General features: G+C 66.5%; 50 protein-coding genes and 1 tRNA gene (2 of these 51 running past the window's edge). 24 read left to right on the forward strand and 27 right to left on the reverse strand.

What is annotated here, in order from left to right:
- From B6S44_RS05140 to B6S44_RS05160, 5 genes are all read left to right on the forward strand, one after another.
- Nucleotides 1–197, forward strand: the 3' end of a protein-coding gene (locus tag B6S44_RS05140) for a TRAP transporter small permease (protein WP_129155699.1). 349 nt of this gene lie to the left of the window's left edge; 197 of the gene's 546 nt are visible here — the last part of the coding sequence; its start codon lies beyond the left edge, outside the window; its stop codon occupies nucleotides 195–197.
- Between the two features lie 35 nt (nucleotides 198–232).
- A complete protein-coding gene (locus tag B6S44_RS05145) occupies nucleotides 233–1,477 on the forward strand; it encodes a TRAP transporter large permease subunit (RefSeq protein ID WP_465246090.1) in 1,245 nt (414 codons plus the stop codon).
- A gap of 47 nt (nucleotides 1,478–1,524) precedes the next feature.
- A complete protein-coding gene (locus B6S44_RS05150; RefSeq protein WP_129155701.1) occupies nucleotides 1,525–2,520 on the forward strand; it encodes a TRAP transporter substrate-binding protein in 996 nt (331 codons plus the stop codon).
- Between the two features lie 286 nt (nucleotides 2,521–2,806).
- On the forward strand, nucleotides 2,807–4,132 hold the full coding sequence (locus B6S44_RS05155) for an LLM class flavin-dependent oxidoreductase (RefSeq protein WP_129155702.1): 1,326 nt from the start codon (nucleotides 2,807–2,809) through the stop codon (nucleotides 4,130–4,132).
- Nucleotides 4,133–4,505: 373 nt separating this feature from the next.
- Nucleotides 4,506–4,997 (forward strand): GAF domain-containing protein, encoded by a 492-nt coding sequence (locus B6S44_RS05160; protein WP_129155703.1) that lies wholly within the window; start codon nucleotides 4,506–4,508, stop codon nucleotides 4,995–4,997.
- Between the two features lie 178 nt (nucleotides 4,998–5,175).
- Here B6S44_RS05160 and B6S44_RS05165 read toward each other — a convergent pair whose 3' ends face one another.
- Both B6S44_RS05165 and B6S44_RS05170 read right to left on the reverse strand, forming a co-directional pair.
- Nucleotides 5,176–6,222 carry an aldo/keto reductase gene (locus B6S44_RS05165; protein WP_129155704.1) on the reverse strand — a complete coding sequence of 349 codons (1,047 nt, stop codon included), beginning with the start codon at nucleotides 6,220–6,222 and terminating at the stop codon, nucleotides 5,176–5,178.
- A 152-nt stretch (nucleotides 6,223–6,374) separates the two neighbouring features.
- On the reverse strand, nucleotides 6,375–7,145 hold the full coding sequence (locus tag B6S44_RS05170; protein WP_129155705.1) for a DeoR/GlpR family DNA-binding transcription regulator: 771 nt from the start codon (nucleotides 7,143–7,145) through the stop codon (nucleotides 6,375–6,377).
- A gap of 289 nt (nucleotides 7,146–7,434) precedes the next feature.
- Between B6S44_RS05170 and B6S44_RS05175 the strand changes: the two genes are divergently transcribed.
- The 5 genes from B6S44_RS05175 to B6S44_RS05195 all read left to right on the forward strand — a co-directional run bounded on the left by B6S44_RS05175 (nucleotide 7,435) and on the right by B6S44_RS05195 (nucleotide 13,260).
- Nucleotides 7,435–8,349, forward strand: coding sequence for a PfkB family carbohydrate kinase (locus tag B6S44_RS05175; RefSeq protein WP_164985728.1), 915 nt, complete (start codon nucleotides 7,435–7,437; stop codon nucleotides 8,347–8,349).
- Nucleotides 8,350–8,527: 178 nt separating this feature from the next.
- A complete protein-coding gene (locus B6S44_RS05180; protein WP_129155707.1) occupies nucleotides 8,528–9,934 on the forward strand; it encodes a beta/alpha barrel domain-containing protein in 1,407 nt (468 codons plus the stop codon).
- A gap of 83 nt (nucleotides 9,935–10,017) precedes the next feature.
- Nucleotides 10,018–11,298, forward strand: coding sequence for an ABC transporter substrate-binding protein (locus tag B6S44_RS05185; RefSeq protein ID WP_129155708.1), 1,281 nt, complete (start codon nucleotides 10,018–10,020; stop codon nucleotides 11,296–11,298).
- 178 nt (nucleotides 11,299–11,476) lie between these two features.
- Entirely contained in the window at nucleotides 11,477–12,370 is an 894-nt protein-coding gene (locus tag B6S44_RS05190; RefSeq protein ID WP_164985729.1) for a carbohydrate ABC transporter permease, read from the forward strand.
- A complete protein-coding gene (locus B6S44_RS05195) occupies nucleotides 12,367–13,260 on the forward strand; it encodes a carbohydrate ABC transporter permease (protein WP_129155710.1) in 894 nt (297 codons plus the stop codon). Before B6S44_RS05190 ends, B6S44_RS05195 begins: the two co-directional genes overlap by 4 nt.
- A 257-nt stretch (nucleotides 13,261–13,517) precedes the next feature.
- On the opposite strand, the gene B6S44_RS05200 is transcribed toward B6S44_RS05195, so the two are convergent.
- Nucleotides 13,518–13,997: an Lrp/AsnC family transcriptional regulator gene (locus B6S44_RS05200; protein WP_129155711.1), complete on the reverse strand. Its 480-nt coding sequence runs from the start codon at nucleotides 13,995–13,997 to the stop codon at nucleotides 13,518–13,520.
- 117 nt (nucleotides 13,998–14,114) lie between these two features.
- Between B6S44_RS05200 and B6S44_RS05205 the strand changes: the two genes are divergently transcribed.
- Both B6S44_RS05205 and B6S44_RS05210 read left to right on the forward strand, forming a co-directional pair.
- Entirely contained in the window at nucleotides 14,115–15,311 is a 1,197-nt protein-coding gene (locus B6S44_RS05205) for a diaminopropionate ammonia-lyase (RefSeq protein WP_129155712.1), read from the forward strand.
- Nucleotides 15,311–15,940, forward strand: a complete 630-nt coding sequence (locus B6S44_RS05210) for a glutathione S-transferase family protein (RefSeq protein ID WP_129155713.1) — start codon at nucleotides 15,311–15,313, stop codon at nucleotides 15,938–15,940. Before B6S44_RS05205 ends, B6S44_RS05210 begins: the two co-directional genes overlap by 1 nt.
- Nucleotides 15,941–15,943: 3 nt before the next feature.
- On the opposite strand, the gene B6S44_RS05215 is transcribed toward B6S44_RS05210, so the two are convergent.
- Nucleotides 15,944–16,573: an FMN-binding negative transcriptional regulator gene (locus B6S44_RS05215; RefSeq protein ID WP_129155714.1), complete on the reverse strand. Its 630-nt coding sequence runs from the start codon at nucleotides 16,571–16,573 to the stop codon at nucleotides 15,944–15,946.
- Between the two features lie 50 nt (nucleotides 16,574–16,623).
- Between B6S44_RS05215 and pdxR the strand changes: the two genes are divergently transcribed.
- Complete coding sequence (pdxR, locus tag B6S44_RS05220; protein ID WP_129155715.1) at nucleotides 16,624–18,090, forward strand: MocR-like pyridoxine biosynthesis transcription factor PdxR; 1,467 nt, start codon at nucleotides 16,624–16,626, stop codon at nucleotides 18,088–18,090.
- A gap of 3 nt (nucleotides 18,091–18,093) precedes the next feature.
- Here the strand turns inward: pdxR and B6S44_RS05225 are convergent, their stop codons facing one another.
- From B6S44_RS05225 to B6S44_RS05270, 10 genes are all read right to left on the reverse strand, one after another.
- Nucleotides 18,094–18,891, reverse strand: a complete 798-nt coding sequence (locus B6S44_RS05225; RefSeq protein ID WP_129155716.1) for an aldolase — start codon at nucleotides 18,889–18,891, stop codon at nucleotides 18,094–18,096.
- Between the two features lie 89 nt (nucleotides 18,892–18,980).
- Nucleotides 18,981–20,564, reverse strand: a complete 1,584-nt coding sequence (locus tag B6S44_RS05230; RefSeq protein WP_129155717.1) for a sulfite reductase subunit alpha — start codon at nucleotides 20,562–20,564, stop codon at nucleotides 18,981–18,983.
- The gene (locus tag B6S44_RS05235; RefSeq protein WP_129155718.1) at nucleotides 20,561–22,357 is read right to left on the reverse strand and encodes a NirA family protein; all 1,797 of its coding nucleotides are present in this window, start codon (nucleotides 22,355–22,357) and stop codon (nucleotides 20,561–20,563) included. Before B6S44_RS05235 ends, B6S44_RS05230 begins: the two co-directional genes overlap by 4 nt.
- Nucleotides 22,358–22,368: 11 nt before the next feature.
- A complete protein-coding gene (locus tag B6S44_RS05240; protein ID WP_129155719.1) occupies nucleotides 22,369–23,166 on the reverse strand; it encodes an ABC transporter ATP-binding protein in 798 nt (265 codons plus the stop codon).
- Between the two features lie 11 nt (nucleotides 23,167–23,177).
- The gene (gene ntrB / locus B6S44_RS05245) at nucleotides 23,178–24,086 is read right to left on the reverse strand and encodes a nitrate ABC transporter permease (protein WP_129155720.1); all 909 of its coding nucleotides are present in this window, start codon (nucleotides 24,084–24,086) and stop codon (nucleotides 23,178–23,180) included.
- A 29-nt stretch (nucleotides 24,087–24,115) separates the two neighbouring features.
- Complete coding sequence (locus B6S44_RS05250; RefSeq protein ID WP_129155721.1) at nucleotides 24,116–26,812, reverse strand: nitrate reductase; 2,697 nt, start codon at nucleotides 26,810–26,812, stop codon at nucleotides 24,116–24,118.
- 2 nt (nucleotides 26,813–26,814) lie between these two features.
- Nucleotides 26,815–28,029: an NAD(P)/FAD-dependent oxidoreductase gene (locus B6S44_RS05255; protein ID WP_129155722.1), complete on the reverse strand. Its 1,215-nt coding sequence runs from the start codon at nucleotides 28,027–28,029 to the stop codon at nucleotides 26,815–26,817.
- Nucleotides 28,030–28,033: 4 nt separating this feature from the next.
- A complete protein-coding gene (locus tag B6S44_RS05260; protein WP_129155723.1) occupies nucleotides 28,034–29,353 on the reverse strand; it encodes a CmpA/NrtA family ABC transporter substrate-binding protein in 1,320 nt (439 codons plus the stop codon).
- 295 nt (nucleotides 29,354–29,648) lie between these two features.
- On the reverse strand, nucleotides 29,649–30,701 hold the full coding sequence (locus B6S44_RS05265; protein ID WP_129155724.1) for a CmpA/NrtA family ABC transporter substrate-binding protein: 1,053 nt from the start codon (nucleotides 30,699–30,701) through the stop codon (nucleotides 29,649–29,651).
- Entirely contained in the window at nucleotides 30,698–31,282 is a 585-nt protein-coding gene (locus B6S44_RS05270) for an ANTAR domain-containing response regulator (RefSeq protein ID WP_129155725.1), read from the reverse strand. Before B6S44_RS05270 ends, B6S44_RS05265 begins: the two co-directional genes overlap by 4 nt.
- Here B6S44_RS05270 and B6S44_RS05275 point away from each other — a divergent pair.
- On the forward strand, nucleotides 31,269–31,571 hold the full coding sequence (locus B6S44_RS05275; protein WP_129155726.1) for a hypothetical protein: 303 nt from the start codon (nucleotides 31,269–31,271) through the stop codon (nucleotides 31,569–31,571). The genes B6S44_RS05270 and B6S44_RS05275 overlap by 14 nt on opposite strands.
- A gap of 124 nt (nucleotides 31,572–31,695) precedes the next feature.
- Entirely contained in the window at nucleotides 31,696–32,415 is a 720-nt protein-coding gene (locus B6S44_RS05280) for a response regulator (RefSeq protein WP_129155727.1), read from the forward strand.
- 122 nt (nucleotides 32,416–32,537) lie between these two features.
- On the opposite strand, the gene B6S44_RS05285 is transcribed toward B6S44_RS05280, so the two are convergent.
- The gene (locus tag B6S44_RS05285) at nucleotides 32,538–35,216 is read right to left on the reverse strand and encodes an ATP-binding protein (protein ID WP_129155728.1); all 2,679 of its coding nucleotides are present in this window, start codon (nucleotides 35,214–35,216) and stop codon (nucleotides 32,538–32,540) included.
- Nucleotides 35,213–36,211 (reverse strand): ABC transporter substrate-binding protein, encoded by a 999-nt coding sequence (locus tag B6S44_RS05290; protein WP_164985730.1) that lies wholly within the window; start codon nucleotides 36,209–36,211, stop codon nucleotides 35,213–35,215. Before B6S44_RS05290 ends, B6S44_RS05285 begins: the two co-directional genes overlap by 4 nt.
- 440 nt (nucleotides 36,212–36,651) lie before the next feature.
- Between B6S44_RS05290 and B6S44_RS05295 the strand changes: the two genes are divergently transcribed.
- The 5 genes from B6S44_RS05295 (at nucleotide 36,652) to B6S44_RS05315 (ending at nucleotide 42,716) form a co-directional block, all read left to right on the forward strand.
- Complete coding sequence (locus tag B6S44_RS05295) at nucleotides 36,652–37,176, forward strand: RNA polymerase sigma factor (RefSeq protein WP_129155730.1); 525 nt, start codon at nucleotides 36,652–36,654, stop codon at nucleotides 37,174–37,176.
- Between the two features lie 112 nt (nucleotides 37,177–37,288).
- A complete protein-coding gene (locus tag B6S44_RS05300) occupies nucleotides 37,289–38,239 on the forward strand; it encodes a FecR family protein (RefSeq protein ID WP_129155731.1) in 951 nt (316 codons plus the stop codon).
- A 106-nt stretch (nucleotides 38,240–38,345) separates the two neighbouring features.
- Nucleotides 38,346–40,841, forward strand: coding sequence for a TonB-dependent receptor (locus B6S44_RS05305; RefSeq protein ID WP_248309457.1), 2,496 nt, complete (start codon nucleotides 38,346–38,348; stop codon nucleotides 40,839–40,841).
- 22 nt (nucleotides 40,842–40,863) lie between these two features.
- The gene (locus tag B6S44_RS05310; RefSeq protein ID WP_129155732.1) at nucleotides 40,864–41,973 is read left to right on the forward strand and encodes an ABC transporter substrate-binding protein; all 1,110 of its coding nucleotides are present in this window, start codon (nucleotides 40,864–40,866) and stop codon (nucleotides 41,971–41,973) included.
- Nucleotides 41,970–42,716, forward strand: coding sequence for a siderophore-interacting protein (locus B6S44_RS05315; protein ID WP_129155733.1), 747 nt, complete (start codon nucleotides 41,970–41,972; stop codon nucleotides 42,714–42,716). The genes B6S44_RS05310 and B6S44_RS05315 overlap by 4 nt, the downstream gene beginning before the upstream one ends.
- Nucleotides 42,717–43,056: 340 nt before the next feature.
- Here B6S44_RS05315 and B6S44_RS05320 read toward each other — a convergent pair.
- Both B6S44_RS05320 and glpK read right to left on the reverse strand, forming a co-directional pair.
- Nucleotides 43,057–43,130, reverse strand: a tRNA-Gln gene (locus B6S44_RS05320).
- A 170-nt stretch (nucleotides 43,131–43,300) separates the two neighbouring features.
- Entirely contained in the window at nucleotides 43,301–44,803 is a 1,503-nt protein-coding gene (gene glpK, locus B6S44_RS05325) for a glycerol kinase GlpK (protein WP_129155734.1), read from the reverse strand.
- Nucleotides 44,804–45,031: 228 nt separating this feature from the next.
- Between glpK and B6S44_RS05330 the strand changes: the two genes are divergently transcribed.
- On the forward strand, nucleotides 45,032–46,132 hold the full coding sequence (locus B6S44_RS05330; protein WP_248309458.1) for a Ppx/GppA phosphatase family protein: 1,101 nt from the start codon (nucleotides 45,032–45,034) through the stop codon (nucleotides 46,130–46,132).
- Complete coding sequence (locus tag B6S44_RS05335) at nucleotides 46,129–46,848, forward strand: RlmE family RNA methyltransferase (RefSeq protein WP_129155735.1); 720 nt, start codon at nucleotides 46,129–46,131, stop codon at nucleotides 46,846–46,848. The genes B6S44_RS05330 and B6S44_RS05335 overlap by 4 nt, the downstream gene beginning before the upstream one ends.
- 15 nt (nucleotides 46,849–46,863) lie before the next feature.
- On the opposite strand, the gene B6S44_RS05340 is transcribed toward B6S44_RS05335, so the two are convergent.
- From B6S44_RS05340 to dctP, 4 genes are all read right to left on the reverse strand, one after another.
- Nucleotides 46,864–47,298: a type II 3-dehydroquinate dehydratase gene (locus B6S44_RS05340; RefSeq protein ID WP_129155736.1), complete on the reverse strand. Its 435-nt coding sequence runs from the start codon at nucleotides 47,296–47,298 to the stop codon at nucleotides 46,864–46,866.
- A 17-nt stretch (nucleotides 47,299–47,315) separates the two neighbouring features.
- Nucleotides 47,316–48,611 (reverse strand): TRAP transporter large permease, encoded by a 1,296-nt coding sequence (locus tag B6S44_RS05345; protein WP_129155737.1) that lies wholly within the window; start codon nucleotides 48,609–48,611, stop codon nucleotides 47,316–47,318.
- On the reverse strand, nucleotides 48,608–49,126 hold the full coding sequence (locus B6S44_RS05350; RefSeq protein WP_129155738.1) for a TRAP transporter small permease: 519 nt from the start codon (nucleotides 49,124–49,126) through the stop codon (nucleotides 48,608–48,610). Before B6S44_RS05350 ends, B6S44_RS05345 begins: the two co-directional genes overlap by 4 nt.
- Before the next feature lie 101 nt (nucleotides 49,127–49,227).
- Nucleotides 49,228–50,211 (reverse strand): TRAP transporter substrate-binding protein DctP, encoded by a 984-nt coding sequence (gene dctP, locus B6S44_RS05355; protein WP_129155739.1) that lies wholly within the window; start codon nucleotides 50,209–50,211, stop codon nucleotides 49,228–49,230.
- Between the two features lie 176 nt (nucleotides 50,212–50,387).
- On the opposite strand from dctP, the gene B6S44_RS05360 reads away from it, so the two are divergent.
- The gene (locus tag B6S44_RS05360; RefSeq protein ID WP_129155740.1) at nucleotides 50,388–51,062 is read left to right on the forward strand and encodes a GntR family transcriptional regulator; all 675 of its coding nucleotides are present in this window, start codon (nucleotides 50,388–50,390) and stop codon (nucleotides 51,060–51,062) included.
- Between the two features lie 84 nt (nucleotides 51,063–51,146).
- Here B6S44_RS05360 and glpX read toward each other — a convergent pair whose 3' ends face one another.
- Nucleotides 51,147–52,145, reverse strand: a complete 999-nt coding sequence (glpX, locus tag B6S44_RS05365) for a class II fructose-bisphosphatase (protein ID WP_129155741.1) — start codon at nucleotides 52,143–52,145, stop codon at nucleotides 51,147–51,149.
- Nucleotides 52,146–52,241: 96 nt separating this feature from the next.
- Nucleotides 52,242–53,582 carry a homoserine dehydrogenase gene (locus B6S44_RS05370; protein WP_129155945.1) on the reverse strand — a complete coding sequence of 447 codons (1,341 nt, stop codon included), beginning with the start codon at nucleotides 53,580–53,582 and terminating at the stop codon, nucleotides 52,242–52,244.
- A 249-nt stretch (nucleotides 53,583–53,831) separates the two neighbouring features.
- On the opposite strand from B6S44_RS05370, the gene B6S44_RS05375 reads away from it, so the two are divergent.
- Complete coding sequence (locus B6S44_RS05375; protein WP_129155742.1) at nucleotides 53,832–54,551, forward strand: hypothetical protein; 720 nt, start codon at nucleotides 53,832–53,834, stop codon at nucleotides 54,549–54,551.
- Nucleotides 54,552–54,589: 38 nt separating this feature from the next.
- Here the strand turns inward: B6S44_RS05375 and B6S44_RS05380 are convergent, their stop codons facing one another.
- The 3 genes from B6S44_RS05380 to B6S44_RS05390 all read right to left on the reverse strand — a co-directional run.
- Nucleotides 54,590–55,021 carry a hypothetical protein gene (locus tag B6S44_RS05380; protein ID WP_129155743.1) on the reverse strand — a complete coding sequence of 144 codons (432 nt, stop codon included), beginning with the start codon at nucleotides 55,019–55,021 and terminating at the stop codon, nucleotides 54,590–54,592.
- Nucleotides 55,022–55,170: 149 nt separating this feature from the next.
- Nucleotides 55,171–56,391 carry an LL-diaminopimelate aminotransferase gene (locus B6S44_RS05385; protein WP_129155744.1) on the reverse strand — a complete coding sequence of 407 codons (1,221 nt, stop codon included), beginning with the start codon at nucleotides 56,389–56,391 and terminating at the stop codon, nucleotides 55,171–55,173.
- Between the two features lie 150 nt (nucleotides 56,392–56,541).
- Nucleotides 56,542–56,783, reverse strand: the final stretch of a protein-coding gene (locus B6S44_RS05390; RefSeq protein WP_129155745.1) for a glutathione S-transferase family protein. The gene runs 385 nt beyond the window's last position; 242 of the gene's 627 nt are visible here — the last part of the coding sequence; the start codon falls outside the window, past its right edge; it ends in the stop codon at nucleotides 56,542–56,544.

The raw sequence follows: 56,783 nt of genomic DNA on the forward strand, positions 1-56,783 counted from the left end.
AGCCGGTCACCGGCGTGCCGGTCGCCGTGACCTATCTCGCGGGCCTCGTCGGCGGGCTCGGCATCGGCGCACTCAACCTGATCGCACTGGCCCGGCTCCTGACCGGCCGCATGCCGGATGACGAACTCGTCGTCGGGGCGGAATCGGAGGAACTCACCGCCTTCGAGAACCAGCAGGCGGCGGAGAAGCGCTCGTGACCGTCTTCATCTTCCTGGGGTCGCTGATCGGCGCGATGGCGCTCGGCATGCCGATCGCGATGGCGCTGCTGGTCTGCGGCGTCGCGCTGATGCTGCAGCTCGACACCTTCGACTCGCAGATCCTGGCGCAGAACCTGATCGGGGGGGCCGATTCCTTCCCGCTGATGGCGGTGCCCTTCTTCATGCTCGCCGGCGAGTTGATGAATGCCGGCGGCCTGTCGCGCCGGATCATCGCACTCGCGGTGACGATGGTCGGCCATGTCCGCGGCGGGCTGGGCTATGTCGCGGTGCTGGCGGCGCTGGTGATGGCTAGCATCTCGGGCTCAGCGGTCGCCGACACCGCCGCGCTCGCCGCGATCCTGCTGCCGATGATGAAGCAGGCCGGCTACAATCTGCCGCGCGCCGCCGGGCTGATCGCGGCCGGCGGCATCATCGCGCCGGTGATCCCGCCCTCGATCGGCTTCGTCGTCTTCGGTGTCGCCGCCGGCGTCTCGATCACCCGCCTTTTCCTCGCGGGGATCGTGCCGGGCCTGCTGATGGGGCTGGCGCTGGTGATCACCTGGTACATCGTCGCGCGCGACGAGCCGGCCGCTCGCCCGGAGCGCGCCAGCGTGCGCGAGGTCGGGCGATCCGCGCTCGACGGGCTCTGGGCACTCGGCCTGCCCTTCCTGATCATCGGCGGCATGAAGGGCGGCGCCTTCACGCCGACGGAAGCTGCGGTCGTCGCCGCGGTCTATGCCGGCTTCGTCGGCGGCTTTGTCTATCGCGAGCTGAAATTCGAGCATCTCCGCCCGGCTTTGCTCAGCGCACTCAAGACCTCGGCCGCGGTGATGTTCCTGGTCGCGGCGGCGATGGTCTCGGCCTGGCTGATCACCATCGCCGACATCCCGAGCCAGGTCGCAAGCCTGCTCGGCCCGCTGATCGAATCCAAGACGCTGCTGATGTTCGCGATGATGTTCCTCGTCATCGTCGTCGGCACGGCGCTCGACTTCATCCCGACTGTGCTGATCCTGACGCCGGTCCTGATGCCGATCGTCAAGCAGGCGGGCATCGACCCGGTCTATTTCGGGGTGATGTTCATCATCAACAACGCCATCGGCCTGCTGACCCCGCCGGTCGGCGTCGTCCTGAACGTCGTCTGCGCCGTCGGCCGCATCCCGATGGACAAGGTCGTTCGCGGCGTCATGCCCTTCCTGCTGGCGCAGGTCGCCGTGCTTCTGCTGCTGATCCTCGTGCCGGAGATCGTCACCGTGCCGGCGCGCTGGTTCTACGGGCGCTGACGCGCCGCAACCGCCTGACAGACAATGAAAAAAGGGAGGACACGCTCATGACCATCACCCGCAGGACCGCGCTCATCGGCGCCAGCTCCGGAATCGCCCTCTTCGCCATTGGCCGCCCGGCCCTGGCGCAGGCGGTGAAGCTGCGCTTCGCCCATCCGCACCCGGAAGTCGACAGCTGGCACAAGGCTGCGCTGCTCTTCGCCGAGCAGGTCAAGGCCAAGAGCCAGGGCCGCTACGAGGTCCAGGTCTTCGCTAATGGCGCGCTCGGCTCGGATGCGCAGACGATCAGCGCGGTGCGCGGCGGCTCGCTCGACATCTGCCTGACCGGCAATCCGTTCTTCACCGGGCTCGCGCCGAAGCTCAACGTGCTCGACCTGCCCTTCCTGATCCAGAGCCGCAAGCATGCAGCTGCAGTGATGGACGGCCCGATCGGCGACGGCCTGCGCAAGGAGCTCGAGGGCTCGAACCTCAAGGCGCTTGCGACCTGGGAGATCGGCTGGCGCAACCTGACCAACAACCGCCGCCCGGTTGTGACCGCCGCGGACCTCAAGGGCCTGAAGATCCGCACCACGCCGAACCCGGCCCATATCAAGGCCTTCCAGCTGCTCGGCGCGATCCCGACCCCGATGGCCTTCACCGAGCTCTTCACCGCGCTGGAGACCGGCACGGTCGACGGCCAGGAGAACCCGGTGACGCTGATCCTCAACGCCAAGTTCCACGAGGTGCAGAAACATCTCTCGCTGACACGCCACGCTTTCACCACCGGCCCGCTGGTGATGAACAAGACCAAGTTCGACGCGATGCCGGCCGACATCCAGCAGCTGCTGCCCACCATCGCGGTGGAGATCGCCGGCATCCAGCGCCAGATGAACGAGGACACGGAAGGCTCGAGCCTCGCCGAGCTGAAGAAGGCCGGCATGCAGGCGGTGGAGACGCCCGACCGCGACTCCTTCGCCAAGATCGTCACCGCCGAGGTCGAGAAGGAGTTCGTCGGCAAGTATGGCAGCGAGACCTTGGAGGCGATCAAGAAGGCGGCGGTCTGACGGCCCACGCTTGAACACCGTCGTGCTCGCCCTTGTGGCGAGCATCCACGTCTTGAACACTGCCCTGCCCGAAGGAAGACGTGGATGGTCGGGACAAGCCCGACCATGACGGGGAGGCTAGCCGACCCAGAACCGAACTTCTTCGGCTTCTGCGCGAACTGAGACGAACCTTCTACACTGATCGCTATCCAGAGATGGTTCTTGGCTTTTTGCGCTGTGCCATGGCGCGGCGGCGGGCGCGGACATAGCTCAGCATGTTCTGAGCAACCGCCTGCCGAGGCCAGCTATGACGACCGCGCGCCAGCTTCACCTCGGGGCCTTCATGCGCCCCGTCAGCATCCATACCGGCGCCTGGCGCTATCCCGGCGCCTATCCGGATGCCAATTTCAACTTCGGCCACCTGAAGCGCTTCGCGCAGAAGCTGGAAGCCGGCAAGTTCGACGCCTTCTTCATGGCCGACCATCTCGCCGTACTGAACATGCCGGTCGAGGCGCTGAAGCGCAGCCATACGGTGACCTCGTTCGAGCCGTTCACCCTGCTCTCGGCGCTTGCCGGCGCGACCGAGCGCATCGGCCTCGTCGCCACCGCCTCGACCACCTTCGACGCGCCCTATCACATCGCCCGGCGCTTCGCCTCGCTGGACCATATCAGTGGCGGCCGTGCCGGCTGGAACATCGTCACCACCTCGAACCCGGATGCGGCGCTGAACTTCGGCCTCGACGCCCATGTCGACCATGGCGAGCGTTATGACCGGGCGCGCGAATTCTACGACGTCGTCACCGGCCTGTGGGATTCCTTCGCCGACGACGCCTTCATTCGCGACCGCGACAGTGGGATTTATTTTGACCCGGACAAAATGCGGCGGCTCGATCACAAGGGCGAGCACCTCTCGGTTCGCGGACCGCTCAACATCGCAAGGCCGCCGCAGGGCTGGCCGGTGATCGTCCAGGCCGGCGCCTCCGAACCCGGCCGCCAGCTCGCGGCCGAGACGGCCGAGGTCGTGTTCGCGGCGCATGGCACGCTCGCGGCCGGCCAGGCCTTCTACGCCGATGTGAAGGGCCGCATGGAGGCGATCGGCCGCAATCCCGACCATCTCAAGATCCTGCCGGGCGTGCTGACCGTCGTCGGCGACAGCGTCGAGGAAGCCCGCGAGAAGCGGGCTCTGCTCGATTCCTTCGTCCACTATGACAGCGCCATCGCCTCGCTCTCGATCGCGCTCGGCCATGACGCCACCAGCTTCGATCCGGACGGCCCTCTCCCTGAAATCCCTGAGACCAACCACAGCAAGAGCGGCCGCGAGCGGACGATCGCGCTCGCCCGCCGCGAGAACCTGACCGTCCGCCAGCTCGCGCAACGGCTCGGCGGCTATGGCGGCCTGGCCTTCGTCGGCACGCCGAAGACGATCGCCGACGAGATGGAGCAATGGCTGACCGAACGCGGCAGCGACGGCTTCAACGTGATGTTCCCCTATCTGCCGGAGGGGCTCGACGACTTCGTCGACAAGGTCGTGCCGGAGCTGCAGCGGCGCGGATTGTTCCGCCTGGACTATCAGGGGCCGACCCTGCGCGACCATCTCGGCCTGCCGAGGCCCGTCAACCGACACTTTGCCTGAACATTCCCTTGCGGGCCGCCACTGTGGACGATTGTACCGACTGTCATCAGATCTTTGAAAAGGCGTTTCATTGACCCGCGAGCGGCGATTGCGAATGATTTCGGGATCGAACCGCAGCGATGCGGGCCGGTCGCGGGATTTGCCGGAGCAGCTTGCACCGCGTCACCAAAGCTAAAAGCACCACGCAGCTGTCGTGGGCTCCTAACTGGAGACGCATGATGGTCTACGTGCTTTATTTCGCCAGAATTCAGCTCAGGCGGCTCTCCGCCTTCCTGCTCTGGACGCGCAGCTGATCTCCGCTTCCGGCCTGCCATAGCCCTCGCAAAATCCGCTTTGGCGGCGCATATCCAGCCTCGACTTTACGGAGGCGACGATGTTCCAGGCGGCGACGATTTCGGCGAGCGACAAGCCAGGCTTCTACAGGGAGCTCGTCCAGCAGCTCGAAGGCCTGCTGCATGGCGAGCACGACGCGATCGCCAACGCCGCCAATCTTTCGGCGCTGCTCTACGACGCGATGCCGACCCTGAATTGGGCCGGGTTCTACCTGATGCGTGACGGCGAGCTCGTGCTCGGCCCCTTTCAGGGTAAGCCGGCCTGCGTGCGCATCCCGGTCGGGCGCGGCGTCTGCGGCACCGCCGTCGCCCGGCGCGAAACGATGCTGGTCGAAGACGTGCACGCCTTCCCCGGCCACATCGCCTGCGATGCCGCCTCGCGCTCGGAGCTGGTCGTCCCGCTGATCCGTGACGGCGAGGTCATCGGCGTGATCGATCTCGACAGCCCCGAGCCGGGCCGTTTCGACGCCGACGACCAGGCCGGCATCGAAGCAATCGCTAGCCTCTATCTCGAAGCCAGCGACCGCTTCTGACGACCTCCCTCGTCATTCCGGGGCAGGCCGAAGGCCTGAGCCCGGAACTCATGAACACAACGGTTCCGGAAGCTTGAGACCGTGCGATCCGACTCCAGCAGTGTTCATGGATTCCGGGATCTTCGCTACGCGAAGCCCCGGAAAGACGGAGAGGCTCTCCCTCGTCGGTCAGCCTGTTTTATCCCACCCGGCGCGGGTCGGGCTTCGTACGATTGGCGCCCTGGCGCTCCAGCATCCAGCCCGGATACTCCTTCGGCAGGGCGCTGACGGCGTCGAGAGCCGCGAGTTCATCGGCGGTGAACGCGATCTCGCTCGCGGCGATGTTCTCGCTGAGCTGCTCGGCCCGCTTGGCGCCGACGATCACGCTCGTCACCGCCGGCTGGTGCAGCAGCCAGGCGAGCGCCACCTGCGCGACCGAGGCCTTGTGCGCCTCCGCGATCGGGCGCATCGCGTCGATGACGTCATAGCCGCGCTCGCGATCGACCGGCGGGAAATCGAAGCTGGCGCGCCTGCCCTCGCCGCCCTGCTCGTTGCGGCGGTCGTATTTGCCCGAGAGCAGGCCGCCGGCGAGCGGGCTCCAGACCATCAGCCCAACCTTCTCAGACAGCAGCATCGGCGCGATCTCACGCTCGAGATCGCGGCCGGCGATGGTGTAATAGGCCTGCAGCGAGGCGATGCGCGCCAGGTGCCGCCGCTCGGAAATGCCGAGCGCCTTCGCGACCTGCCAGGTCGCCCAGTTGGAGACGCCGACATAGCGCACGAGCCCCTGCCGGACGAGCACATCGAGCGCTTCAAACGTCTCCTCCATCGGCGTCACGCTGTCGAAGGCATGGATCTGGTAGAGGTCGATATGGTCGAGCTGGAGCCGCTTCAGGCTGGCCTTGGCCTGTTCGAGGATGTGATAGCGGCTGGCGCCGGAGCCGTTCGGCCCCTGCCCCATCCGACCGTAAACCTTGGTGGCGACGACGACCTCGTCGCGGGCGATGCCGAGATTGCGCAGGGCCTGGCCGGTGATCTGCTCGGAATTGCCCTCGGCATAAACATTGGCGGTGTCGATGAAATTGATGCCGGCGTCGAGCGCGGTCTTCACCAGCGCATCGGCCTCCTGCTGGTCGAGCCGGCCGATATTGCCCCAGATGCCGGCATCGCCGCCTCCGAAGGTCATGGTGCCAAGGCACAATTCGGAGACGAGCAGGCCGGTCTGGCCAAGCGTTTGATAGCGCATGACGTGTCTCTTTCGACGAGAGAATTTTTGCGACGATGGGAATTTTGACTGATGAGGCCGCGAGGGAATGCGCCCGGTTGGCGCCGGCGACCTTTCATCAAGATAAGCCGCAGCGGCTGGCGCGCAACGCGCCGGCGCTCACCGTTGCGTGATCAGCCGGCTACGATCAGCTCGCAGCGCGCGTCGCGGATCATCTGGGCGGTCGCGGCAGCCGGTTGCCGATCGGTAACCAGGGTCGAGATCTCGCTGAGATGCGCCAGGCGGGACATGGCGGCCCGGCTGAACTTGGTATGGTCAGCGAGCAGCACCGAGCGGCGGGCATTGCGCAGCATGGTGCGCCCGACCACCGCTTCATCGTCACGGTATTCGAGCAGGTTCCCGGCCGCGTCGATGCCGCCGATGCTGGTCATGTGCAGGTCGCAGCGATAGTTTTCGATGAAGGCGGCGGCATGCATGCCGCCGCAGGCGCGGTTCGGCCCGAGCCAGTGTCCGCCGGTGATCAGGATCGAGATGTCCGGGCATTTGTCTAGAATCGCCGCCGCCGCCGTACTGTTGGTGACGACCCGCAGGCCGCGCGGGCGGCGCTCGGCGATCGCCTTGGCGAGTGCGTCCATGGTCGTGCCGGGCGTGATGAACAGCGAGCTGCCCGGCGTCACCAGCTCGGCGGCGGCCTGGGCCATTGCGGCCTTCTCGACCGCCGTCTCGACGACCCGCAGGCCGTAGTCTGTGTTCGCGGTCGAGAGATTGGCGCTGGCGCCGCCGTGATGACGACGCAGGAGTCCGCGGTCGGCGAGGTCCTGCAGATCACGCCGCACGGTCTGCGGTGTGACGTTGAAGGCGGAGACGATCTCCTCGATCGCGACATAGCCGCGCTTGCCGAGGATATCGAGGATGTCGGCGTGACGTTTGCTCAGCGGTTCCATGGCAGGCCTGCTTCAGAGCCGAACCCGGGCGGGTTGCACAACCTGATCGGTGAAATCGTCTCTACGACCACTGGCGCCCTTCACGCAATGCGCGTTTGCGAAAATGGTGTTGCGAAAGTGAAACCGTAGGGCATCATCGCTTTCGCCGCGCAACCGGATCCTGCCGGCGATACCGACAACGAGATCCGGCGGGACGGAACATGCTCACCACGCGGCCAGGGAGCCGGCAGATACGCCGTCATGCGCGCTTCACCCGACCGGCGGCCTTTCCGGGCTGGGGATGCCGGACATGAGCGGCCGCCGAATCGTCTGCGTCGGCAATCTCGTCCAGGACGAGGTTTTCCAGGTCGAGGCCCTGCCCTCGGCCGGCATCAAGACCGGCGTGCTGGGTTATGCCGAGCGCTTCGGCGGGCCGGCCGCGACCGCGGCGGTCGCGATCTGCCATCTCGGCGGCCAGGCGGCCTATTGGGGCCGGGTCGGCGCCGATGCCGCCGGCGAGACCGGGCTGCGACTCTTGCGCGGCCATGGTGTCGACTGCGACGGCGTTGCCATCCTGCCGGAGGGGCGCACGCTCAGGGCCATCGTCCTCGTCGACAAGCGCGGCGAACGCAGCATCGTCTCGAACCGGCGCAGCCTCTCGCAGGATGCGAGCGTCCTGCCGCAGGGCGGGCTTGCGCAGGCAGGCGCGGTGCTGGCCGATACGCGCTGGCCGGCTGCCGCGGCGGTCGTGCTCGACCGCGCCCATGAGGCGGGCATTCCGAGCGTCCTCGATGTCGACGGTGGCACGCCGGAGGATAATCGCCGACTGATCGCCAAGGCCGACAACATCGTCTTCTCGGCCGAGGGCCTGCGCGATTTCGCCGGCGATGGCCCGGCCGAGGAGTTGCTGCGGCGCTGTGCCAACGGCTCCGACAAGGTCTTCGCCGTGACGCGCGGCACGGCCGGCAGCCTCTGGCTGATTGGCGGCGAGCTCGTCAGCGTGCCCGCCTTCAAGGTTACGGCGAAGGACACCACCGGCTGCGGCGACGTCTTCCATGGCGCCTATGCGCTCGGGCTTTGCGAGGGACAGAGCCCTGTCGACGCCGCGCGCTTCGCCGCAGCTGTTGCAGCGCTCAAGGCCGAGCGCGGCAATGGCTGGGACGGCATGCCCGATCACCCCGCCGTTCAGGCCCTGCTGGATAGCGGCGAAACATACCCGCACTGAACCTCCGTTAGATTGCGCGATGCAACATGACTTATGCTGCAATGCGCGAAAACGATAATATGACTTGCGATAACGAAAACACCATGCATTGATTGCGAACGTGACACGGCGGGCCCCGGCCCGCCCCGCCGGAAGCCCGGCGCTCTCCGTTTCGAAGCCGTTTTCGAAGGTATGACCCATGGCATGCGCCTCGCTCGCTGAGCTGACCGACGACCTCAAGACGATCGGTGTCGATCTCGCCGGCTCCTCGCCCGACTTCAGCAAAAGCAAGCGTCCGCCGGATGCGATGATCGACCGCTGGGCCGAAACGGCGGCGCTGGCCGAGCCGGAGACGCGCGCGGTGGCGATCTGGGCTATCCGCGAGGCCGCCCATGCCGCCGGCATCGTGCCGGCCTCGATCCAGGAACTCTATCTCGCCTGCGCCGCCGGCAAATGGTCGGGCAAGACCGTGCCGGCGATGAACCTGCGCGGCTGGAGCTATCACACCTGCCGCTCGGTCTTCCGCGCCGGCAAGGCGCTCGATTCCAAGCTGTTCATCTTCGAGCAGGCGGTCGGCGAAGCGCTCTATGCCCAGCAGCCGCCGCTGGAATACGCCGCAGCGGTGCTCGCCGCGGCGCTGCGCGAGGGCCATGTCGGCCCGGTCTTCCTCCAGGCCGATCACGACCAGATCAACGCCAAGGCCTATCTCGCCGATCCGAAGGCGGAAGTCCGCAAGCTCGAGACCATCATGCGCGAGCAGATCGCGGCCGGCATGTACAGCATCGACATCGACGCCTCAACGGTGGTCGACCTGTCGCTGGCGACGATCGAGGACCAGCAGCGCGTCAACGCCGAGCTCACCGCACATTTCACCGAGTTCGTGCGCGGCATCGAGCCAAAGGGCGTCTCGATCTCGCTCGGCGCCGAGATCGGCGAGGTCGGCCACGAGAACACGACGCCGGAAGAGCTGCGCGCCTTCATGACGGTCTACCTGGCGGAGATGGCCAAGCGCAGCGCCAAGCTGCCGATCGTCAGCAAGATCTCAATCAATTCCGGCACCTATCACGGCGGCAAGGTGCTGCCGGACGGCACGCTGGCGCAGGTCAATGTCGACTACGATCTGCTGAAGACGATCTCGACGATCTGCCGCAGCGAGTACAACATGGCGGGCGCGGTCCAGCATGGAGCTTCGACCCTGCCCGGTACGCAGCTCGCCAAGCTGCCGGTGGCGGAAGCGGTCGAAGTCCATCTCGCGCTCGGCTTCAACAACCTGATCTTCGACCACCCGGCCCTGCCGCAGGCCTTGAGGGACCAGATTCGGGAGTACACCTTCGCCAATCATCTTTCCGAGAAGGGCGCGGGCGAGACCGATGCGCAGTTCTTCTACAATACCCGCAAGAAATCCTGGAAAGTGATGAAGAAGCCGTTCTGGGAGATGCCGAAGGAAGCCGAGACCGCGATCATGGCCTCGCTCCAGGAGATGTTCCGCAACATGTTCACCTGGATGAATGTCGGCGGGACGAGCAGACTGGTCGACGAGAACACCACGCTGGTCAAGGTCGCACCGCCGGTGCCCGAGGCCCTGCGAAAAGCCCGCGCCGCCTAAACGCCTGTTCCGGCGCCCGCAACGACGGATGCGCCGCTGACCAAGAAGACTGCCAAAGGGACAACCAACGGGAGGAAACGCATATGGATCAGCATCGCAGGTCTTCCTTGCTGAAACTCGCGGCGATGACGCTCGCTTCGGTGATCAGCCTTCCGACGCTCGCACTTGCCCAGCAGAAGGAGGTTCGCTGGGGCCAGTGGAAGGGTACCGAGGTCGGCGAAAAGTTCATGGGCGAGCTCAAGGCCGCCTTCGAGAAAGACCATCCCGATATCAAGCTGACGCCGGTCGACTCGCCGTTCACCGGCTTCCACGACCGCGCCATCGTGCTGCACCAGGCCAAGAAGCTGCCGGACGTGCTGCTGGTCCAGGTCGACTGGGTGGCCGAGTTCGCCGATCTCGGCATGATCGAGCCGCTCGATGCGCGCATCGCCAAGGAGCCGGCGGCGTTCTTCGAGAACATCCCGAAGACCTTCCACGCCAAATGGAAGGGCAAGCAGTACTACCTGCCGATCGAGAGCGGCGCGGTGGCGCTGTTCTGGAACACCGACCTGTTCAAGGCTGCCGGCCTCTCCGGCCCGCCCAAGACCTGGGACGAGTTCGCCGAGTATTCGCGCAAGCTGACCAATCCCGACAAGCGCCAGTTCGCGGTCACTGGCACGCTCCAGGCCGAGCCGCCGACCAACATGACCTACGACATCTACCCGCTGCTGCTGCAGGGTGGCGCGACGATCATGGACCCGGCGACCAGCAAGGCCGTGTTCAACAGCCCCGAAGGCGTCGCCGCGATCGAGTGGTACATCGAGCGGATGAACAAGGACAAAGTCTCGGTGCCGGGCGTGCTGAGCAACGGCGAAAAAGAGAAGCGCGCCAACTTCGCCTCCGGCAATGTCGCGATGATGTTCGAGGGGCCCTGGGGCGTCGCCATCCAGAAGCAGCTCAACCCGAACCTCAACTACGACATCGCGCCGCTGCCGAAGGGCAAGAGCACCGGCACCATGGTGCGCGGCTCGCTCAACACCATCAGCAGCCAGGCCCAGGACAAGGACGCGGCCTGGACCTTCATGCGCTGGCTCTCGGGCCCGAAGGGCATCGAGATGTGGGCGAAAGGCACCGGCGGCTTCCCGGCCCGCACCGACGTCTCGAGCCAGGACTGGTTCAAGGAGCGCAAGCTCTTCCAGGCCTTCGTGACGCAGATGGCGCAACCCAACGCGCAATCGCCGTTCCTGTCGATGCCGAACGCCGTGCAGATGAACAAGGTGATGACCACCGAGATCCAGAACGCCGTGCAAGGCAAGAAGACCGCTAAGCAGGCGCTGGATGACGCCGCGGCCGAGTGGAACAAGGTCCTCGCCGCGGCGAAGTGACACCAAAGCACTCGTCGTCCCGGGCGACTGAAGGGAGACCCGGGCCCCATGCCTGAGCCTTCATGTGTGAGGCTCCGGCATGGATTCCGGATCGGCGCGGCTATCGCCGCTTGTCCGGGATGACCCGGATCATTCTGAGAGGCCGGCCACCCCGCCGCCCTGCAACGATCGGCGAGACATGCTGCTGACGCTCAAACGCAAATACCGCGAGGAACTGCTGGCCGCGTCCTTCCTGTGGCCGTCGTTGCTGATCCTCGTCGCGCTGCTGATCTATCCGCTGATCGACGTGGTTCGCCTGAGCTTCCATGACAGCAATCTCCAGCGCGAGGTCTGGGTCGGCTTCGGCAACTACACTGCGCTCGCCAATGATCCGCTGTTCTGGCGCGCCTTCTGGCAGACCGTCGTCTTCACCTTCTTCAGCGTCGTGCTGCACCTGGTGATCGGGCTCGGCCTGGCGCTGCTGCTCAACATGAATCTCGACCCGGCCTTCCGCACCGTCGCGCGCGGCCTGCTGATCGTGCCCTGGCTGCTGGCGCCGACCGTCGCCGGCATGATCTGGGTGCTGATGCTGCAGCCCTTCGGCGTGCTCAACGGCCTGCTCGCCTCACTCGGGATCATCGACACCAACTTCACCATCTCCTGGCTCGGCGATCCCTCGACGGCGCTCGGCTCGGTGACGGCGATGAACGTCTGGCGCGCCTTCCCGTTCTTCATGGTGATGCTGCTCGCCGGCCTGCAGGCGATCCCGAAGCAGCTCTATGAGGCCGCCGAGATCGACGGCGCCTCGCTGTTCCGGCAGTTCTGGCACATCACTTTGCCGCAGCTGCGCAGCGTCATCACCACGATCGTGCTGCTCGACTCGATCTGGACCTTCCGTGCCTTCGACCCGGTCTATGTGATGACCGGCGGCGGGCCGGCGCATGGCTCGGAAGTCCTGGCGACGGCGATCTATTTCGACGGCTTCCAGAAGCTGAAATTCGGCTACGCCTCGGCCGAGGCCGTGGTCATGTTCATCGTGCTCTTCATCGTCAGCGCCATCTATGTCCGCCGAACCATGAGCCATCAGCAATGACTGTCGCCCTGCCCGGTGCCATAGCGCATCCACGCCCCTATCTCGGCAAGATCGGCATTCGCGGGCGCGAGCGCCTGATCAACGCCGCCTCCTATCTCCTGCTGCTGGTTGCGATCGCGATCGTCTTCTTCCCGCTCGCCTGGATGCTGACGGTCTCGGTCAGGCCGAACATCGAGGTGATGCGGATGCCGCCGGAGTGGCTGCCGCAGGTGTTCACGCTGGAGGGCTATCGCAAGATCTTCGCGAGCACGCGCTATCTCGTGGTCTTCGCCAACACGATGGTGGTCTCGCTGGTCGTGACCGCGCTCTCGCTCATCCTCGGGGCGATGGCGGCCTATGCGCTGGCGCGCTTCAAGTTCGCCGGCCAGCGGGCGGTGCTGATGTTCCTGATCACTACGCAGATGTTCCCGCTGGTGCTGCTCTGCATCCCCTATTTCCGGATCTTCATCACACTCGGGCTCTACGACACCCGGACATCGCTGATCGTGGTCTACCTGACCTTCACTTTGCCCTTCTGCATCCTGATGCTGCGCAGCTACTTCATCAACATCCCGCGCGACATCGAGGAGGCGGCGATGGTCGACGGCTGCTCGCGCCTCGGGGCGATCTTCAGGACGCTGGTGCCGATGTCCTACCCCGCCTTCATCGGCGCCGGGCTCTACACCTTCCTGCTCGCCTGGAACGAGTTCCTGTTCGCGGTGGTGCTGATCGAATCCTGGGAGAACCGGGTGCTGACCATGGCGATCTACAGCCTGATGGCCGAGTTCGTCACCGACTGGAACACGATGATGGCCTTCTCGGTGCTGGCGAGCCTGCCCTTGGTGATGGCTTTCATCTTCCTGCAGAAGTTCATGGTCCAGGGCATGACGGCGGGGGCGCTGACGTCGTAGATCAGCTTGCCGGCCGTTCCAGTTCGTCATGCGCAGTCTTTCCAGTGAGCGCCAACGGATGAGACAAGCGCGGGGAACCCCTCTCCTGGAAGGAGAGGGGCAGGGGTGAGGTGTTCGGAGCGGAAACGTTGGCTTGAACCCAACCGCGCGGTGAGCGATCGCGGGACTGGTCCAGCGGCCTACACCTCACCCTGCCCTCTCCTTCCAGGAGAGGGTTCCCCGCGCCCGTATCGTCCAGGTCGAGCAATCGGCAACAGTCAGCCAACCGGTACGCTGAGCCCTGTCTTGACCCGGTCCATCGCCACGAAGGTTCGGAATTTGCGGATATTGGCGTCGGCGAAGAACAGCCGGCGGGTCAACGCCTCATAGGCCGTCATGCTCGACACCAGCACGACCAGCATGAAATCGACCTCGCCGGTGACGTAGTAGCATTGCTGCACCTCGGGCGCGGCGAGGAAGGCGCGCTTGGCGGCGTCGATGTCCTTTGCCGTCTCGCTGACCAGTTCGATCTCGACGAAGATGGTGATCGGGTGGCCGAGCGCCGCCGGCTCGACGACCGCCACATTGGCCCGGATGACGCCGTCCTTCTCCATCCGGCGGATGCGGCGCTGTACCGCCGGGGCCGACAGATTCACCTTCTCGCCGATCACCCGCTGCGGCGTGGTGTTGTCCTGCTGCAGGATGGCGAGGATCGCCCGGTCGAAGGCATCGAGGGCGGCAGCGGTCGGTTCGCGCAATCGGGGCTCCAAGGACAATGATTGTGAAACAAACTTGCAAGGCAGGCGGGTGATTGCAGCGCCTTTTTCGCGGCGCTTGCAATATCTCTTCACCTGGACATTTCAATGAGGCAAGCCGTGCTCCTGCTCAATCAGCTCCCGGACTTCCGCCATCCGCTCCATCCGACCGATGCGGAGACGCTCGGCCCCGCCGGAGCCGATGCGATCGAGCGGCATCTGGCAGGCCGGGCCGAGCATGTGCCGACGCCGCTGCGCGCCCTGCCCAGCCTTGCCGCGTCGCTCGGCATCGGCGCGCTGCATCTCAAGGACGAAGGCCAGCGGCTCGGCCTCGGCAGCTTCAAGGCGCTCGGCGGCGCCTATGCCGTGACGCGCCTGGTGCTGGAGGCGGCGAGCGAACGGCTCGGGCGAACGCTCGACGAAGCCGACCTGACATCGGCCGAGGTCCGTGCCATCGCGTCCGAAATGACCTTCGCCTGCGCCACCGACGGCAATCACGGCCGCTCGGTGGCGCAGGGCGCGGAGCTTGTCGGCGCGCGCTCGGTGATCTTCATGCATGCTGGCGTCAGCGAGCCGCGCGCCGCCGCGATCGCCCGCTTCGGCGCCGAGATCGTGCGCGTCGACGGCACCTATGACGATTCCATCGTCGAAGCCGCCCGCGTCGCCAACGAAAACGGCTGGACGACCGTTTCCGACACCTCCTGGGAGGGCTATGAGCGCATCCCCAGCCTCGTGATGCAGGGCTACACCGCAATCATCCGCGAGGCCTTGAAGCAGCTGCCGGAGTCGCCGACCCATGTCTTCGTCCAGGCCGGCGTCGGCGGCATCGCCGCGGCGATCGCGGCGCAGCTGTCGCTGCTGCTCGGCGAGAACCGGCCGGTCTTCACCGTGGTCGATCCGGCCCGCGCCGCCTGCCTGTTCGAGAGCGCCCGCGCCGGGCGGCCGACCAAGATCGCCCATGGCGCGCCGACGGTGATGGCGATGCTGGAATGCTACGAACCCTCGCCGCTCGCCTGGCGCGTGCTGTCGCGCACAGCCGATGCCTTCATGACGGTCGAGGATGCAGTCGCGGTCGAGGCGATGAACCGGCTGGCGCGCCCGGCCGGCAGCGACCCGGTGATCGTCGCCGGCGAAAGCGGCGCGGCCGGTTTCGCAGGGCTGCTCGCGGCGCTGCGTGATCCGCAGGCGCGCGCGGCGCTGAAGCTTGACGCAACCTCTCGCGTCTTCGGCATCGTCACCGAGGGCGCGACCGATCCGGAGCGCTATGCCGAGCTGGTCGGACTGACGCCGGCCGAGGTCGCCGGGAAGGCCGCGTGATGTCCGGCAAGCTCACCCTGCTCTACCAGAGCCACTCGCCCTATGCTCGCAAGGTGCTGGTCTGCGCGCATGAGCTCGGGCTGGCGAAACGCCTCGATGTCGTCCATCACGAGACCAGCCCGACCAATCGCAACGATGCCGTCTTCGCCCGGAATCCGCTCGGCAAGGTGCCGGTGCTGCTGACGCCGGACGCCGGAGCGCTCTTCGATTCCGTGGTGATCTGCGACTATCTCGACCGGCTAGCCGGCGCGGGTTCGCTGATCCCGCGCGAGGGAGCGGCGCGCTATTCAGCCTTGCGCCTGCAGGCGCTAGCGCAAGGGCTGTGCGATGCCGGCATCGCCGTGCGCTGGGAAACGGAGCGTCGGCCCGAGGCTTTGCGTTACTCGCCGCTCGCCGAGGGGCAGACCACCAAGCTGCTCGAAGCCTATGACTATCTCGAAACACAAGCCGATCTCGACGGACCGGTCACGGTCGGGCAGATCGGACTCGCGACAGCACTCGCCTGGCTCAGCTTCCGCCGCCTGCCGGATTTCCGTGAGCGGGCGCCGCGCGTTACCGGCTGGTATGACCGCTTCAACCAGCGCCCGTCGATGCGCGCCACGCCCTATGAGGGCGAGACGCAGGACTGATCATCAGCCTTCGGTCGGCACCATCGCGGCGACGACGAGGTCGCTGGGACGCTCGCTCGCGCCCAGCCCTTCGGCGACGCCGACACGATCAGCCAGCGGGCGGTTCTGGCTCATCTTGCGCTTGCCTTCGAGCCTAGTGATCGGAATGCGCAGGCCGACGATGCCGCGCAGCTGTGCCTGCACGAAGGCTGGGGGCGCGTCATCGACCGCCCAAGGCTCGGCTCGCGTGCCCTCATGCAGATTGGTGAGGCGCGTCACGGCGTCGAGCAAGCGCGCGGGGTCGTCGAAGAACTCGGCGGGGCCGTAGGCGTGCACCGCCTGGTAATTCCAGGTCGGCACGACCTTGCCGGTCTCGCGCTTGGTCTCGTACCAGGACGGCGTCACATAGGCGTCGGGCCCGTTGAACAGGACCATGGCCTCGCCGATCGCTTTCGCCTTCCATTGCGGATTGGCGCGGGCGAGATGGCCATGGAGAACGCCGAACTCGCCCTCCTCCGGCGCGAGGATCAGCGGCAGCGGCGTCGCCAGCAACCCCTCGGAAGTCGCGGTCACGAGGGTGGCGAGCCGGCAGGCGCGCATCATCGCGTGGATCTCGGCGCGGTCGTCGATGCGGAAGGCCGGCGGCGTGTACATCGAATAGGTCTCCTTGCGGTCGCCGTGCTGATGCCGCTAATCTGGCCCGCATGGAACGGCCAGTTTCGAGCAATTTGCTTGGACCAGTTGAGCGTGATGTTGGCGCCCAACGCCGGGTCGTCGCGGCGATCAAGCGCGAGATCGCAGCTGGTGTCCATGCGCCCGGCTCTCGCCTACCGTCGACGCGGGCGCTCGCGGCCGAATGGGGATTGTCACGCACCACCGTCACGGCCGCCTTCGAGCAATTGGCGGCCGAGGGCTATCTCGAAACCCGAGCCGGTGCGCGGGCTCGGGTCGCCGCCGGGCTGGCTCAGCCGGAGCCGACAGCAGGAAGCGCCCCATCGCCACGCCCGACCGAGCTCTCCGCCTATGGCCAGCGGTTGGCATCGGCCGCCCCCATCCCCTGGAACCCGCAACCCTTCACGCTCGATTTCCGCTATGGCGAACTCGCCGGCGGCGATTTCCCGACGCTTGCCTGGCGGCGGGCGCTGGTCAATGCGGTAACGAAGCGGCCCGCCCGCCTGCGCTATGGCGATCCGCGCGGTTTGCCAGAGCTGCGCGCGGCTTTGCAAGGCTATCTCTGGCGCGCCCGCGGGATGCGCTGCGAGGCCGACGACATCCTCGTCGTCAACGGCTCGCAGCAGGGCTTCGACCTCTGCACCAGGCTGCTGCTCGACCCAGGCGATCGCGTCGTGATCGAGGATCCCGGCTACAACCTGGCGCGCCAGGCCTTCCTGACGGCGGGCGCCGAGCTTTCGCCGCAACCGGTCGATCGCGAGGGCATGCAGACTGCGGACCTGCCACCGGCACGGCTCGCCTTCGTCACCCCTTCGCACCAGCTCCCGCTCGGCAGCATCCTCTCGGCGCCGCGCCGGCAGGAATTGCTGGCCTGGGCGGCGCGTCATGGCGCCGCGATCATCGAGGATGACTACGACGCCGAGTACCGCCATGGCGTCGGCCCGGTGCCGCCGCTGCGCTCGCTCGACCGGGCCGGCAGCGTCATCTATCTCGGCACCGTCTCGAAGACGCTCTCGCCGACCCTGCGGCTCGGCTATCTCGTCCTGCCGCCAGCGCTGCGCGAGGTCTTCGCCCGGGCCAAGCGCATGGTCGACCGCCACACCCCGGAGCTCGAACAGGCTGCCCTGGCCGAGTTGATCGCGAGCGGCGCCTATGAGCGGCATGTCCGCCGCATCCGGCGCCGCAATGGCGAACGCCGCGCCGCTCTGCTGAAGGCCCTGCGCGAGCGGCTGGGCGAGCGCGTGACGATCGCCGGCACCGATGCCGGCCTGCATGTCCTCGCCTGGATCAATGGGCTGCCGCAATCGCGCGAGGCCGAGCTGACGGAGCGGGCTGCGGCCGCCTCGCTCGGTTTCTATGGCGTGAGCGGGCTTTATGACCAGCCGGACAATCGCGACCGCCGCGCCGGCCTCGTCATCGGCTATGCCGCACTCGACGAGGCGCAGATCATCGCGGGCATCGAGCGGCTGGACGCGCTGCTGCGGGAGCTCGGCGCTTAAGCCTCAATCGCGATAGATCGGCTCCTCGGCATCGAGCTGGCGGCGGATCGAGGCCAGATGCAGGCGCGCCGATTCCGGATCGCCCTCTCGCATCTGGCGATAGGCAGCTTCGGCGATTTCCGGCTTCACCGGCAGCACCTGGCGACCGGTCGAGAGCGCGAGCATCTGCACCTCGCAGGCGCGCTCGAGGTAATAGAGATCGTCCCAGGCCTCGGCGATGTTGGGGCCGAGCACCATGACGCCATGGTGCTTCATGAAGACGATATCGGCCTCGCCGACCGCGCCGGCGATGCGGTCGCCCTCGCGCTCGTCGAGCGCAAGGCCGTTATAGTCGCGGTCGAACGCCGTGCGGCCATAGAATTTCAGCGCCGTCTGCCCGGCGAAAATCAGCGGATCGCCTTCGGTCATCGAGAGCGCGGTCGCATAGGGCATGTGGGTGTGGAAGGCGACGCGGGCGCGCGGCAGGTTCTTGTGAACGCGGGCGTGGATGTAGAAGGCGGTCGCTTCGGGCTGGCCCGCTCCCGCGACGACATTGCCGTGGAAGTCGCAGATCAGCAGCTTCGAGGCGGTGAGCTCGCGAAAAGCCCAGCCATAGGGGTTGACGATGAAGAGATCGTCATAGCCCGGCACCAGCGCCGAAAAATGGTTGCAGATACCCTCCTCGAAGCCATAGCGCGCCGCCATGCGGAAGCAAGCGGCGAGATCGCGCCGCGCCTCCCAGACCGCATCGGAATCGAGGTTCGGCTGGTTAAGGCCGGCGGAGAATGCCGGCGCCGCGCCGGCCTTGAGGGAGTGTGCCATGCGGCTAGTCTAGGGCTGCATCGGCGCCGGGCAAGCGGACCGTCCTGCGCCAGGCGAACAGGCCCGCGGTGACGGCCGCATAGCGACTCTCAATACACATCAGCCTGATAGCGCCCGGCCTTCTTCAGCGCCGCGACATAGGCCACGGCATCATCGACCGAACGCCCGCCATGCTCGGCGACGACATCGACCATGGCGCGCTCGACATCCTTGGCCATGCGCTTGGCATCGCCGCAGACATAGAAATGCGCGCCCTGCTCGAGCCAGGCGAAGAGCTCGGCGCCGCGCTCACGCATGCGATCCTGGACATAGATCTTGTCCTTGCCGTCGCGCGACCAGGCCAGCGTCAAGCCAGTCAGCACGCCCTCCGCCTTCATCGCGTTGAGTTCGTCCTCGTAGAAGAAATCGGAGGCGCGACGCTGATGGCCGAAGAACAGCCAGTTTTTCCCCTTGGCGCCGGTCGCCTTGCGATCGTGCAGAAAGGCGCGGAACGGGGCGACGCCGGTGCCCGGGCCGCACATGATCACCGGCGTCTCCGGGTTCGCCGGCAAGCCGAAGCCATGGGCGCGCTGGACATAGACCGGCACCTTGTCGCCGGGCTGGACGCGCTCGCCCAGATATGTCGAGGCGACACCCCAGCGCGGACGCGAGCCGATCTTGTAGCGGACCGTATCGACGGTGAGCGAGATGCGGCCCGGTGTGGCGTTGAACGAGGAGGAGATCGAGTAGAGCCGCGGCTGCAGCGGATCGAGCGCCTCGACGAAAGCCTCGGGCGAGAGCCGCGCGCCGGAGAACTTGTGCAAGGTACCGAGCACGTCGAGCCGGTCGAGATCGCCATCGGGATCTTCGCCCGCCGCCAGCCGCTTCGCCTTCTGGCGGGTCTCGCCGCCGGTGACATAGGAGATCAGCTGGAACAGCGCATCGGGTGCCGGCCCGAGGGCGCAATCGGCCAGCAGTTGCTCGCGCAGGGTCTTGCCGCCGATATCGGCATCGGGCCGGGCGCCGAGAAGCGCGATCACCGCATCGACCAAGCGCGGATCGTTCTGCGCGACGATGCCGAAGGCGTCACCGACGACGTAATCGAGACCGCTTTCGGAGAGGTCGAACTCGACATGCCAGGTCTCCTTCTCGGAGCCCTCGCCATTGAGCTTGCGCCGCGAGAGGAAGGTCGCCAACGCCGGGTTCTCGCGGCTGCGGCCGAGCGGGCCGGCGGGTGTTGCGGGCGCGGCCTCTGCTGATGCGGCGACAGGAGCAGCCCCACCCTCCTCCATCAACGCCTTGAGCTGGCGCAGCGTCTCCTTGCCGCCGGGCGCGCAGAGATTGAGCCGGCCTTCCTTGCCCTCGGCGATCGCCGCCGAATAGGTCTCACAGACATAGCCGCACTGACCGCAATCCTGCTGCGCCATCGCGGCGAAGAGCCTGCGCGGTAGCGGCCTGCCGTCGGCAAGCTGCATACGATCTGCAATCGCCATGGCTGGGTCGTGCCAGGGCGCGCCGTCATCGGCCTCGCCCATCACGGCGGCATTCTCAGCCGGCGACAGCGCGGTGACACCGGCATTGTCGAGCGAGAGCAGGCCGGCGAAGAAGCCGTTGAGCCAGGAGCGCTGCTCCTCGTTAAAGGGCGCGGTCTCTGGCAGGACCTGGACGAGCGGATTGGGCGTCTGCACGGTCATGCCGCCTCTCCCGTCTGCGCGACCAGTGCCTGCAATGCCTCGATCTCGTGGCGGCGGGCGAAGGAGACGAAGCTTTCATCGGGCGCAGCGCGGTGCACCTGCCAGGTCCTCAGGATCGCCTCGACCAGCGCCGGGGCCTCCTCGGCTTTCACCTTCTCGCGGAACGGCCGAGCCATGCCGCCATCGACGCCATAGCCGCCGCCAACCAGGAGGTCGTAGCCCGGCACGGTGTCGCCCTCCTCGTTCACCGGCACCTTGGCGCCGATCAGGCCGAGATCGCCGATATAATGCTGGGCGCAGGAATGATGGCAGCCGGTGAGATGAATGTTGACCGGCTGATCCAGCGTGATCCGCGGCTCGCAATGGGCGGCGATGGCGAGCGCGTCTTCCTTGGTGTGGGCGGCGGCGAACTTGCAGCCGGTCGCGCCGGTGCAGGCGATCAGGCCCGCGCGCAGGACTGACGTCTCGGCGGAAAGGCCGCACGCCAGCAGATTGGCGATGACGTCATCGACCTTCGCATCGGGCACGCCCGAGATCAGCAGATTCTGCCAGACCGTCAGGCGGATATCGCCGTCGCCACACGCTTTCGAGATCGCCGCGATGGTCCGCATCTGCGCGGGGGTGAGCTTGCCGACCGGCAGCGCGACGCCGACCCAATTGAGGCCGGGCTGGAGTTGGGCGTGCACGCCGATATGGGCGAGGCGGTCATAGACCGGGCGCGGCTTGACGAAGGCGCCGTCGACCCGGATCAGCCGGCGGCCGAGCTTGTCCTCGACGGCGGCGAGGAACTTGTCGAAGCCCCAGGCGTCGAGCACGTATTTCAGCCGCGCCTTGTTACGGTTGGTGCGGTCGCCATTGGCGACGAAGACGCGCACGATCGCGTCGGCGACCGCGACCGTATCCGAAGGCGCGACGACGATGCCGGTATCGCGGGCGAGATCGTGATGGCCGGTGATGCCGCCGAGCGCCAACCGATACCAGATGCCAGGCTCGACCGGCTGCCCTTCGAACGAAGCGCCTTCGCCGATCTCGATCGCCTGGAAGCCGATATCGTTGGTGTCCTCCAGCGTCGCGATCGAGCCGGCACCGTCGAAGGCGACGTTGAACTTGCGCGGCAAGCCGTAAAGCGAGCGGTCGTTGAGGATGTGGTGATGCCAGGCGCGGGCGTGCGGACGCGTGTCTAGCAGTTCAAGCGGGTCGATGCCGGCGGTGGCCGATCCCGTGACATTGCGGATGTTGTCGGCGCCCGAGCCCTTGGCGGTGAGGCCGAGATCGGCAAGACCTTCGAGCAGCAGTGGCGCGTTCTCGGCTGAAATTTCTCGGACCTGCAGGTTGGCGCGCGTGGTGACATGGCTGTAGGGGCCACAAAGCCGCTCGGCGAGATCGGCGACGCCCTCGAACTGCCAGGCCTTGAGGATGCCGTTCGGGATGCGCAGGCGGCACATATAGCTGTCCTGTGCCGGGGCGACATAGAACAGGCCATGATAGCGCCAGCGGAAATTGTCCTCGGGCTTGGGATAGGTGCCCGAGGAAGCCTGGTCCTTGAAGCGGGCATAGGCGTCGAAAGGATGCTCGGCCGCCTTCCACTTCTCCTGGTCGACGAGCTTGCCGCCTCCGGCGACGGTTTTCGCCTGCGCCTCGGCGTGCTCCCTGTCGGGGCCGGACGGCGCAGCACTGCCCTGCCCGCCCGGTCCGCCGAGCGGCCCGAGGCCACGCGCAGCGCGGGCCGACTGCATGCCGCTCATGAAGCCTTCGAGATAGCGCTTCTGGTCGGGGGAGAAGTCGTTGCTCATGGCCGGTGCCGTCACGCCGCCTCGACGAAGCGGTGGCGCTCGTAGAGGAATTTCAGCACCGCCTCGCGCGCGGCGATGTAGGTGCGGTCGGAGACGAGATCGAGCCGCTTGCGCGGCCGCTCCAGCCGGACGTCCAGCACCTCGCCGATGCGGGCCGAGGGGCCGTTGGTCATCATCACGATCCGGTCCGAGAGCAGCACGGCCTCGTCGACGTCATGGGTGATCATGATCATCGTATTGCCGAGGGCGGCGTGGATCTGCATGATCGAATCCTGCAGATGGGCGCGGGTCAGCGCGTCGAGCGCGCCGAACGGCTCGTCGAGCAACAGGATCTTCGGCTCCATCGCGAGGCCTCGGGCGATGCCGACGCGCTGCTTCATGCCGCCGGAGATCTCGGCCGGGCGCTTGTCCTTCGCATGACCCATCTGGACGAGGTCGAGATTGTGCATGATCCAGTCATGCCGCTCAGACTTGCTCTTCACGCGGCCGAAGACCTTGTTCACGGCGAGTGCGACATTGTCGTAGACGCTGAGCCAAGGCAGCAGCGAATGGTTCTGGAAGACCACGGCGCGCTCGGGGCCGGGCGCGTTGACCTCCTTGCCTTCGAGTAGCACGGCGCCCTCCGTCACTGGCGTCAGCCCGGCGACGATGTTGAGCAAGGTCGACTTGCCACAGCCGGAATGGCCGATGACGGAGACGTACTCGCCCTTGTCGATGACGAGGTTGATGTCCTTCAGCACGTTGGTCGAGGCCGCGCCGCGCTGGAAGGTCTTCTCGACATGGTCGATCTTGAGATAGGGGGTGCTCATGGTCCTTCTCCTCAGTTCACGACCGTGCCGCGGGTGACGATCGTGCCGACGAAGGCGACCACCCGGTCGAGCACGAAGCCGACCACGCCGATGTAGACGAGCGCCACGATGATGTCGGACAGGCGCGAGGAGTTCCACGCGTCCCAGATGAAGAAGCCGATGCCGACGCCGCCGGTCAGCATTTCGGCGGCGACGATGGCGAGCCAGGACAGGCCGACGCCGATCCTGAGGCCGGTGAAGATGTAGGGCGCCGCCGAAGGCACCATCACCTTGAAGAAGAACTCGACCTGGTTCAGCCGCAGCACCTGCGCGACATTGCGATAATCCTGCGGGATGTTGCGGATGCCGACGGCCGTGTTGATGATCACCGGCCAGATCGCGGTGATGAAGATCACGAAGATCGCCGAGGGCTGGCTGTCGCGGAAGGCGGCGAGCGAGAGCGGCAGCCAGGCCAGAGGCGGCACGGTGCGCAGCACCTGGAAGACCGGGTCGAGCCCGCGCATCGCCCAGACCGACTGGCCGACGAGCGCGCCCAGCAGGATGCCGACGATCGCGGCGAGGCCGAAGCCGATGGCTACGCGCTGGAGCGAAACCAGGATGCGCCAGCCGAGGCCGATATCCTGCGAGCCGGCCCAGAAGAACGGCTCGGTGATCAGGTCCTTGGCCTCTGCCCAGATCTTCGTCGGCGGCGGCAGCGAGGATTGCGGTCCGGAGGCGGCGATCTGCCAGAACAGCAGGATTAGCGCGACCGTGATCAGCGGCGGCACCAGATTGACGAGCACCGACTTCGCCAGTGGCGCAAGCCTCTCGTGCAGCGGCTTTCCAGTCGCGTGCGGCAGCGTCACCACTTCGGCGCCGCTCGCCGGCAAGGCAATGACCTCTGCCCCCGTGCTTGCCGACTTCAAGGCAGCCTGACCCATTCCGTCACTCCTGTGATCGATCGGTGCGTTCATGCCGGCACCTCAACGCGCTGCTGCACGCCGATGCGGCGGATTTCGGGGAGGCACGAACCGCAATTCGTGCCGGCTTTCAGCTTGCGGCCGATATCCTCGACCGTGATGGTCGCGCCCTCGGCGAAGGCGGCGCGGATTGCGTTCAGCCCGACGCCGAAGCAGGCGCAGACGGTCGGGCCCTGATCCGTGGCGCCATCGAGGCTGCGGCCGGAAAGGAGCGCGAGGCGCTGGCCGGAATCGACCTCACCGCCGGCGAAGGCGAGTTTCACCGCGTCCCAGACCGGGGCGTCGTGGTCCGGACCGAGGAACAGGGCGGCGGTGAGCCGGCCATCGCGGATCACGGCGCAGCGATAGAGCCCGCGTTCGGCATCGACCATCTCGAGCAGCCCCTCGGGGCCAAAGACCGCGTGGGCGAGTTGCATGATCTCTGCAGCATCGGCCTGCGTCGCGAAGAGCCGGCCCTGCCCGCTCTCGACCGCGACGCGCGTCCACCAGCTTCCCTCCGGCAGCGCGAAATCTTCGGCACCGAGCAGGAAGCCGCGTGAGCGGAACGAGACCGGCGCAATCGCAGCCGGCGTCGCCTTCATCTCGGGCTGACCGGAGAACGGATCGACCAGCGGCTGGACGGTGGCGCCGATACGAGCGTCGGAGGCGTTCTCGGCCGACCAGTGGATCGGTGCGAAGAGCGAGCCTTTCTGCGCGCCGGGATCGAGCGCAACCTTGAGCACGACTGCGCCATGCGCAGTCTCGATCCTGGCGAAGCCCTTGTCGACGAGGGCGAACCACTCTGCATCGTCCGGATGCACCAGCACGGTCGGCTCGGCGACATGAGCCGAAAGACGCGGGCTGAGGCCCGTGCGCGTCATCGTATGCCAGTGGTCGCGGACGCGGCCGGTGTTGAGCAGCAGCGGAAAGACGTCGCTGGTCGCAGCGGCGAGCGCCGGCACAGCGAGCGGCTGCATTTTTGCCTTGCGATCGGCCGTGAAGAAGCCGCCTTCGGCGAAGAGCCTGGCCGTGCCCTCCGGCTGGCCGGCAGGAACCGGCCATTGCACCGGGACGAGGCCATCGTAGGCGCGGCGCGTCAGATCGGCATGGGCACTGATGTCGAAATCGCGGCTGCCACCGTTCTCGAAGGCTGAAAGCGCCGCGTGCTCGGCATAGATCTCGTGCGGGCCGGCATAGTCGAAAGCCCCCTCGAAACCGAGGCGCTCGGCGACCTCGCAGATGATCCACCAGTCGGGCTTGACCTCGCCCGGCAACGGCAGGAAGCCGCGCTGGCGCGAGATCCGGCGCTCGGAATTGGTGACGGTGCCGTCCTTCTCGCCCCAGGCGGCGGCGGGCAGGATGTAGTGGGGACCGGCGGCGAGCGTGTCGTTGGAGAGGACGTTCTCGGAGACGACGAAGAGGTCGAGCCCGCGCAATGCCGCCTGGACCGCGTCGGCACGCGGCAGCGAGACGGCCGGATTGGTCGCCATCACCCACAGCGCCTTGAGCCGACCGTCGGCGACGGCATCCATCATGGCGACGGCTTTGAGGCCTTCAGCTTGCGCCATGCGGGGAGCGCCCCAGAAGCGGCGGACGCGGTCGATCTCGGCCGGCGAGTAGCCCATATGGGCGGCGAGCATGTTGGCGAGGCCGCCGACCTCGCGCCCACCCATCGCGTTTGGCTGGCCGGTCAGCGAGAACGGGCCGGCACCCGGCAGGCCGATGCGACCAGTGGCGAGATGGCAATGCAGGATCGCCGCGACCTTGTCGGTGCCTTGCGCCGACTGGTTGACGCCCTGGCTCCAGGCGGTGACGACGGCAGGCGTGCCGGCCCAGAGCGCGTAGAAGGCGGCGATGTCGGCCTCCGAGAGGCCAGTTGGGCTGGCGACGGCGGCGACATCGGGCGCGATTTCGCGGGCATTCGCGAGCGCAGCCTCGAAGCCGGCGACGTGCTGCTCCACATAGCTGCGATCGAGCAGGCCGGCGTCAGCGAGATGGACGAGCAGACCGGCGAAAAGCGAGCTGTCCGAGCCCGGCTTCAGCGGCAGGACGAGGTCCGCATCCTCCGCGGTCGCCGTAACGCGCGGGTCGATTACCACGACCTTGGCGCCGCGCTCGGCCCGGTTCTGCTGGATGCGGCGGAACAGGATCGGGTGGCACCAGGCGGTGTTCGAGCCGACCAGCACGATCAGGTCGGCGCTGTCGAGGTCCTCGTAATTGCCGGGCACAGTGTCGGAGCCGAGCACGCGTCGATGGCCGGCGACGGTCGAGGCCATGCAAAGTCGCGAATTGGTGTCGACATGCGGCGAGCCGATGAAGCCCTTCATCAGCTTGTTGGCGACGTAATAATCCTCGGTGAGGAGTTGGCCAGACAAGTAGAAGGCGACCGCTTCGGGGCCGTCACGCTCGATGATCGCTTTCAGCCCGCCAGCGAGCGCATCGAGCGCCTCATCCCAGGACACCCGGTCGTAAGCGCCGCGGGCGCTGCGCTTCAGCGGGTGCAGGACACGTGTGCCGAGGCCGACCGTCTCGCCCAGCGCCGAGCCCTTCGAGCAGAGCCGGCCGCGATTGGCCGGGTGATCGGGATCGCCGGCGATCGTCGCGCCTCCCTTGCCGTCCGGCGTCGCGAGCACACCGCAACCGACCCCGCAATAGGGGCAGGTTGTGCGGGTGGCTGCGGCAGCAGCGAGCGGGGCGTCGTGGCGCATGGTCAGGCCGCCTTCCTGACGCAATAGGCTTCGCCGAAGGGCAGGTCGGCGCGGATCGGCGAGATGTCCTGCTGCGAGCGGATCAGGCCGAGATAAAACAGCGCGCCAGTGGTGTCGCCGACAAGGACGCAGCCGGCCAGCCGGCCCTGGCGCAGCACGAATTTGCGGTAGATGCCGGCGGACGGATCGCGCAGCACCATGACCTCGGCGCCCTCTCCCGCCTCGAACTCGCCGGCCGAGAAGACGCCGACGCCGGAGACCTTGAGGTTGGTCGAGAGCAGCGAGCCCTGATAGGCGGCCTCCTTGCCAGACAACCGCGTCGCCAGCACGCGCGCCTGCTCATAGGCCGGCTCGACGAGGCCATAGACCTGGCCCCGATGCTCGGCGCATTCGCCGATGGCGAAGATCGAGGGATCCTCGCTCGCGAGATGATCGTCGACGACGATGCCGCGATTGCTCTTGAGCCCGGCGGCAACGGCAAGGTCGACATTCGGCCGCACGCCGATGGCGATGACGACGAGATCGGTGGGGATCAGCGTGCCGTCGGCGAGCTCGACCGCCTCGACCTTGTTCTTGCCGACGAAGCCCTTGGTCGAAGCATTCAACCTGACCGCGATGCCGCGCTGCGCCATGGCTGCGGCAAGGAGAGCAGCCCCCTCCGCATCGAGCTGGCGCTCCATCAGCCGATCGACAAGGTGCAGCAGCGTGACCTTGCCGCCGGCGCGCGCCAACCCATACGCAGCCTCGAGCCCGAGCAACCCACCGCCGATGACGACGACGCGGGCGCCGCGCTCGGCATAGGCGCGCATCGCCTCGACGTCGGCGGTGTCACGGAAGGTCGCTACACCCGGCAGATCTCCGCCCGGGAAAGGCGGTTTCAGCGGCTTCGAGCCGGTGGCGAGGACGAGCTTGCCGTAAGGCAGGGTCAGCCCGCCTTCCAGCGTCACCGACTTCGCCGCCCGGTCGATGCCGGTGACGGGCTTGCCGTAGAGCATCGAGACGCCGCGTGCCTGCCACCAGGCGGCGGGCTTCAGCTCGATCTCGGGCTCGCCGATCTCGCCGGCGAGCAGCGGCGAGAGCAGCACCCGGTTGTAGGCGAGCCGCGGCTCGGCCCCGATCACCGCGATGGAATAGCGGCCGAGCGCGCGCTGGCTGAGCTCGTCGACCAGCCTGGTCGCCGCCATGCCCTTGCCGACGATGACGAGCGGCTCGGCCATGGCGTCAGGCCACCCGCTTGATCTTGAGGGCCTTGAGATAGTCGAGCGGCGCCGCCGGATCGAACTTCACGCCGTCGAAGAAGGTCTCGACACCGCGCGAATCCCCGCTCGGGGCCCCGGCCACGCCGAGCGTCTTGGCGGCTTCCGACCAGAGATCCGAGCGATTGGTCTTGTCGACCAGCGCCTTGATGTCGGTCGAGGTATCGAACTTGCCCCAGCGAATGTTCTCGGTGACGAACCAGGTATCGAGGCTCTTCCAGGGATAGGAGCTGGAACCACCCTCGCCCCAGAACTTCATCTGGAGGTTCGTGCCCTTGGCGACGCGGCCATTGCCGTAGTTGATGTCGCCCTTGAGCCGGCCAAGGATGTCGGCGACGGGAACGTTGAACCATTGCCGCTTGCCGACGATCTCGGCGAGTTCCTGCTTGTTCTCCATCTTGTCGGCCCATTGCTGGGCTTCCATCACCGCCATCAGCATGGCCTGCGTCGCCTTGGGATTGGCGTCGACGAAATCGGCACGCATGCCGAGAATCTTCTCAGGGTGCTTGAACCAGAGCTCGCCGGTGGTCACCGCCGTGTAGCCGATGTTCTGGTTGACCAGCTGCTCGTGCCAGGGATCGCCGACGCAGAAGCAGTCCATGGTGCCGACCTTCATGTTCGCCACCATCTGCGGGGGCGGAACGGTGATCAGCTTGATCTCGTTGTCGGGGTCGATGCCGCCGGCGGCGAGCCAGTAGCGAATCCAGAGATCGTGCGTGCCGCCCGGAAAGGTCATCGCGGCGGTCAGTTCCTTGCCGGCCGCCTTCTTGCGCTCGAAGGCTGCCTTCAGGGCCGAGGCGTCCTTCTGGACATTGAGGTCCTTGTATTCGTTGGCGACCGAGATCGCCTGGCTGTCCTCGTTGAGGTTGAGCAACGTGTACATCGGCAGCGGCTGGCCGTTCTGCATGACCTTGCCGGTAGAATAGAGATGCGTCTTGGGCCGCAGGATGTGGCCGCCATCGATGCCGTTGTTCTTGAAGCCGAGCGCCATGTTGTCGCGCGTCGCGCCCCAGGAGGCCTGCTTGGCGATGTCCATGTCGGGCAGGCCGTATTTGGCGAAGAGGCCCTTCTCCTTGGCGATGACCAGCGGCGCCGCATCGGTCAGGGCAATGTAGCCGAGGCGGGTGCCCTTGACCTCGGGACCGGCCGCCTGCGCGAAGGCACCGCTCGGAAAGCTCAGCTTGGCAGCGGCGGCGACGGCGGCCGCCCCGGTCAGGTTCAGGAAGTCGCGACGGCTCGGCCCGGCCTGGAGAACGGCTACCCTGGTCTTGACGGTCTTGGTCATCGATCGCTTTCCCTGGTGAACGGGTTGGTGTCCGCGAAAACGAAAACGCCGCGCGAAAGTGCCCTGCCGGGCTCCCTTCGACAGCGGCGTTGCTGTGCGTTCCGATTTCGAACTTGCTCGCGGGCAGCTTTGGCCGCGGTCGAGACGAGCGTTACAAGGACCGTGCCAACTCAGGGCCTGGTAGCAAGCATTTGAATTATTTCAATTTACCTTGGATGCCCCCGATGATTGGCGCATCTCGCCTGCTTTTGTGCGCCGCACAATTCTACCGCATATGCACAATTTTAAGGCATGCCTAGAATTTCATCTGCGTCGCTTCCGCGACGAGCGGCCTGAAGACCGCCCGCGCCCGTTCGGTCAAATCAAGCGTGACCAAGACCTGCCCGGCTCGCGCCATCGCGGCGAGCAGGCGGTCGGCATGAGCTGGGTCCGGACGGATCGCAGCGGCGTCGAAGCGGATATAGGACGGCACCTGCCGAAGAGGCCGCCCGCCGCCCTGGACGATGTCGCCGCGCAGGACCGCTTCGATCAGGGCAGCGGGGGCCGCGAGGCGATCAGGGGCCGCGAGCAAGCCGGCGAGGCTCGGCCAGTTCGCCTCGTCCGAGACCCAGCGGCTCGCCTCGATCAAAGCTGCATTCAGGCGGGCGACTGCCTCCCCTCGGCGCTCGACGTCGTCGGCGCGCCAGGCCAGCACCTTTTCCGGCAGATCCGGCATGAGATCGACGCCGCAATGCAGGATCGCGCCGACGCCGGCCTCGACCGCCAAGGTGTTCCAGGGCGCGCCGGCGCAAAAACCGTCGACCTCGCCGCTGGCCAGCGCCTCGACCGTACGCACCGGCGGAACGATCTCGAGCCGGGCATCCTCGCCGAGCCGGACGCCGGCGAGCGCCATCCAGTCGCGCAGCAGATAGGTGTGGCAGGAGAAGCCGAAGACCGCAGCGAAGGCGAGCGGCGGCAAGCCGGAGGCCTTGCGGGCGGAGACGAGCGTCGCGAGCGCCTGCGCGGATACCGCCGGGTCCGCCAGATCGCCTTGCGCGACGCGCGCCATCTCCTCGAAGCGGCGTGCCGAGACGGTGAGCGCATTGCCGTTCAGGTTCAGCAGGATCGGGGCCACCATTGGTGCGGTGACGCCGCCGATACCGAGCGTCGACGCGATCGCCGCCGGCGCCAGCATATGCGCGGCGTCGAGCAGGCGCACATGCAGGCGGTCGCGCAGGTTCGACCAGGAGACATCGCGCAGGAGTTCCAGCGAAAGCCCGTGCGCCTCGGCGATACCGGTATCGGCAGCCGCAACCAGTAGTGCCGCATCAACCAGCGGCAGGAATCCGATCCGCAGGCGCAAGGTCATTTCAGCACCTCGGCGGCTGTGATGATGGAACGGGCGATGTCGGCGAGCTTGCGCTTCTCGTTCATCGCGGTGCGGCGCATCAGGGCATAGGCCTCGTCCTCGCCGAGCCCTTTCAGGCGCATGACGATGCCCTTGGCGCGATCGATGAGCTTGCGCTCGTCGAGTTGCGAGCGGGCCTCGTCGAGTTCCTCGCGCAGCTTGGCGAAAGCATTGAAACGGCTGATGCAGGTCTGCAGGATCGGCTTCAGCCGCTCCTTCCGCAGGCCGTCCACGATATAGGCGGAGACGCCCGCCTCGACGGCGGCCTCGATCTGGCCCGCATCCGACTGGTCGACGAACATGGTGATCGGCCGCCTGACATGGCGGCTGACCTGGAACATGTCGGCGAGCGCGTCGCGGCTTGGATTCTCCAGGTCGATCACGACCACGTCCGGGTCGTGCTGTCCGATGGCAGCGACCAGCCCCTTCGTCTCGCTGACCTGGACGATGGCGCTGAAGCCGGCCTCGCGCAGCCCCTCTTCGATGATGGCGGCCCGGATCGGGTTCGCATCGACAACCAGGATCTTGATGTCTGACGTCATGCTCTGTGAATACGCATTGCTCCGCGACGGAAAGCAGGATTCGAGCCAAGTCTTCTGCCTCTCCCCGCGAGTCGACGGCGTCGACAAGGAGGGCTGCTTCCCGGTCCCGATCGGCCCGGGCCTCGGCGTGAGCTATGACTGGAACTACATTCGCGCCCATGAGAGGGCACGCGAGGTGTTCAAGCTGGAAGCCAGCTCGCCCGGCGACGGAATCGCTCGCACGACGAGACCGCTCGCGGCGCAGCCTGCATCGTTAACGGACGCCTTATCGCTGTCGGCCACCCGGTGAACGGCTGTCAACAATTTCGCCGGCCGACGCTTGCAGTGCAGCGGTCTCTGTTGAATCGTCGGCTCAGCCGGATCGTCTAGCCCACCGTCGAGGGGCGACCCGGCTGACCGGGACATCAGAACCGATGGATGCGACATCTCGCGAGCGGCTCGTCATCGTCGAGGACGATCCCGTCACACGCACGGTCATCTCGGGATACTTCGTCGATCAGGGGTTTCTGGTCGAGGAGACCGAAACCATTGCCCAGGCCAGACAGACGGTCCGGCGCTTCAAGCCGGATCTGATTTTCATCGACGTGGTCTTGCCGGACGGAGACGGATTCGAGCTCGCCAGAGAGCTTCAATCGGTGTCCGACGCCGGCATCATCTTCGTGACGCAGCGCGATGCCGATATCGACCGGATCGTCGGTCTGGAGCTCGCCGGCGACCATTATGTCGGCAAGCCCGTCGACCTGCGCGACCTGCTCGCCCGAGCCCGCTCGCTGCTGCGCCGGCGCAAGATCGAGCGCGACATGGCGCGCCGCAACATCACGGTCACCTTCGGTCCCTTCAACATGGACCTACGGCGCCGCGAGCTTGCGACGATCAACGGCGATCCGATCCGCCTGACCCGCGGCGAGTTCGACCTGCTCGCCGCCCTTGTCGAAAGCGACGGCCACTCCCTGACCCGCGACTATCTGATCGAAGTCGTCAGCAACCGCGACACCTCCGTCGATGCACGCAGCGTCGACGCATTGGTCGCGCGCCTGCGCAAGAAGCTGGGTGATACGGGCAAGGCGGGCTTCATCAGGACCGTCAGCGGAACCGGCTACAAGCTCGGCGTTCCCGTGGAGCGCGACATCTAGAGCCGGATGATTTCAGTTGGAATCGCAAGGCGATGCCAACTGAAATCTGAATCCGTCTCTCATCAAAGAGTTAGAGCCGGATCGATGCGAAAAAACCGGTTCCCACTTTTTCGCATCCTGCTCTAGGGGACAGCCGTCTCGGCGAGCACCTGCCCTTCCAGCCCGGCGAGTGCGTCGAGGGCTTCGGTGCGGGCTCGGTCGAGCGCCTCGATCGCGAGCGTCAACGCCCCGGCGCTTGCACCCGTCGCCTCACGCTCGAGCGCAGTGGCCAAAGCGAAGACACGTCCAAGACCCACGGCTCCGGCCGAGCTCGCCAACTGATGAGCCAGCCGGCCTAGCTCGATACGGTCAAGGCGCTCAGCGGCCTCCCCCATGCCCTTCAGAATGGTCGCGGACACGGTCGCAAAGAGCGTCAGGAGTTGCAGCGTCCGTGCCTCGCCGATCAGCCCGCGCTGGGTCCGGAAGAACGTGACGTCGACGGGCTGATCCGGCGACAGGGCGACGACCGGACCTCGGCTGCCGCGGCCTCCCCTGCGGCCGATCATCTGCAGGAGCGCCGCAGAGGTGATCGGCTTGGACAGGATCGTCGCCAGCCCCGCCGCACGCATCCGCCGCATCGTCTCCGGAGAGACGTCCGCCGTCAGCGCGACGATCCGGGGCTGCGCGATGGCCGGCAATGCACGGATTGCCCGTGTGGTTTCGATACCGTCCATTCCGCCCATGTGCATATCGAGCAGGACAAGGTCGAACGTGCGCTTGCGCAAGGTTTTCACAGCCGCCTCGCCCGAGGCCGCGGCATGCACCTTGTGGCCGGCCTTGCCGACCATGAGCCGGGCGACCTCACGCGTCACAGGGTCGTCGTCGACCACGAGAATCCGCTGCAATTGCTCCGGCGGCGCCTCGCCGGGCCGGGCCGCCGCCTTGGCCGCAGCCAGTGGCAAGCTCACGGAAAAGGTGCTGCCTTGCCCGCTGGCGCTGGCGACGGAGATCGAGCCGCCCATCAACTCAACCAGTTTTCTGCAGATCGCCAGGCCGAGACCGGCCCCGCCGTTGCGACGTCCCGTTTCCGGGTCGACCTGAACGAAATCGCGGAAAATATGATCCTGCACAGCGGGATCGATGCCTATGCCGGTGTCGCGTACAGTGAGTGTCAGCCTGGCGCGCTGCGAGGCCGATGCGGGCTGAAGAGCGGCGCCGAATTCGACCTCGCCCTGCTCGGTGAAGCTGATCGCATTGCGCAACAGGTTGACGATGACGCGGTGAATCTTGCCGGAATCGCCGTGCAGGCGCAGGCCCTCGGGCGGAGGCTGCAACCTCAGGACCAGCCCCTTCTGCTCTGCCAGGGGACGCATCAACGCCTCGGTCGCGGTCAGCAGGGCGCCAAGCTCGAAATCGCGCAGATCCAGGCTTTCGGTTCCGGCTTCCAGCCGGGACAGGTCGAGCGTCGCGTTGGCGAGATCGACCAGCGCCTCGCCGGAGGTCGCGGCCATGGCGACGAGACGGCGGTCGCGCTGGTTCAGGCGCCCGCGATCGATCAGCTCCAGAACCCCGAGTACACCGGATAATGGCGTGCGGATATCATGCCCGACCACGGCCAGGAACCGGGATTTCGCGCGCGTCGCCTCTTCCGCCGCCTTCTGACCGGCCGAGGCAAGCTCGAGCGCCGTCTTCAGGGCCACGGTGCGCTCCGCGACCTTGTCTTCGAGGACGGCGCGGCTTTCTGCGAGGCGTTCGGCCATCAGATTGAACTGGTCGCCGAGCTCTTGCAACTCGTCGCCGGTGTGGATGTCGATCCGCTCATCCAATTCGCCCTGGCCGATCCGTGCAGCGCTAGCGCCGAGCGCCTTGATCGGAGCGACGAGCTTGCGACTGAGAGCGATGCCGACCAGCACCGCGGCGAAAAGTGCGACAGCCAGAAGCGCCAGCGAGCGCAGGATCGAGGCATAGATCGGTGCGAAGGCCTCTCTCACTGGTAGGTCGACGACGACGTTCCAATCGAGATCCGGCACGGCCGCCATGACGGAGAGGACGCGCCGACCCTCGACATCCGTCATGGAATGTCCGGCGCCCGAGCTCCCGGCCGTTGCATGCGCGCTCACCAGCTCGGCGAGGCTTGTGTTCCGGAGGACGAAACGCAGGTCGGGATGGGCGATCAGCCGGCCGGAGCGCGTGACGATATAAGCGCGGCCGGCCTCACCGACCTTGAGCCGGGACACGACATCGCGAATGAAGACGAGATTGACGGTCGCGCGCGCAACCCGGTGCGGAGCGAAGGCCGAACGCCGGAGCAACACCATATGCGGTTCCGAGCCGCGCCGGAACTCGACCTCGCCATAGAACCTGCCCTGTGCGAGCGCGCTCTGGAAGCCCCGGTCGGCGGACCAGTCCATACCGCTGCCAGTCCGGTCGCGCGCGAAACGCGAGAGGAAGAGCTGTTCGCGCCCTTCCTGATCGATCTGGCGCAAATCGAGGATGGCGGGAACCTGCCGCAGCAGCCTCAAGCCATCGAGATGACGCTCCTCGGGCGAATTGTTGCCAGTGCCGTTCTCGGAAGCCAACTCAAGGTCGCTCATGATGTCGGCGACGAAGGCGCCGATCCTCTGCGCCGCCGCCCGGGCCTGCTCCTGCTGGACGCGTACGAGAAGGGCCCGCTGATCCGAAAAGGCGAAGAGAGCTGCAATCGCCGTATTGAGCCCTAGAGCCAGGCAGATCGCGACGACGACGAAAACCGTATATTTGCGGGTAAGGCCGACACGCGGCCGCGATGCGCTGTCCTGTTCCGCGGCGTCGTGCAGCGTCACGACACGATCCGGGTCGCGCGGATTCGCAGGGATGGCGGCAGGTCGAGCCCCAGGGCCGCGGCAGCGGTTCGATTGATGACCAGCTCGAAACTGCGTGAGAACTGCACCGGCAGTTCGGCGACATTCGCCCCTCGCAGGATGAGATCGATATAGGAGGCGATCAACTCGGCCGTCTCCTCACGCGCGCCGGTATATGAGATCAACCCGCCCTGCAGCGTGAAGGTATCGAACGGGTAGATCGCCGGCAATCGCTGTTGCTCTGCGGCCGCCGCGCAGATCGCCGCGTTGCGGAAGGTGAAGCTGTCCGGCAGGAACACCAGACCGCCCCCGCCGCCCCTGGCAGCAAATGTCGCGATCTCGCGCGAGATCGCCGACGCCTCGGTCACGTGGATGGTTTCGAGAGCAAGCTCCGCACCTGGGATGCTGCCATGCAGGCGCGCGAGATAGCTCTTGCCCGCAGCCGGCGTCGTATAGGGGTTGAAGACCACGCCGATGCGGCGCGTCGCCGGTGCGATCTCGGTCAGGAGCTCGACCCATTTCTCAGAGATCGCCGGGTCGTTGTTGCTGAACCCCGTGGCGTTGCCGTCGGGGCGCTCCAGCGAGCGCACGAAACCGCTACCAACCGGATCCGACGCGGTCGAGAACAGCACCGGGATCTGCCGGGTCTGCTCCAGGACAGCCGCAGTCTCCGCGCTGGAGCCGACGACGATGACGTCTGGCTTCTCGCGGACCACATCGGCGGCAGCCCGCGCCAGATCATCCTCGCTCACCCCGGAGAACCGCCAGGTCATAAGCAGATTCCGACCTTCGACCCACCCCTTCTCGGCCATGAGCCGCCTCAGCTCCACCATTCGGGCGCGCAGGAGGGGATGGTCGAACGGCACCCCGACCATCAGCATGATCCGCCTCACGGGCTCCGCCGCCAGAGCCCGCCGATCCGGGATCGCGAGCCCCGATGCTCCCAGGACGATCAGAAAGGAACGACGATGCATCATGTGAGCCGGGTCCAGGAGGCGACACCCCAGCTGCGCCTCCTGCGGCAAGTTTCGCATGGTCCGCCACGGCGCGTCGAGAGCAGCTCGCTCGACATTCGCCCCTTCTAGATCTCACCAAAGCCCGATGTGGCGGAAATGACCGCGCTCCTGATGCGTGCCCGGCAGCGGCTGAAGCAGCTCTGGGTCCATCGGATTGCGGCCTCAAGACCGCAAATGGGAGGAGGTCGAGCCGGCTCTGGTCAACATGGTTGCGGCTGCGCGCGCACTGCGCGTCTTGCAAGGCTGAGCCAAGGCGGGGCGCTGGTAGCGCCTCCCTCCACCCTTGTCGCCAACAACACAACATACATTAGAGATTCTATAAACTACTGTTTTTATTGACTTTATTGCCTCCAACGCCTCATAGCGCTCGCAGGTGCCGCCGTGGCGCGACGTGAGGATCGATGTCGGACAGTGCGCCCAGCGTCGCCGCACTTTACGCAGCCGAGCAGGAAAGACTGCGGCGGCGGCTGATCGGGCGCGGGCTCAACGCCCAGCAGGCGGCCGACGCCGTGCAGGAGCTGTTCCTGCGCCTGCTCAGGACGCCCCGAACCGAAATCCGCGACGCCAGCGCCTATCTCAGCCGCGCCGCCGACACGATTGCGATCGACCATTGGCGGCACGAACAGCGAAAGAGCCGCCTGTTCGAAGCGGAGCCGCCGGATGCGCTGACGGTCGCCGACCCTGCCCCGTCGGTCGAAGCCCGGCTGGTCGAGCGTGACAAGGTACGGGACCTCGAGCAGGCGCTCTCGGCTTTGCCTCCGCGTTGCCGCGAAGTGCTGCTGCTGCACAAGTTCGAGGAGCTGAGCTATGCCGAGATCGCGCTGCGCCTCGGCATCTCCCGCAACACCGTCATGGTGCATCTCGCCAACGCCATGAACCTGCTGCGGCGCCACATGCGCGAGAAAAATCGCCCGGGCGCTAATTAGTTTTCCCTGCGAGATCGTCTAAAGAACGGGACAGCCTTGCGGGCTGAAAGATGGAGCATTTGCGCGCGATGCGTCTGCGAAAACCGGCATTGCGACGCGGACCGACGCGCTGATGGACACGGCCCCCGCTGCCACTGTGGACGACGATGCCATCGCCTGGTTCGTCAGGCTGCGCGACGAGGAGGTATCCGAGGCGGACCGGGCCACCTTTGCCGTCTGGCGGGAGGCCAGTCCCTCGCACGAGCAGGCCTGGCGCGAGATCGAAGCCGTCTGGGGAGGATTGGATCAGGTCGCCGTGCCGAAACCGGTACCGGCCATCGTCGCGCCCGCCGCATCTCGCAGTCGCCGCCTGGTATTGCGTCCGCTGGCCGCCGCTGCGGTGATTTTGCTGGCCGTGACAACGGCTGTGCGCCTGACGCCAGACGGCCTCTTCGCCGATCATCGCACCGGGATCGGCGAGCGCCGCGTCGTCGCGCTGCCGGACGGGTCACGGATCGAACTTGGACCAGCGAGCGCGGTCGATGTCGATTTCGCCGGTGCCCGGCGCACGGTCACGCTGGTCGCCGGCGAAGCCTTCTTCACGGTGGCGCGCGACCCCACGCGGCCCTTCGTCGTCAGTGCCGGCCAAGGCGAGATCGCCGTTCTCGGCACCGCTTTCGACGTCAAGATCGGCCAAAGCGAGGCGGTCTCGGTCGTCGTCACCGAAAGCAAGGTCGCGGTCAGCGCTGCCGGAAGCGGCGCTGTCGGCGTCGCCGCCGGACAGGAAGTCGGTTACGACCGCAACGGCGTCTCGGCCGTGCGTCCGGCCGATCTCGATGCGGCCCAGGCCTGGCGACAGGATCAGCTCGTCTTCCATGATGCGCCGCTGGATGCCGTGCTGACCGAACTACGGCGCTATCGCCGTGGCACCATCCAACTGCTCGGCGGCGAGCTCGGCAAGCGACGCATCACCGCCGTCTTCGACGCCAGGCGTCCCGATGCGGCGCTCGAGACCATCGCCCGCAATCTCGACCTGCGGCTCCTGCGCGCGACCGATTATTTCGTCGCGCTCGTCGCCTGGTGAGAAAAAATCGCACACCGGCCTAATTAGTTTTCGCCCCGCGAGCGTCTTCCCCAACGGGGGAGCGTCGCAGCGGCGCTCCGCATGATCGCGGACGGGGCATCGGGTTATGAAGAGCAGGAACAAGGCCGGCCAGCAGACGGTCCGGCCGGCGATGATTGCCGTAGTGCTGGCAGGGACGGCGCTCGGCTGTTTCGCCGCGCAGCCAGTGCTGGCTCAAACCTCTGCGGCAACGAGCGCTGCGATCGACATCCCTGCTCAGGCGCTCTCCTCGGCGCTGATCGCCTTCTCGCGCCAGACCCGGATCGAGATCTTCGTCCCGTCCTCGCTGGCGGCAGGCAAGCGCTCAGCCGCGGTGTCGGGCGCGCAGTCGCCGGAAGCCGCGCTGCAACGCCTGCTAGCTGGCACCGGCCTGACCTATCGCTTCACCGGTGCGCGCTCGATCGCGGTCGAGGCGGTCCCCAGGGCGGCCATGGTCGGCGCGGCGCCGGCTGGTGCGATCGCACTCAGCGAGGTGCTCGTCGAGGGGCCGCGATCGGCGGGCCTGCCGCCGCCGACCGGAACGATCGGGCAGCCTCCGGTTCCCTATGCGGGCGGCCAGGTCGGAACCGGGACCCGGGTCGGCCTCCTCGGAAACCGATCGGTCCTGACGACGCCGTTCAACGTGACGGGCTATACGGCGAAGCTGATCCAGGACCAGCAGGCGAGGTCGCTTGCCGACGTGGTGCAGAACGATCCATCCGTACGCAATGACGCTCCGCCATTCAGCGAGCGGGATTCCTTCTTCATTCGCGGCTTCTCGGTGGTCAATCTCGACACGGCCTTCGACGGCCTGGCCTACATCGCCAACCCGCGCCGCAGCGTCGTCGAAGGCATCGAGCGCGTCGAAATCCTGAAAGGCCCGACCGCCCTGCTCAACGGCGGGGTCAGCCGCATCGGTGGCACGATCAACCTCATTCCCAAGCGCGCCTTCGACGAGCCCCTGACGCGCGTCACGACGACTTATCTCAGCGACGCGCAGTTGTGGACGCATGTCGACCTCGGCCGCCGCTTCGGCGCATCCAGGGAATGGGGCGTTCGCTTCAATGGCTCCTATCGGAAAGGCGACACGCCGCTCGACAAGAACGCCATCGAGGTCGGCAACGCCTCGCTCGGCCTCGACTATCGCGGCGATCGCTTCCGCGCCTCGCTGGACCTTGCCCACTCCACCCAGAACGTCACGGCGCCGACATCCCTGTTCAATGCGGCGGCGGCGAACATCGCCATCCCGCGGGCGCCGAACGGGCGCAGGAACACGTCGAGCTCGCTCGAATACAACGACAGCCGCTACAACATGGCCGCCGGCCGGGTCGAATTCGACCTCATGCCGGATACGACGATCTACGCCGCCGCCGGCGCCAGCCGCTATCGCGAGGACTTCCTCTCCTCGTCCTATCAGATCACCCGCCTGGATGGCCGCGCCACCAACAGCCTAGCCATCATGCCGCTGGAGCTGCAGGGCTATTCGGGCGAGATCGGCCTGCGCTCGAAATTCCAGACCGGGTTCATCGACCATCAGCTCAACGTCTCCGCGTCCCAGTCGAGCAACGAGAACTATTCGCGCGGCTTCTTCCCGCCGGCACTGCCGACCTTCCAGACCAACATCTATGCCCCGACGCATCTGCCGCGTGATTCCGTCAATACGTTCGGCTTCCCCCGCTCGAGCCGGCAGCCGCTTTTCACCAGCCTGATGCTGCGCAGCGTGGCGGTGGCCGACACGCTCTCGGTGGCCGGAGACCGGATCCAGGTGACGGTCGGCGGTCGCTATCAGGACATCGCGCTGAAGAGCTATGTCACGCGCCCGGTCGCCACGTTCGGCACGCTCGCCTCGACCTATAAGGAGGGGCGGTTCAGCCCGGCGATCGCGGCGATCGTTCGCCCGACCGACAAGCTCTCGATCTACGCCAACTACATCGAAGGCCTGACCGAGGGGCCGAGCGCACCGGCGACGGCCATCAACTCCAGCGAGGTTTTCGCCCCCGTCGTCAACAAGCAGACCGAGGTCGGCGTCAAATACGATTTCGGCACGGTGGCCGTCACGGCCTCGCTCTTCGAGATCCGGCAGCCAAACGCCTATACCGACCCGGCCACGAACCGCTTCTCCGTCAGCGGCCTTCAGGTCAACCGTGGCGCCGAGTTCACGGTGTTCGGCGAGCCCTTCGAAGGCGTGAGACTGCTCGGTGGCGTCACCTTCATGGACGCAGAGCTCGCCGACACAGCCGGCGGCCGGTTCAACGGCAAGACCGCACCGGGCATCCCGACCACCGCGATCAACCTCTATGGCGAGTACGATCTGCCCTGGGTGCGCGGGCTTACGGTCACCGGCCGGATGATCTACACGAGCAAGATGTTCTACGATCAGGCGAATACGCAGTCGGTCCCTGACTGGACGCGGTTCGACCTCGGCCTGCGTTATGCCTTCACCGGCCCGGCGGGCAAGCCGGTGGTGCTCAGGGCCAGTGTCGAGAACGTGTTCGACCGGACCTATTGGGCATCCGCCGCTCGCGGCTTCCTGGCGGTCGGAGCGCCGAGGACCTACGTGGTCTCCGCCCAGGTCGACTTCTAAAATCGACCGGAGGCCAAACGCCATGCTGCGCACCGTCCTGCTCTGCCTAGCTCTCCTGCTTGCCCCCGCCTTGGCGAGGGCAAAGCAGGTGACCGACCTCGCCGGCAGGACGGTGACGATTTCCGACAAGGTCGAGCGCATCATCATTGGCGAGGGGCGCTATGTGCCCGCCCTCGCCATTCTCGACCGGGACGATCCCGTCGGCCGTCTGGTCGGGATGATGGGCGACTACGAGGCCGTCGACTCGGCGAGCTATGCCCGCTATCGCGCGCGCTTTCCGAAGATCGCCGAGATCGCCCGGATCGGCCGCGCCTCGCAGGAGAGCTTCAGCCTGGAGAAGGCGATCGCGCTACGTCCTCAAGTCGCGATCTTCGGCCTTGGCGGCCACGGCCCCGACACCCGCTCCGGCGAGGTGATCGCGGCACTGGAAAAGACCGGGACGGCGATCGTCTTCATCGATTTCCGCAGCGATCCCTTGGTCAATACGCCGCGCTCGATGGAGCTGCTCGGCCAGGTGCTTGGCCGCGAGCACGAGGCTGCGGAGTTCGTCGCGGCCTGGCGTGCGGCACTGGCAGAGGTCGAAGAGCGGCTCGTGCGAGCCAAGCCGGCTCCGACCCGCGTCTTCATCGAAAGCCGGGTCGGGATCGATGCGAGCTGCTGCGAGACGATGACGCGCGGCATGATGGGGCGCTTCGTCACTGCCGCCGGCGGCGTCAACATCGCCGAGGCGATGGTGCCGGGCGAAGCTGGAACGGTCAGCCTGGAATGGCTGATCGCCCACCCGCCGCAGGTCTATATCGGCACCGCGATCGGCAATCTCGGTTCCACCGGCAGCAAGCCCTGGCTGGCGCTCGGCGCGGACGTGCCGGCCGAGACCGCGCAAATGAGCCTCAGGCGCTCGATGGCCCGCTCCGGCATCGCCCAGCTCGAAGCGGTGCGCGCCGGCCGGGCCCATGCGATCTGGCACCATTTCTACAACTCGCCGTTCAACGTCGCCGCGGTGCAGGCCTTCGCCAAATGGCTGCATCCTGCCCTCTTCGCCGACCTTGACCCCGAGGCGCTGCTACGCAAGCTGCACCAGCGCTTTCAGCCCTTTCCCGTCGAAGGCGTCTACTGGACCTCCCTGCCATGACCGATATGCCTGCCGCGCCTGCGCCACGCCCTGCCCTCGACGAATGGCAGCTTTCCGTCGTCGAGGCCTTCGACGTCGAACCGCGCCTTCGCCGTGTCGTCTTCACGGCCGACACGCTCGACCAGTTCGCTTATAGGCCGGGGCAGGCGCTCGTCCTGCGCATGCCGCTGCCGGAGGGCGGCACCGGCCGGCGCGACTACACCATCCGCTGGCTCGACCTCGATGCGAAGCGACTCGCCATCGATTTCGTCCTGCACGGGGCGACGCCGGCGCCAAGCTGGGCGAAGGCCGCGCGCCCGGGAGACCCACTGCTCGCGCTTGGCCCACGCGGCCGCAGCGTGATTGCGCCCGACGCCGACTGGCATCTGTTCTGCGTCGACGAGACCGGCATCCCGGCACTGCGCCACATGCTCGAAACGCTTCCGGCTGGCACGATCGTCCATGCGCTGATCGAGACCGCCTCGGCACAGGACGAAACCGCCATCGAGACCGCTGCGACATTGACCTGCCGCTGGCTCGCGCGCGACGACGTCGCCGCGGGACCGAACCCGCTGGTGCTGGACGCCCTGCGCGCGCTGCCGCTTCCCACCGGCCGAGGCCAGGCCTACCTGATGGGCGAGACGAGCAATGTCCGCTCCTGGCGGCATCACCTCGTGCATTCGGGAATGCCGAAAACCGCGATCGCTTCGGAAGGCTATTGGCGGCCGGGCCGCGTCGGCGGCCACGACCATGTCGACGACTGAATTTGCGCAGTTCCTGCCTCGCGCTCGCCGATGCACGCGCTGCGGGAGCGCGAATGGAACGCCTTCCGACGGCCTACCTGAATCCCGGATCAGGGTTCGCGCGGTGGTGCCACCCCTCGCCAAACGCCCAGGGTGATTTACGATAGAAAGCCCGCCAGCGCAGATCGGCCGGCCGCTCAACATAGCGGCGGCGAACCAGTCTTCTCGCGATTCAATATCCAAAACATAAGATGGTCGCGGGCAGCGGGCGAGCGTAGCGCGTCCACTACAGGCTGTCGCGCCACGTCCGATTGTTACGACGATTTTAGATTTTATCTCTAAAATCAACCACTTAAGGAAGTGGCTGGGGGACTAGGATTCGAACCTAGACAACCAGAGTCAGAGTCTGGGGTCCTACCGTTAGACGATCCCCCAACGGGCGCGCTTGGTGCGACGCGTCGGATGGGCGCGGTCTAAACAACCTCACGCGCGGTTGCAAGCCTTCTGTGACGATTTCGACATGCAAGGCGGTCAAAGCGCCTTGCACGGCAGCCCGAAACGATCGCCGGCGCTGTGCGGCATGCGCGTTCGTGCGCAAGAACGTCTCAGCTGGCGGTGAGCGTGCGCCTGACGGCGTCGCGCCAGCCGGCAACGTGGTGGCTGCGGGTTTCCTCGGCGAGGCTCGGCGAGAAACGCCGCTCCAGCCGCCAGCGATCGGCAAACTGGGCCGGCTCCGGCAGCAGGCCGGCGTCGAGGCCGGCGAGATAGGCAGCGCCGAGCGCGGTGGTCTCCAGCACCTGCGGCCGGTCGACCGGGGCGGCGAGGATGTCGGCGAGGCGCTGCATCGTCCAGTCGGAGGCGACCATGCCGCCATCGACGCGCAGCACTGTCTGCGCGCCGTCGGCCTCCGGCCAGTCGGAGCGCATCGCCTCGAGCAGGTCGAGCGTCTGGAAGCAGACCGAATCGAGCGCTGCGCGGGCAAATTCGCGCGGGCCGGTGTTGCGGGTCAGCCCGAACATGGCGCCGCGGGCATTGGCGTCCCAATGCGGCGCGCCGAGGCCGGTGAAAGCCGGCACCAGATAGACCTGCTGGCCGGGATCGGCACTGGCCGCGAGCGGGCCGCTATCCGAGGCCTTCTCGATGATGCCGAGCCCGTCGCGCAACCATTGTACCGCAGCGCCGGCAATGAAGATCGAGCCCTCCAGCGCGTAGTAGCGCACGCCCTTGAGCTGATAGGCGACGGTCGAGAGCAGGCGATTCTGCGACACGACCGCCTTGGTGCCGGTGTTGAGCAAAGCGAAGCAGCCGGTGCCATAGGTCGATTTCAGCATGCCGGGCTCGAAGCAGGCCTGGCCGACGGTCGCCGCTTGCTGGTCGCCGGCAATGCCGCGAATCGCGATCGCTCCGCCGAGCAGGCCGGGCTCGCTGTCGCCGAAATGCGCGGCGCAGTCGCGCACCTCCGGCAGCATCGCCGCGGGAATGTCGAGCAGCGCCAGCAGTTCCTCGTCCCACTGCCCCTTGTGGATATCGAACAGCATGGTGCGCGAGGCATTGGTCGCGTCGGTGGCGTGGACGCGGCCGCCGGTCAGGCGCCAGAGCAGGAAGCAGTCGACCGTGCCGAAGGCGAGCTCGCCGCGCTTGGCCCGCTCGCGCGCGCCGGGCACCTGGTCGAGGATCCAGGCGATCTTGGTGCCGGAGAAATAGGGATCGATGCGCAGGCCGGTGCGCTCGGCGACGAGCTTGCCGTGCCCTTGTGCTTCGAGCGCGGCGCAGCGCTCGGCGGTGCGCCGGTCCTGCCAGACGATGGCGCGGCGGATCGCCTGGCCGGTGCTGCGATCCCAGACCAGGGTGGTCTCACGCTGGTTGGTGATGCCGATCGCCGCGACCTCTCCTGCCCGAGCCTCTGCGCGGGCCAGCGCCTGCCGGCAGACCGCAAGCGTGCTCTCCCAGAGATCCTCCGCCTCGTGCTCGACCCAGCCGGAGGCCGGATAGTGCTGCGGGAACTCCTGCTGGGCGCTGGCGACCGGCTGCAGATTCTCGTCGAACAGGATGGCGCGGGAGGAAGTCGTGCCCTGGTCGATCGCCAGGATCATGCGCCGCGCCGCCATGCCGTTTTCTCCCGCTCATTCGCTGCCGGGCTCGCAATGCCGGCTGGCGTCGAGCTTTGCCGCGAAGGCTGGATACAGGCAAGCGGAAGCCTCGCCGCAGTTTCGCCACAGGTTCCGCTTGGCAGGGGCCGCGTGCTGTTGTTACGCTACCGACGAATGGAAACGTTCCAGCTTCATGCTGGACTCCCGGCAGCCGCCGAGGTGGCATGGCCGGCGAAGGGTTAGCGAGTGACGGTCGAAGACCGCCAGGATTCCGACCGCCCCCTCGTGGCGGCGGTCCCCCTACCGGGCGAGCGGCCCGCGCCGCCGGACGCCGTTCGGTTTGCTCCGGAGCCGTACCAGCGCCCTCACCCCACCACCTATGCCGCGCTCGATCTCGGCACCAATAACTGCCGTCTCCTGATCGCGCGGCCGGCCCAGCACGGTTTCCGGGTCGTCGATGCCTTCTCGCGAATCGTGCGGCTCGGCGAAGGGCTGGGCGCCAGCGGGCGGCTTTGCGACGACGCCATGGACCGCGCCGTCGAGGCCCTCAAGATCTGCAAGAGCAAGATGGAGCATCGCGGCGTGACACGGGCGCGCCTGATCACCACCGAGGCCTGCCGCGCCGCGACCAATGGCATCGAGTTCGTCCGCCGCGTCGGCGCGGAAGCAAGCCTCGAGCTGGAGATCGTCGACCAGAGGACCGAAGCCTCGCTCGCCGTCACCGGCTGCGCCGCGCTGGCGGCGCCCGAGGCTGGTGCAGTGATCGTCTTCGACATCGGCGGCGGCTCGACCGAGATCGTCTGGCTCGGCGGGCGCGAGGCTGGGCGCGATCCGGCCTCGCGCATTCGCGAATGGGCCTCGCTGCCGATCGGCGTCGTCTCGGTGGCGGAACGCTATGGCGGGATCGAGGTCGGCCGCGAGAAATTCGAGCGGATGGTCACCGATTGCAGCGAGGCGCTGGCGCCCTTCGCAAAGAAGGCGGCAGCGGCCCGCGACGCACCCAATTTCCACCTGCTCGGCACCTCCGGCACGGTGACGACCGTCGCCGGCATCCATTTGCGCCTGCCGCGCTATGACCGGCGCCAGGTCGACGGTCTGTGGATGCAGGATCAGGACATCTGCAGCGTGATCGACGAGCTCGTCGCGATGGACTATGCCGAGCGCCAGGCCAATGCATGCATCGGCCGCGAGCGGGCCGATCTGGTGCTCGCCGGCTGCGCCATCTTCGAGGCGATCCGGCGGGCCTTTCCGAGCCCGAAGGTGCGCATCGCCGATCGTGGGCTGCGCGAGGGCATTCTGCTCAGGATGATGCACGAGGATCGCGCCTGGTGGCGCAGGCGGCAATGACAACGACAAAATCCGGCGGCGGCGCACGTGATCTGCGCATCAAGGTCAAGAAGCCCGCCAAGCGCAGCCATTCCTCGCAGCTCTGGCTCGAGCGCCAGCTCAACGACCCCTATGTGAAGCGGGCGCGCGAGATGGGCTATCGCTCGCGCGCTGCCTTCAAGCTCGCCGAGATGGACGAGCGCTACAAATTCCTCAAACCCGGCCAGAAGCTGCTCGATCTCGGCTGCGCCCCCGGCGGCTGGTGCCAGGTCGCTGCGGCAAAGGTCGGGCTCGACAAGGGCAAGGGCCGGATCGTCGGCATCGACCTGCTCCCGGTCGACCCGATTCCGCATGTCGAGCTGATCGAGCTCGACTTCATGGCCGACGAAGCCCCTGCCCTGCTGACCGAGAAGCTCGGCGGCAAGGCCGACGGGGTGATGTCGGACATGGCGGCCAACACCACCGGCCACAAGAAGACCGACCATCTCAGGATCATCGGTCTCGCCGAGGCCGCCCTCGAATTCGCCAACGACGTGCTCGCGCCGGGCGGCTTCTTTCTGGCGAAGCTGTTCCAGGGCGGCGATACGGCCGAACTATTGGCGGAGCTCAAGCGCGACTTCACCCAGGTCCGCAACATCAAGCCGGCAGCGAGCCGGGCCGACTCCTCCGAACTCTACGTGCTGGCGACCGGCTTCCGCCGCAAGGCCGAGCTGACAGAGGCAGACGGCGAACCTTAGGCGCGACGCTCGCGCTCAGGCCAATTGCAGATCGATCGCCGCCTTCACCGCCACCGCATAGCCCTGCGGGCCGAGCCCGGCGATGACCGCCGTCGCCGCCAGAGAGACGTAGGATTTGTGGTAGTGCGCCTCGCGTCGGTGGATGTTGGAGATGTGCAATTCCACGATCGGGCCGGGAAACATCTTCAGCGCGTCGAGGATCGCGATCGAGGTGAAGGAAAAGGCGGCTGGATTGATGACGATTGCGCCGCCGCCGTCGATTGCCTCGTGGATCCAGTCGATCAGCTCGTATTCGCGGTTGCTCTGGCGGAAGACGATCTCGCGCCCGTCGGCAGCCTGCCGACAGAGTGCCTCGACCTCGGCGAGCGTGGTCGAGCCGTAGATTTGCGGCTCGCGCGTGCCGAGTCGGTTCAGATTGGGGCCGTTGAGGACGTAGATCGGCTTGCTCACGGGTCGGTCCTGTCCTGTCAGCCCTGGTAGCCCATCAGGCGCGGCAGCCAGAGCACGAGGCTGGGGAAGAAGGTGATCAGCGCGAGCGCGACGATCATCGCGCCGAGGAACGGCATGCATTCGCGCACGATCTGGCGCAGCGGCACCTCGGCGATGTTGGTCATGATGAAGAGCAGCAGGCCGTAGGGCGGCGTGATCAGCCCAAGCATGATGTTGACGACGACGACAACGCCGAAATGCACCATGTCGATGCCGAGCGCCTTGGCCGTCGGGATCAGCACCGGCACGACGATGAGGAGGATCGCGGTGCCCTCGAGCAGGCAGCCGAGGATCAGCAGCAGCACGTTGACGAGGATCAGGAAGCCGAGCGGCGACAGGTTCCAGCCGGCGAGAAGCACGCGCAGGCTGTCGGGGATGTTCTCGATGGTGACGACGTAGTTGAAGACGAGCGCGCCGGCGATCAGCATGCCGATCGAGGCCGTGGTGCGGGCGCTGTAAGCCAGCGAGCCGTAGAAGGCGCGGAAGCTGACACTGCGATAGAGCAGGACCGAGACGGCGAGCGCATAGGCGGCGGCGACGGCGGCGGCCTCGGTCGGCGTGGTGGCGCCGCCATAGATGCCGCCAAGCAGCACCACCGGCATCATCAGCGCCGGCAAGGCGCGCCAGGTGATGCCGGGCAAGCGGCGCAAGGGGATCGGCGGCTCGACCGGGAAATTGCGGCGCCTGGCGGCCGAGGCGACGATCGTCATCTGCGCCAGCGCCATCAGCAGGCCGGGAATGACGCCGCCGAGGAAGAGGAAGCCGATCGAGGCGTCGGAGACCAGCGCGTAGAGCACCATCGGGATCGAAGGCGGGATGATCGGCCCGATCACCGAGGACACGGCCGTCAAGGCGGCGGCAAAGGCCGGCGGATACTTGCCGTCCTTGGTCATCATCGCCTGCATCATCCGCCCCGTGCCGGCGGCGTCGGCGATGGCCGAGCCCGACATGCCGGCGAAGATCACGCTCTGGACGATGTTGACATGGGCGAGCCCGCCCCTGAAGCGGCCGACCAGCGCATCGCAGAAACGCAGCAGGCGCTCGGTCATCGAGCCGATGTTCATCAACTCGGCCGCCAGGATGAAGAGCGGCACGGCGAGGATGACGTAGTTGGTGTACATGCCGTTGAGCAATTGCTCGGCGGCGATCGAGAGGTCCTGCCCGGCGACGAGCAAATAGAGGATGGAGCCGGCGATCATCGCATGCCCGATCGGCAGGCCGAGCAGCGACAGCGTGACGATGGCGAGGATGGCGAGAGAGAAGGGCGTGCTCATACGCCGGAACTCGCCTTGGTCGGATCGAACGCCTCCGGCGCCTCACCGCGCAGTGCCCTGAAGCCGAGCCAGAGATAGCGGATGATCGCCCCGACGGCGAAAGCGATGTAGATCGCATAGACCCAGTTGAAGGGCAGCTTGAGATAGGCGGTGCGCTCGACCTTCATGAAGGCGACGTAGTCGACCATCGCCGGCAGCGAAATCACGTAGAGGACGACGAGCGCGACCGCGGTGATCAGCGCCATGATGCGGCGCGGGCCTGGACCGACCGCGCCATAGATGATGTCGAAGCGGATCTCCTCGTTCTCGCGCAGCACGAAACCGGCGCCGAACAGCACCAGCCAGAGCCAGAGGATGACGCTGATCTCATGCGTCCAGCCGATCGGGAAGTTGAGCAGATAACGGAAAACGATCTGCACCAGGAAGACGAAGAACATCGACCCGAGCATCAGCACGAGCAGGTTCTCGGCCCGGCGCGCCATGAAGGCGCCGAGTGCTTTCAGCGAATTCGGCATTGCTCCTCCGGTGAAATTCGGCCCGCCGGCCCCTCCATCGGCGGGCCGCGCCGGCCCCGAAGGGCCAGCGCTAGACCTCGATCGCTCGAACGCAATAAACGCTAGAGCGCGTTGATCTTGTCGAGCATGCCGGGAACCCAGCCTTTGGCCAGCTCCGATTCCAGATACTTCTTCTGAGCAAAGTCGCGGAAGGCCTTGAGATCGGGCGCATAGACCTCGAGCCCCTGCTTCTTGAAGAAATCGACCAGCTCGGCCTCCTTGGCGAGATGCTCCTTGGTGCTCCAGTCGATCGCGGCATCGGCCGCGGCCTGGAAGGCGGCCTGCTTTTTCGCATCCATCCCGTCCCAGACCCGCTTGGTGACGCAGAGCAGATCGAAGCCGACGAGGTGCGAGGTCAGCACGATCTGCGAGGAGACCTCGTAGAACTTCATGTTCTGCACGTTCGGCAGCGGGTTGTCCTGGCCGTCGATCGCGCCGCTCTGCAGGCCGGTATAGACCTCGGCATAGGCCATCGGCGTCGGGTTGGCGCCGAGCGACTGGCCGAGGAACTGCCAAGCATCGCCGCCGGGCATGCGCAATTTGACGCCGGCGAGATCGGCCGGGGTGCTGATCTTCTTCTTCGGCTTCAGGCCGACCTGGCGGGCGCCGAAATAGGTCGGACCCAGGATTTTGATGTTGAGCTTGTCCTCGGCCATCGTCTTGAGGTCGCGACCGACATCGCTGGCGAAGACCTTCTTGAGATGGTCGGCGTCGCGGAAGAGATAGGCCGAGGTGACGATCGACCAGGCCGGGATCTGGTTCGAGACGTCCTGCGGCGCGATGTTGCCCATTTCGAGGTTGTTGCGCTGCATGGCGACCAGTTCGGTGCCTTGCTTGAACAGGTTGCCGCCGTAATAGGGCTGCAGCGTGAAGTCGTCTTTGATGGCTTCGCCGAAGCGCTTCATCATCTCGGCACGGATATCCTGCTCGGAGAACACCGCCGAGAAGCGCAGGTTGGGCTTGCCCTGCGCAAATGAAGCTCCGCCCGTCAGCGCCAGCGCGCCACCGGCCGCCAGCAGCATGCGCCTGTCGATACCCTGTTTCATGCCGTTCCTCCCCTGCGGGTTGTCCCCGCTTCGAGGCAGACCATGCCCAAGCCTTTATCAGCAATCAACTGGTATTTTTGATTTCATCTGATGATCCTGATTTCACCATAACAATTGTACCCGCTCCGCTGCGCCGCTAAACTGCGCCCTCTGCCGCAGTCCCAAACGGAACACGCATGCTGAATTACGCGCCGCCGACCGCCTCGATCGGAGAGCTTGCCTATCGCCGTATCCGGGCAGACATCGTCTTCGGGCGGCTGGTGCCGGCGCAGCGGCTCAAGCTCGATGACCTGCGCGAGACCTATGGCACCAGCATCAGCACGCTGCGCGAGATCCTGAACCGACTCTCGTCGGAAGGGCTGGTCGAGGCGGAAGGCCAGAAGGGCTTCATGGTCGCGCCGGTCTCCGCCAGCAATCTGAGCGAGATCGCGGCGCTGCGTCTCCTGCTGGAGGGGCATGCCCTCGCCCAGTCCTTCGCCGCCGGCGACATGGAATGGGAAGGCCGCGTCGTCGCTGCCCATCACAAGCTCGCTTTGATGGAAAGGCGCATGCTCGACAATGACCGCGCCGATCCGGAGCTCTGGAAGCGCTATGACTGGGAATTCCATCACGCGCTGATCTCGGCCTGCGGCTCGCAGGTGCTGATGGAGACGCATGCCTCGGTCTATGACCGCTATCTGCGCTATCAGATGGTCGCCGTGATCTTCCGCGGCGAGGTGGCGGCGCAGGAGCACCAGGTCCTGCTCGACTGCGCGATGCGGCGCGACATTGCGCGCGCCACTGATGTTCTCGCAACGCATATCAATGCCTGCGTCGAGCACACCCTTGCTGGAGGCAGCCTGCAAGGCTGAACTGCTGCCGCGCGTCAGCTCAAAAAACAAAGCCCGCTCCGCAGCTTTGCGGAACGGGCTTTGCAATCGCAGCAGGTCCAGCGCTCAGTCGAGCTGGAACTTCGAGAACTCGCGATGCTCGCCATAGATGCGGCGGACCGTGCCGGTGATCGAGCGGTAGACGATCGTCTCGGTCTCGATCACGTCGGGTCCAAAACGCACGCCCGAAAGCATGCCACCATCGGTGACGCCGGTGGCGCAGACGATGACGTCGCCCGAGGCCATCTCGGCCATGTCGTATTTATGGTTCGGGTCCTTGACGCCCATGGTCGCGGCGCGAGCCCGCTTCTCCTCGGTGTCGAGGATCAGGCGGCCCTGCATCTGGCCGCCGACGCAACGCAGCGCCGCGGCAGCGAGCACGCCCTCTGGAGCACCGCCGATGCCGAGATAAAGGTCGATGCCGGTCTTCTCCGGCTCGGTGCAGAAGATCACGCCGGCGACGTCGCCATCGGTGATCAGGCGGATCGAGGCGCCGGTCTTGCGGACTTCCGCAATGAGCTTCTCGTGGCGCGGCCGGTCCATGATCAACGTGTTGATCTCGTGCGGCTTCACGCCCTTGGCCCGGGCCAGCGCATTGATGTTGTCGGCGGCCGAAGCGTCGAGGTCGACGACGCCGGTCGGATAGCCCGGGCCGATCGCGATCTTGTTCATGTAGACGTCGGGCGCGTAGAGCAGCTGGCCGGCGCCGGCCATCGCCATCACGGCGATCGAGCCCGGCATGTCCTTGGCGCAAAGCGTCGTGCCCTCGAGCGGATCGACGGCGATGTGGACCTTGGGGCCCTGCTTGTTGCCGACCTTCTCGCCGATATAGAGCATCGGCGCCTCGTCGCGCTCGCCCTCGCCGATGACGATCTCGCCGTCGATCGGCAGGCGGTTGAGCTCGCGCCGCATCGCGTCAACCGCAGCCTGGTCGGCCGCCTTCTCGTCGCCATGGCCGCGCAGGCGGGCGGCGGCGACGGCGGCGCGCTCGGTGACGCGCACGAGTTCCATCGAGAGGTAGCGCTCGATGATCTGGTCGGGCGAGATGCGGAGATCGACGGACATGGGGACTCCCTAAGCGCAATTAGCGGTGGGCCGAGGCAAATAACAAGCGGATTGGCGAGGATATGGCGAAGCCGTGGATGACCACGCCAACCGTGCTCACTCCCGCTCGATACGGATGACTTGCGGCGCTTCTGCGATGTGACCGTCAGCGCTGACCTTCTCCAGCGCGGCGCGGATTGCCCGCTCGCTGGTGGCGTAGGTGATCAGTACGACCGGAACCGGCGCACCGGAGCGACCGCCCGGATCGCGCTGGGCGGCGCTCTCGGAACGGCGCTGGACGATGCTTTCGAGCGAGATGTCGGCTTCGGCCATGCGGGTCGCGATCGCAGCGGCGGCGCCGGGACGGTCGGCGACGGCGAGGCGAATGTAGTAGCCGCCCTCATGGCGCTGCATCGGCGCGCGGGTCGGCTGCTCCAACCTGGAGACCGGCATGCCGAAGGGCTGCCCGGCGGTGCCGCGGGCGACGTCGGCGATGTCGGCGATCACAGCCGAGGCCGTCGGGCCGCCACCGGCGCCAGGGCCAACCAAAGTGATCTCGCGCACCGCGTCGGCATCGATGGTCACGGCGTTGGTGACGCCCATCACCTGCGCGATCGCCGAGGATTTCGGTACCATGGTCGGGTGCACGCGCTGCTCGATGCCGGTCTTGGTCCGTTCGGCGACGCCGAGCAGCTTGATCCGGTAGCCGAGCTCGTCGGCCATCTTGAGATCGAGCGGTGTGATCGAGGAAATGCCTTCGACGTGAATCGCTTCGGCGTCGATCCTCGTGCCGAAGGCGAGGCTGGTCAGGATGGCGAGCTTATGGGCGGTGTCGAAGCCCTCGACATCGAAGGTCGGGTCGGCCTCGGCATAGCCGAGCCGCTGGGCGTCCTTCAGGCAGGCCTCGAACGTCAGCCCTTCGAGCTCCATGCGCGAGAGGATGTAATTGCAGGTGCCGTTGAGGATGCCGTAGAGCCGGCTGACATTATTGCCCGAGAGCGCCTCGCGCAGCGTCTTCACCACCGGGATGCCGCCGGCCGAGGAGGCCTCGAACGCAAGCGCCGCGCCAGTGCTTTCGGCGAGCTCGGCGAGCGCGATGCCATGGGCGGCGAGCAACGCCTTGTTGGCGGTGACGACGTGCTTGCCGGCAGAGAGCGCAGCCTCGACCGCCTGCTTGGCCGGGCCGTCCGAGCCGCCGATCAATTCGACCAGGCAGTCGATCTCGCCGGAGCTGGCGAGCGCGACCGGATCGTCGAACCAGGTAAAGTTGGAGAGATCGATGCCGCGGTCGCGACTGCGATCGCGGGCCGAGACTGCCGTCACCCGGATCGGCCGGCCGCAACGCGCGGCAAGCGCGTTCTCCTGGCGCTTCAGAATACCCGCGACAGCTGCGCCGACTGTTCCCAGGCCGGCGATGCCGACACGCAGGGGCCTGATCTCGGAGGGAGCAGCGTGCATGGTCATGGTCGGCGGGGTCGCATGAGGCGGGTTCGGAGTCAACGGCAAGCGGCACCGCCGAACCCTTGCCGCCAAGGCGTTCCGCCGGGTCCGAGACCGGCAACCCGAGTGACCGGACGTGCTCCGGCAGGCGCAGCGGAACCATGCGGGGGCGAGCGACGGCGGCGCGGTGGACGACGGGTCGGCGCGGGCATGGAACTTGCCTAAGACCACGTCGCCGAGATCGATCGAACATGGCGAGGACTGACGATGCAGACGCCGTCATTCATCCGTGGAGCCGAGAGCGCCAGAACGATCGCACGGCAAATCGAGAGCGAGGGCTTCGCAGTGATCGACGATTACGTCGCCCCGGATCAATTGCAGACGGCCCAGAATTTCGTCAGGCAGGCCGTCGCCCGCAACGGCGGCAACTATCTGGCCATCAACGGATCAGAAAAGCTCGGCGGCACCTTCCTGCATGATTTGGCGACCGATCCCGGCTTCATTGCCCTTTGTCACGGCATTTACGAAAGCAGCACGGGCAAGCCGGCTCCGGATACTCCGTTCTATCAGGTACTGCGCTGCCTGGCGGGAAGCCTCGCAAAAGCCAATTCACTCAACTTCCACTATGATTCCTACCTGCTGACGGCGCTCATTCCGGTCATCATCCCAGATCACGGCAAGACCGGCGACCTGCTGCTGATTCCGAACTCGCGAGGAATCCGGTCGCATTATCTCACAAATTTCGCCGACAAAATCCTGCTCGACAACTGGCTCTCGCAGAGACTTCTCAGGATGCTCTATGCAAGACGCCACGCGATGATCCGGCATCTCAAGCTGAAACCCGGAAATCTCTATCTCTTCTACGGCTACCGCTCGATCCACACCAATGAGGAATGCAGCCCCGACGCCATCCGCTCGACGGCGCTGCTTCACTATTTCGACCCGCATGCCGAAAGCAGCCTCAAGCGCATGCTGAGGAGGAACTGAGCGACGCCGGCGGCAAAAGTGGCGACTTCCCGCCCCCCTCACTCGAAACGGCAGACGACCTCGGCGGCGAGCTTGTGGACCTTGCCGTTCTCGAAGCCCAGGTAGAGGCGCAGCAGCTGGTTGCCGAAGGCGGTGATCTTGATGGTGCGCAGCGCCTCGAGGCTGTCGCCATCCGCCACGGTGGAATTCTCGTCGACCGGCCTCCAGAACCAGGGCTTCGGCGCCCGGATCACGGTCTGCGTCAGGAGCTGCTCGGCTTCGGCGCGGCCCATGCCGTTCGGGAAGTACTTCGTCACGATCTCGGTGGCGTCGCGGCCGCATTCGCGCGCCCGAGTCGCGGTCAGCACCTCGGCGATCAGGGGCGAATCGGTGTCCGCGCTGCGGCCACGCGAGAAATCATAGGTCGCGAACAGGCAGACCAGCGCGAACAGGCCGAAAACGATCCCGATCAACCGGCCTTTCGAGACCATGATGCGCGCTCAGTCCCTGCTATCCGCCCCGCCGCCTGCGTTCCCATGTTTTGGCGGTTCGGTCCAGTGCCGGCGCGCAACACCGCGCCCGCCTTTCCGGGCGCTGCGCAGCAGCGAGCCCGAAATGACTGTGCGATCAATGGCTGCCCCTACCCCGCCTTCGGCATCTGGATGACGTTGTGCAGGGTCTGGTCGGCGCTCTTCAGGAAGCGCCCGACATTGCGTGCCGCCTGGCGGATGCGCTGCTCGTTCTCGACGATAGCGATGCGGACGTAATCGTCGCCGTGTTCGCCGAAGCCGATGCCCGGCGCGACCGCGACCTCGGCCTTCTCGATCAGCAGCTTGGAGAATTCCAGCGAGCCGAGATGGCGGAACTTCTCCGGGATCGGTACCCAGGCGAACATCGAGGCCTGCGGCGCCGGGAACTCCCAGCCGGCCTTGCCGAAGCTCTCGACCAGCGCGTCGCGGCGCTTGCGATAGGTCTCGCGCATCTCGCGGATGCAATCGTCCGGGCCGTTGAGCGCCGCGGCGGCCGCGACCTGGATCGGCGTATAGGCGCCGTAATCGAGATAGGACTTCACCCGCGCCAGCGCAGCCAGCAGCCTCTCATTGCCGACGGCAAACCCCATGCGCCAGCCGGCCATGGAGAAGGTCTTCGACATCGAGGTGAACTCGACGGCGACGTCGATGGCGCCCTGCACCTGCAGCATCGACGGCGGTGGATCGTTCTCGTCGAAATAGACCTCGGCATAGGCGAGATCGGAGAGCAGGATCAGCTCGTGCCGCTTCGCGAAGGCGACGAGGTCGCGATAGAAATCGAGCGAAGCCGTATAGGCCGTCGGGTTCGCCGGATAGCAGGTGACGAGCGCGATCGGCTTCGGCACGGAATGGGCCATCGCCCGCTCCAGCGCCGGGAAGAAGGCCGGGGTCGGCTCGGCCGGGACCGAGCGGATCACGCCGCCCGCCATCAGGAAGCCGAAGGCATGGATCGGGTAGCTCGGGTTGGGCACGAGCACGACATCGCCAGGGCCGGTGATGGCCTGCGCCATATTGGCGAAGCCTTCCTTCGAGCCGAGCGTGGCGACGACCTGCGTGTCGGGATTGAGCGTCACGCCGAAGCGGCGCTGATAGTAGTGGGCCTGGGCGCGGCGTAAGCCCGCAATGCCCTTGGAGGCGGAGTAACGGTCGGTGCGCGGCTTGCCGGCGGTCTCGACCAGCTTCTCGATGACGTGCTTTGGCGCCGGCAGATCGGGATTGCCCATGCCGAGGTCGATGATGTCGACGCCCTTGGCGCGCTCGGCTGCCTTGATCTTGTTGACCTGTTCGAAAACATAGGGCGGCAGGCGTTTGATGCGATGGAAATCGGTCATCTCGGCAACAGGTCCTTGCGGATCGCCGCCCTGGAAGGCGGTCGATCACATTCTTGCGTTGCGATGCCTTACCACCGCAGCTTTCGCCCTGACAGAGCAAAATAAGCAAGATTCATCGAAAGACGACACAAACCTCCGGACGGCAACGCCTCAGGAGGGTGGAATAAAGGGCTGGCTGATCGCCTGGAAGACATCGAGCGCCTCGCAGCGAGCCGAGTGCGCCGCCAGGGCGGGATAATCGCTCAGGACGACGAGATCGGGATGGGCGTCGCTGGCGAAGCGCAAGGCGCAGGCGAGCGCGATGTCGGCGTGGCCGATCCGATCGCCGAACCACCAGTCGCCGGCGTGCTCGGCCCGTTCCCGTTCCAAGGCGACAAGAACGCCTCCGACCT

Origin of the sequence: Allobosea sp. Tri-44 (assembly GCF_004123845.1) — a bacterium.
In the GTDB taxonomy this organism is placed as follows: Bacteria; Pseudomonadota; Alphaproteobacteria; order Rhizobiales; family Beijerinckiaceae; genus Allobosea.

Bases quoted from the DNA above. Each gene is read 5' to 3' on its own strand.
- dctP (WP_129155739.1), bottom strand. From the start codon at position 50,211: ATGAAACAGGGTATCGACAGGCGCATGCTGCTGGCGGCCGGTGGCGCG.
- B6S44_RS05290 (WP_164985730.1), bottom strand. From the start codon at position 36,211: ATGATGCATCGTCGTTCCTTTCTGATCGTCCTGGGAGCATCGGGGCTC.
- B6S44_RS05370 (WP_129155945.1), bottom strand. From the start codon at position 53,582: ATGCACGCTGCTCCCTCCGAGATCAGGCCCCTGCGTGTCGGCATCGCC.
- glpX (WP_129155741.1), bottom strand. From the start codon at position 52,145: ATGTCCGTCGATCTCCGCATCTCGCCCGACCAGATCATCGAGCGCTAC.
- B6S44_RS05265 (WP_129155724.1), bottom strand. From the start codon at position 30,701: ATGACCTTGCGCCTGCGGATCGGATTCCTGCCGCTGGTTGATGCGGCA.
- B6S44_RS05305 (WP_248309457.1), top strand. From the start codon at position 38,346: ATGAAGAGCAGGAACAAGGCCGGCCAGCAGACGGTCCGGCCGGCGATG.
- B6S44_RS05190 (WP_164985729.1), top strand. From the start codon at position 11,477: ATGCTGCTGACGCTCAAACGCAAATACCGCGAGGAACTGCTGGCCGCG.
- B6S44_RS05170 (WP_129155705.1), bottom strand. From the start codon at position 7,145: ATGGAACCGCTGAGCAAACGTCACGCCGACATCCTCGATATCCTCGGC.
- B6S44_RS05380 (WP_129155743.1), bottom strand. From the start codon at position 55,021: ATGGTCTCGAAAGGCCGGTTGATCGGGATCGTTTTCGGCCTGTTCGCG.
- B6S44_RS05360 (WP_129155740.1), top strand. From the start codon at position 50,388: ATGCTGAATTACGCGCCGCCGACCGCCTCGATCGGAGAGCTTGCCTAT.
- B6S44_RS05250 (WP_129155721.1), bottom strand. From the start codon at position 26,812: ATGCGCCACGACGCCCCGCTCGCTGCTGCCGCAGCCACCCGCACAACC.
- B6S44_RS05275 (WP_129155726.1), top strand. From the start codon at position 31,269: ATGTCTGACGTCATGCTCTGTGAATACGCATTGCTCCGCGACGGAAAG.
- B6S44_RS05335 (WP_129155735.1), top strand. From the start codon at position 46,129: ATGACAACGACAAAATCCGGCGGCGGCGCACGTGATCTGCGCATCAAG.
- B6S44_RS05345 (WP_129155737.1), bottom strand. From the start codon at position 48,611: ATGAGCACGCCCTTCTCTCTCGCCATCCTCGCCATCGTCACGCTGTCG.
- B6S44_RS05230 (WP_129155717.1), bottom strand. From the start codon at position 20,564: ATGACCGTGCAGACGCCCAATCCGCTCGTCCAGGTCCTGCCAGAGACC.
- B6S44_RS05300 (WP_129155731.1), top strand. From the start codon at position 37,289: ATGGACACGGCCCCCGCTGCCACTGTGGACGACGATGCCATCGCCTGG.
- glpK (WP_129155734.1), bottom strand. From the start codon at position 44,803: ATGGCGGCGCGGCGCATGATCCTGGCGATCGACCAGGGCACGACTTCC.
- B6S44_RS05185 (WP_129155708.1), top strand. From the start codon at position 10,018: ATGGATCAGCATCGCAGGTCTTCCTTGCTGAAACTCGCGGCGATGACG.
- B6S44_RS05375 (WP_129155742.1), top strand. From the start codon at position 53,832: ATGCAGACGCCGTCATTCATCCGTGGAGCCGAGAGCGCCAGAACGATC.
- B6S44_RS05215 (WP_129155714.1), bottom strand. From the start codon at position 16,573: ATGTACACGCCGCCGGCCTTCCGCATCGACGACCGCGCCGAGATCCAC.
- B6S44_RS05240 (WP_129155719.1), bottom strand. From the start codon at position 23,166: ATGAGCACCCCCTATCTCAAGATCGACCATGTCGAGAAGACCTTCCAG.
- B6S44_RS05235 (WP_129155718.1), bottom strand. From the start codon at position 22,357: ATGAGCAACGACTTCTCCCCCGACCAGAAGCGCTATCTCGAAGGCTTC.
- B6S44_RS05145 (WP_465246090.1), top strand. From the start codon at position 233: ATGGCGCTCGGCATGCCGATCGCGATGGCGCTGCTGGTCTGCGGCGTC.
- B6S44_RS05225 (WP_129155716.1), bottom strand. From the start codon at position 18,891: ATGGCACACTCCCTCAAGGCCGGCGCGGCGCCGGCATTCTCCGCCGGC.
- B6S44_RS05155 (WP_129155702.1), top strand. From the start codon at position 2,807: ATGACGACCGCGCGCCAGCTTCACCTCGGGGCCTTCATGCGCCCCGTC.
- B6S44_RS05350 (WP_129155738.1), bottom strand. From the start codon at position 49,126: ATGCCGAATTCGCTGAAAGCACTCGGCGCCTTCATGGCGCGCCGGGCC.
- B6S44_RS05310 (WP_129155732.1), top strand. From the start codon at position 40,864: ATGCTGCGCACCGTCCTGCTCTGCCTAGCTCTCCTGCTTGCCCCCGCC.
- B6S44_RS05270 (WP_129155725.1), bottom strand. From the start codon at position 31,282: ATGACGTCAGACATCAAGATCCTGGTTGTCGATGCGAACCCGATCCGG.
- B6S44_RS05195 (WP_129155710.1), top strand. From the start codon at position 12,367: ATGACTGTCGCCCTGCCCGGTGCCATAGCGCATCCACGCCCCTATCTC.
- B6S44_RS05255 (WP_129155722.1), bottom strand. From the start codon at position 28,029: ATGGCCGAGCCGCTCGTCATCGTCGGCAAGGGCATGGCGGCGACCAGG.
- B6S44_RS05315 (WP_129155733.1), top strand. From the start codon at position 41,970: ATGACCGATATGCCTGCCGCGCCTGCGCCACGCCCTGCCCTCGACGAA.
- B6S44_RS05160 (WP_129155703.1), top strand. From the start codon at position 4,506: ATGTTCCAGGCGGCGACGATTTCGGCGAGCGACAAGCCAGGCTTCTAC.
- B6S44_RS05260 (WP_129155723.1), bottom strand. From the start codon at position 29,353: ATGACCAAGACCGTCAAGACCAGGGTAGCCGTTCTCCAGGCCGGGCCG.
- B6S44_RS05210 (WP_129155713.1), top strand. From the start codon at position 15,311: ATGTCCGGCAAGCTCACCCTGCTCTACCAGAGCCACTCGCCCTATGCT.
- B6S44_RS05165 (WP_129155704.1), bottom strand. From the start codon at position 6,222: ATGCGCTATCAAACGCTTGGCCAGACCGGCCTGCTCGTCTCCGAATTG.
- B6S44_RS05385 (WP_129155744.1), bottom strand. From the start codon at position 56,391: ATGACCGATTTCCATCGCATCAAACGCCTGCCGCCCTATGTTTTCGAA.
- B6S44_RS05180 (WP_129155707.1), top strand. From the start codon at position 8,528: ATGGCATGCGCCTCGCTCGCTGAGCTGACCGACGACCTCAAGACGATC.
- ntrB (WP_129155720.1), bottom strand. From the start codon at position 24,086: ATGGGTCAGGCTGCCTTGAAGTCGGCAAGCACGGGGGCAGAGGTCATT.
- B6S44_RS05150 (WP_129155701.1), top strand. From the start codon at position 1,525: ATGACCATCACCCGCAGGACCGCGCTCATCGGCGCCAGCTCCGGAATC.
- B6S44_RS05280 (WP_129155727.1), top strand. From the start codon at position 31,696: ATGGATGCGACATCTCGCGAGCGGCTCGTCATCGTCGAGGACGATCCC.
- B6S44_RS05175 (WP_164985728.1), top strand. From the start codon at position 7,435: ATGAGCGGCCGCCGAATCGTCTGCGTCGGCAATCTCGTCCAGGACGAG.
- B6S44_RS05295 (WP_129155730.1), top strand. From the start codon at position 36,652: ATGTCGGACAGTGCGCCCAGCGTCGCCGCACTTTACGCAGCCGAGCAG.
- pdxR (WP_129155715.1), top strand. From the start codon at position 16,624: ATGGAACGGCCAGTTTCGAGCAATTTGCTTGGACCAGTTGAGCGTGAT.